Genomic DNA, 56,900 nt, shown 5'->3' on the forward strand with positions numbered 1-56,900 from the left:
TTCTTTACTCCTGAAATGATGAATAGTTACCAAAAGAAAAAGAAACGCAAAACACATTAGAAATACTAAAAGAAGCAATGGAACTTCTGGAAAATAAAACAAGCAGTTCATTTACTGAACCAGAACAGCTGTCATTATTTTAGAAGTGGATCCAAGAAGGCAAAGTGCAAAATCAGTGCGTGTTTTTGTCTGTTTTACGTTTCTTTATGGCTGGAAGGCTAAACCATAGAAGCAGAGCTGCAGGGAAAAATAGCAAGAAAACGTCTAAACTGATTTTATGTAATAAAAAGGCACCAGCGGAGGCTAATTATGAAATTAATCTATGTTTTAACTGGAAAAGAAGAAAATAAAAACTATGTAAAAAAATTTGTTGGAAATTATTGCAGTTTTGGACCTAAAGAGGATGCAAAAGCATTTACTAGTGAAGAAGCTGAACAGATGAGAAGACTGTTAGAGAATAGTGTAGGCAATGCGTTTGTTATTGATGATGACAGAGTATTATCACAAGGAGGATAAAAAATGGATGCATTAGAAGTATTACAAAAAATTCAAGAGTTAAAGGAAATATACGGTGACATTGAAGTTATGGTGAAATCGAATAGTGAAGGCAATGAATTTTTTAAGAAAATAATTGACGTTGATTTGCAAGCTGGAATGATTGACGAAGAAGGCGAATTTATTGATGAGAGAGTCATTTTAATTATTTGTGAGTAGGAGAGAAAGTGAATGATCTATATAAAAAATTTTATCCATGATTTTGATTCTTCAACAATTACCTTTGAAGTAGAACGTGAAGGGGTCACGAATCATGTAGAAACTAGAGATACTGGTTATGGAACGACTTATACAGATATTAATGATTTTACTGAAGATTGGCCAGATTCTGAATACAATCAATTAGAAGAGTTTTTAAACGGTTGTCAAGAAATAGTGCATTCATTTTATCGTTGAAAGATTATATCGTAGGTGTTGAAATTATTGATTTTGTAGAGGAGGAAGAAAAATGATTCCCAAAATAGAAGTATGGTTGCACGATAATTCTGTTGGTTATCCTAGATGGTTTGAAATAGATTCAATTGATTATCTTGATAATACGTTTGATATAGTAGATGAATTTGGAAATCCGCATGAGTTTTCTGGTAAAGGTCGTTTATTTAGAGTAAAAACTGAGGAGGAAAAACACATGAAATTTTACGAAATTAAAGAACCTTATTTTGCATTAATCGTTGCTGAGGATGAAAAACAATGTTTAAAACTTTACAAGGATATTTTTTGCGATGTAGAGGACGAAAAAGAGTTTTTGGATGATATGAAAACAATTGATAAATACGAAGCGTTCAAAATGCTTGCTAAAAGTCGTATTGAAGATGGTGGAGAATTGGGTGCAGAAGAAGCTTTAAATCAGTTAGAAAATCTTGAAACAAATGGCGAAGTATTGCTGATTGATAGCGGTTTGTTGTAGGAGGATCAGCGATGAATAAACAAGAATTGATTGAAGAGTTAGAATGTTTAGAAGTTCCTACAAACAGCCTTGATTATTTGAAAGGTGCTGACTATGCCAACGAAAGAGCAATTAGCTTAGCAAAACAACTAAAAGAATCGAAAAAAGCTGTATTACCTAAAAGTGCCGATGAATTTATCAAAGAAGGTTTATCAATGGGGTCTGATAAAGTAGACATTATCGGTTCCGCAGTTTCTTTTTCAAGTTCAATGCCCGATGATGAATTTTCTTTGTGGTTTAAGTCGAACAGAGATTTATTTGTTAATGCATTAGCTAACGGCTACGAAGTAGAGAAGGAACCATTATATCACGTTTTATTATCAGACAAAGGGGCGACCAACATAGGATATACTTTTTTAAATTTAGCGGGAACAATTGATTTTACGATATGTAAGGAAAAGGTGGATACGTTAACAGAAAATCAAATCAAAGCAATTGATGAGCGCTATTGGCCGTTTGCTGTGAAGGTGGATGGTGAATAAATGAAACGCAACTGGAAAAGAGTAATAAATAAAGTTAGTGGCATTGCAATAATGATTCTTGTAGCAAAAGCAACCGTGAGCCATTTCGTGTATAGCAATGACATAACAAGCAGTGACCTCGTTTATTTCCTTTCATGCTCGTTTATTTTGGGATTAGGGCTATATTTAGGAGGTTCCAGCGTATGAGTTATCCAGAAGTTTATATCATAGGAAGGCAAGTCGATGGCGTTTATGTTGAATACTTACATGGAGCAGAGCAAGCCGATTTATTTTTCGATTATACGATAGCTCGTGATGAAAGAAATCATATGAATAAAACCAATACAAAAGATGGCGAATGGAGAATTTTAAAATACGGGAGGCCAATTACATTGGAGTTTTAACTTATTGCAACTTTTTTACAATAACTAGCCGATTTTTTGCAAACAAAAAGCCAGCCGACCAATGGCTGACTAATGTGGTAGTTAGCACTTTTCCCAAGTAAAGTGCTAATAGTGCCAACAAATAAGGTTGACATTGTGTCTCTGGTGGAGACAGGAACTATCGATAACTGTTTTCCGCCAGTTATCATAGAAAAGGAGAAATTTATTTCAGAAATAAAATCCCCAAGAAAGTTAATATGATTATATCATGAGTAAATGTATTTGAAAATACTATCTCATAGTACGTATTGTAAAAAGTTTATTTAGTAGAAAATAAAAAAAGCCAGATTGCTCCGGCTGTGAGAAATATTTTCGACATAGTTATTATACCACAAAAGGAGCGATTTCACTTGATTAAATTGCTAAAAGAAGTAGATTTTCGACAAACAAAAGCGAATGCCAGAAATGTGTTGAAGAATTTTAGACGTTTAGAGCGAATGGCTGGTCGCTCTTTGATAGATTTAAAATCACCAATTATTACAGATATGCCTAAAAGCCAAAGCCACGGAAACAAAACAGAAGATGCACTGGTACAATTAGCTGATGCAGAAGCAGAAAGAGACGCAATTTTATCTGCGCTTATGGCATTAAGCCTAACTAGCAGACAAATTTTGCATTATAGTTTCTGTGTGCAGGACCATTACTCTAATTACAAGATAGCTAGGGAAGTTGGATATTCCGAAAGAAGTATTCAACGCATGAAATCAGAAGCTTTGATTGAATTTGCTGAAGCTTATCGAAATGGAAAAATAATTGCCTATAAATAAAATTTTGGCGGTTTTTTGGCGGAAAGTTGGCGGTTTTTATCAATATTTAGGTGTTATTATGGTAGTGTCGAAAGATAAGGAGACGAGGGTAAGGCATGCATTACCTATCTTAGCTCCGTTTCGCTTATTTTTTGAGGCTACCTATAAAAAATAAAGAATAAGGATGTGGAAAATCCAGTTCTTTCTGTCTCGTTTAGTCTAGGTAGCAAATATTGCATATTGCAATAAACTTGGCATTAAGCTTACACGTAGACGTACGCCGAAAGCACTTGTCAAGATAGCGCTATGTAGTTTGCAATGATCACTCACAAATCAGACGTTCTCAAACTAAAAGAAATGGGGTGTAATTCCTCTCTCTTTTTTCTACAGGTTTGTGAGTGTTAATGGGATATAGCTTAACTGGTAGAGCAGCGGTCTCCAAAACCGTCGGTATAGGTTCGAGTCCTATTGTTCCGGTAGGTAGCATAGCTACTTAAATAAAAGAATCGTCAATAAATGTTTCTTACTTTAACGATCGGTTCACCTCCTTTCAGAATTAGCCAGCCTGCGGAAACAGGATAAAGTGGCTAGCAACCTAGTATTGTTAAATAAGTGTTAGATTGGCTAGGCAGTCTAATACAAATCTTTAGACTACTCAATAAAAATGAGTGGTCTTTTTTTGTACATAAAAAAGCCACTAGACTATGGGATCTAGTGGCTAGGTAGCATTCGTGCACAATTTTTGTTGATTGCTATTTACAAAAAGGAGTTGCTACCCATAAATAGTATAGCAAAAAGTAATTTGTTGAATCAAGTACATAAAAACAACTAGGAGAGAAAAACATGAAAAGCTATTGGTATGTATCATTAACACATAAATATCCACAGCCGAACCGCTCAACTGATTCGATGCGTGTTGTTATGTCTGTGCAGATAAAGAAGAATGCATCTATTGTCGAAATGACGAGAGAAGCTTTACCGAAGGAAATTGATGCGTGCAAGCTTGTTTATTGTGGGCATGGCTATTTTGATGAGAAGAACATTCAAGAAAATATCAAACGAAACATGAGGGATTAGAATATGAATATTGAAAAGATGAAGTTATCAGAACTACGCCCTGCTGAATATAATCCAAGGGTTGAATTTAAGCCAGGCATGGTAGAATACGAGAAGCTTAAACAATCTATTCAAGAATTTGGCTTTGTTGATCCACCAATTTTTAATAAAAGAACAGGAAATTTAGTTGGTGGCCATCAGCGTGTATCGGTAGCAAAAGATTTAGGAATTGGCGAAATTGAAGTATCCATTGTAGATTTACCTATCGAAAAAGAAAAAGCTTTAAACATAGCTTTAAATAAGATTTCTGGCCAGTGGGATGAAGATAAATTAGTTGAGTTATTGGAAGAGCTTAACACAGATGAATTACCTCTAACAGGCTTCAATCAAGAAGAATTAGATGAGCTGTTAGCTGATATGAACAAATTTGAAACTACAGCCGATAGGGTAAAGGCAAATCCAGCAAATACCAGTTTATTTGATTCTTTCTTGTTTCCGCCATTTTCTTATCTTGATACAAAAACTAAGCGTTGGTTAGATCGTAAACGCCAATGGAAAGAGCTAGGGATCAAGAGTGAGCTTGGCCGTGAAGATAACTTGGTATTCAATCCTAGCATGCAAGCGCCAGGACTAGAAGGAACATCTATTTTTGACCCTGTTCTATGCGAATTAGGGTATCGTTGGTTTACACCTAAGACAGAAAGCAATATTTTTGATCCATTCGCTGGTGGTTCTGTGCGTGGAATAGTAGCTAAAGTTCTTGGGCATAATTACACGGGTATTGATTTGAGAGCAGAACAAATAAGTGCAAATTATGCTAATGCTCGAGAAATTGGTTTAAGTGATATTAATTGGATTTGTGATGACAGCTTGAATATAGACCATCATATTGAAGATGAAAGTCAAGATTTGTTATTTACATGTCCGCCGTATGCAGACCTTGAAGTTTATTCAGACGATGAACGAGACATTAGTAATATGTCCTATGAAGAATTTGCAGAAGTATATAGTGAAATTTTAAAACGTTCTGCTAAAAAGCTAAAAGATAATCGCTTCGCAGTGGTCACCATTTCTGATGTCAGAGATAAAAAAGGCTTTTATCAAGATTTAACTGGTTTGACTAAGAGAGCATTTAGCACAGAAGGCTTATATTTCTACAATGACATGATTTTGTTAAACGCAGTTGGTTCGGGTTCGCTAAGAGCTAGACGTTTGATGAACAATAGAAAAGTAACCAGAATGCACCAAAATGTATTAGTCTTTTATAAAGGAAATCCGAAAAATATTAATCAACATTTCGAAGTTTTAGAAACATTAGATGATGAACTAGAAAATCTCGTAAATGGACTGGACGAATAAAAAACAATCGTTTATGCTCTGCATGAGGTGAAGGGTAATGACAAATAAAGAATTAAAAAGCATAGCGGAAAACGCTAGAAGCCTATATAGAAGTAATCTAATTACTAGGGAAGAAGCAAAAGAACGTATCGAACCATTTATTGAAGCGTACAACAAAAAATCAATTGAGATCGCTAAGAAGTTTAACCAGAAACCGAAAACAATCTCTTTCGTTTCCTTTTTACGATAAAAAAAGAAGCCGAGTGCGCTAACACTCGACTACTTCAACGAGATACGAATACCCCGAAGACACAGAAGCTGGCATGCATGCTCTAAAGGAAGTTCTGTGTCTTTTAGCATTATATAATAGTGCGAGGTATTCTACAATGGAAACATTTGATTATGAAGTTCAACAAGCTTTAGAAAAGCAAAAGGTTGCGGAAGAAAATAACAAGATTATCAGGGCTGCAAAGGCTCAATGGATAAGTAATTTTAAAGAAGGTAAAGTTCGGTTGGACACTGTTAAAGATTTAAAAGATTTAATTGAAATTGAGAGTCACTTAAAAGATGTATGATTCATTAGGAAAATAATGTATGAATTTGACTGTATCCAATTATTCCTCGATAATTGAAGAAGTAATTTATCAAGGAGGTCTTTTTATGTCAATATTCTATAATAATCTAGGAGAATTTCAATGGGTATCTGTTACAGCTCTAATCAGTATACTTGGGATATTTGTAACTTTAGGATCGACAGTATATACAAACAAGAAAACTATTCGAGCTAATGTTCAATCGAAAACAAGTATTGAATGGATAAACAAGATAAGAGAATTGTCAGCAGAATTAATAAATAACTATGAATCTTTAGGTCATGCCTCACAAAAATTATATACTTGTATACTAAGTATATCAGCTTTGTCGGATTCATATAACAATGAAAAAAAACAAATTCAAGAAGTAGGGTTTGGTGGTAACATGTCAGTTATCAATCGAATGAACTCTTTGCATAAAGAAAAAAAAGAATCAAGTTTAGAATACAATAAATTCAGTTCTATTACGCTTTCCTTATATAATCAACTCTCTCTTTACTTTGTAGATGACTTAACCAACAATGAAATATTAGAACAGTTAGAAAAGCTAAAAGAATTTAATAGACGATTAGCGGATGTATTTAAAGAAGACATAGAAGTAAATCAGACTGAGTTTTCTTATCAAAAAGCTGTAGACAATTATTTAAAAATAGTTGATGAGTTATCATATGAAATTGAAAATTTTAGGAAGCTTATAGCGAAGTACATCAAAGATGAATGGAATGCCATTCAGAAAAAATAGAAAACAAAACTCAACTATCAACATGAATGCGAGGTGGTGTTAATGGATGGCTAGAAAAAGAGATCCACGTCGTGACCAGGCTAAAGAAATTTGGTTAAGGTCAAACGGTAAAAAGATTCTTAAAGATTTAGCAAATGAACTAAATGTTTCAGATTCTCAAATTAGAAAATGGAAATCGATTGATAAATGGAGTGCTGAATTGAAAGGTAATGTTACCAATGCCAAAGGTAACGTTACTAATCGAGGAGGCGCTCCATTTGGTAATCAGAACGCAGTAGGCAACAAAGGTAATAGCCGAGCCTCGCCACCACTTGGTAATAAGAACGCTATTAAAACTGGCGAATACGAAACAATATTTGCCGATATGTTATCTGATGAAGAAAAGGACATCTATTCTAATCTGAATGATGATCCTTTTTTTATTTTGAATGATGAGATTCGCTTATTAAAGGTACGGCAGTTTAGAATGATGAAACGTATCAAAGAAGCTGAAAAAGGACTAAATGATGAAGAAGTTGAACGGTTACAACAGCTAAGGAAAATTAAAACACCAGTTGAAAAAGACGGTAGAAAGCTAGAAATAAAACGTGAAGTTATGCAAGATGTTCAAGTAACTCGTAAAACATTTAGAAAGTTAGATGACATCTTAGCTATTGAAGATGCGTTGACTCGTGTTAGTAATCAATTAACTAAGTCAATTAAGCAACTGAACGAATTATCATTGAGTCAAGACAAGAAAGTCATGCTTAATCGTCAAAACGAAAAACTTGCTGCTGAAATTCGGCGACTCAAAATTCAGAATGGTGACGATATTCCAGAAGTTGAAGATGATGGGTTTATTGCAGCTATCAATAATATAGTTAATGATAATGAGGTGTGGAATGATGACAATATCGAAACGTAAAACATCTGTTGTTTTCAAATTCACATCGTTTTCTAAAAAGCAGAAGCAAGTTTTATCTTGGTGGAAACATCCCAAGTATAAAGATAAAGAAGCTATTATTTGTGATGGGTCTGTTCGTGCTGGTAAAACAGTTATTATGTCGCTATCTTACATCTTTTGGGCAATGGAAAGCTATGATGAAGATCAATTCGGAATGGCTGGTAAAACAATTGGTTCATTAAGGCGTAACGTTATACGGCCATTAAAAAAGATGCTTAGGGGTCGTGGCTATACTGTTAAAGACAATCGAACAGATAATATCCTTGAAATAACTAAAAATAATAAAACAAATTATTTCTTTTTATTTGGTGGTAAAGATGAAGCTTCGCAAGATTTGGTGCAAGGTCTAACTGCAGCTGGATTTTTCTTTGATGAAGTGGCGCTTATGCCACAATCATTTGTAAACCAAGCAACAGCACGTTTATCTGTAGATGGTGCTAAATCATGGTTTAACTGTAATCCTGCTGGACCTCATCATTGGTTCAAACTTGAATGGTTAGACAAGCTAACAGAAAAGCATGCTATTCGCATTCACTTTACTATGGAAGATAATCCTTCGCTTAGTGAAAGAGTAATTAATCGTTACAAACGAATGTATTCAGGAGTTTTTTATGACAGGTATATTCGTGGATTATGGGTATTATCTGAAGGAATTATTTTTGACAACTTTGATGCGGAAACGATGGTAAAAGAACCTCCCAAAAACGCTATAGCTAGTCAATATTACGTATCTATAGACTATGGAACTCAAAATGCTACAGTCTTTTTGTTATGGGCTAAATATGAAGAAAATTGGTATTGCATTGATGAGTATTATTACTCTGGTCGTGATGAATCAAAACAAAAAAGTGATGATAAATATTTGAAAGACCTGAATTCTTTTGTAGAAGGAAAAAAAGTTAAAATTATTGTGGATCCGTCAGCAGCTTCGTTTATTGCATTACTTAGAGAGAATGGATACAAAGTTATAAAAGCCAAAAATAATGTTATTGACGGCATTCGTGCAACTCAAACAGCAATGAATGAAGGAAAGATTTATTTTTCTAGTAACTGTAAAAATTTATTTGCAGAATTTGCATCATATATTTGGGATGAAAAAGCGGCAGATAGAGGCGAAGACAAGCCTATAAAACAACATGATCACGCGTGTGATGCGCTAAGATACTTTGTTTACACCATTTTAAATAAATCACGAGGAATTAAGCTACAGAGCGTGAAGGGGGTTATTTAATGACAGAAGAAGTAAGTAGACCAAATACTGAAAGTAAAATACGTGAATTCGTTGACCTTTTAGGAAATCGTGTCTTTTATTGTGATAAAAACGCAAAGATTGACGAACGCTTGGTGGATAAATACATTAATAAGCATCGGAAATTAATAGGGTTTTACGAAGAATTAGAAAAGCTCTACAACGGTCAACATGATATTTATTATCAAAAAAATAAAGGAATTGGAAAGCCTGACCATCGAATTGCAGTCAACTTTGCCCGTTATGTTGTAGATAGTTCTGCAGCTTTCTTTAACGGTAAACCAACAAAGATTACTCATCCAGATGGTGAGGTAAAAGAATTTGTTCAAAATTTCCGTAAACGAAATGAGGAAGAAGACAACGATGCAGAGCTTTCTAAGCTAACTGCTATTTATGGGCATGCTTATAAGCTTTTATATCAAAACGAAGAAGCAGAAACGTGCGTGACTTATTTAAAACCTACGCAAGGATTCATTGTTTACGCAGATGACTTATTAAAAGCGCCTATGTTTGCGGTTCTTTACAACAAAATGGCAAAGGACGAGCTAACAGCAACTGTTTATCCACAAAATAGCACAGAAACGTTTATTTTTACACAAGACAAGACTTCTAAACGATTGGAAACTAAGAGAGGACCAACCGTTTTTCAGAAAGCCTTGTCTTATTTATTAGGTGGAAAAGAGGCAATCGCTAATCCGTACGGTGAAGTGCCTATGATTGAGTTTATGGAAAATGACGAACGACAAGGACGTATTGAGTCTGTGTGGTCGCTGATTAATAATTACAACGAAGCTCTATCAGAAAAAGCGAACGACGTGAGTTATTTTGCGGACGCTTACCTGAAAATGATAGGAGTAGATTTAGCTGACGAAAACGTCGCTGCTTATTTACGAGATAACCGAGTGATTAATAGTGCCACTCCTTTATCTGAAGGTGAAACAGTAGACATTGATTTTTTAGATAAACCTAGTTCGGATACAACACAAGAAAATCTGTTAGACCGATTAGAACGATTAATCTATCAAATGTCTATGACTTATAATGCAAACGATGAAAGTTTTAGTAATAACGCTTCAGGTATTTCGCTAGAATTTAAAATGCAAAATCCTAGAAACCTCGCACAAGCAAAAGCTAGGAAGTTTAAAAAAGCATATGCGCAAATGTACAAAATGATTTTTTCATTGCCTACGAATGTACCTGCTAATAAAGCGAAAGAATGGTTTAATTTAGAATACACTTTTGACTTTAATATTCCGCGCAATATTAAAGACGAAGCGGAAACTGCACAAAAACTTGAAGGGATTGTTTCAAGAGAAACGCAATTAGGCGTATTATCGATTGTTTCTGACGTGACCCAAGAAATGGAACGTATAAAGGACGAAGAAACCGAAGAACGTTTAAATCCACAAGTTGATTTTGGTAAATTTACTCAAGCTACGGAAGAAGTGACCGAAGAACATGAGTAATTATTGGGCGGAACGAGAAGCAAAACACATCGAAGAAATGCTGAAACGACATGTGAATTACGAACAAGAAATTCATAGACGGTATTTACAGTTATGGAAAACGATAGAAGCAGAAATTCAACAGTTTTACGTCGCTTATGCAGGGAAAGAGAAGATTAGCATTGATGGAGCGAAACGACGTGCAAGTAAACATGACGTACAAATTTTCGCGGAAAAAGCGAAACGTTATGTACAAACAAGAGATTTTTCAAAAGAAGCTAACGAGCAATTAAGGTTATACAATTTAACAATGAAGGTTAATCGTTTAGAGCTTTTAAAATCGAAAATAGGTTTGTATTTAACAGACAACACTAATCAGCTACAGACCTATTTTACAGCAATGTTAACAGAGGAAGCTGTAGCGGAGTTTGTGCGACAGGCTGGGATATTAGGCGGGTCCATTCTTTCCAAAGAAACCTACCGAATGTTTGCTAAAGCGATTATTGATGGTTCGTTTCATAACGCGACATTTTCGCAACGTTTGTGGGTGAATCAAGATGTTTTGAAAGCAAGTATCGATCGCTTGTTAACAGTTGGTCTATCAGCAGGCAAACATCCAGATATTCTAGCTAGGGAATTACGCAAATTAGTTGTGATTGACAGCTTGCGAGGAAAGGAAACGGCTGATTATGTCGCACGTCGGCTAATGATTAGTGAATCCGCAAGAATACAAAGTGAAGTACAAAAGCAAAGTTACGAAAAATATGGGTATGAAGAATACAACCTAATCGTAGAATCAAACGCTTGTCCTATTTGTGTAGGAATAGCAAGTGCAAATCCACATAAGGTTTCTGAAATGAGCCCAGGAATCAACGCAAGTCCTATTCACAACTGGTGTCGGTGTAGTACTGCACCTGCTTATAAAGACAAAAAGTTCTAGCGAAAGTTAGGCTTTTTTTATTTGCCTTCTTACTGCTTACAGGCGTTAAAGAGAAAGCTGTTTCGATTGATAGGCGTAACCTATTAATTTCGATTAGCCACGTAATGGCTGGAGGTTTTAACATGAACGAAGAAAAACACTTATTATTACCGATGGATTTACAATTTTTTGCAGATGAGCCAAATTCTGATGAGCCAAACTCTGACAATTCAAACGAATCGGGGGATTCATCGACAAAGGATTCTCAAAATCCAAAAAATGAAAATCCAGACGGAAAAGAAACTGGAAAGACTTTTACCCGTGATGATGTTGCCAAGATGGTCGCAGCAGAAACTAAAAAAGCTGTGGCGCAAGCAAAATCCGATTGGGAAAAGCAAAAATCTTACGAGCAAATGACTGCGGAAGAACGTGTTAAGGCGAAAGAACAAGAAGCCGCTGACAAAGAAGCACTAGCGGAAAAACGAGAAAAGGAAGCACAAGCCCGCCTCGACCGTTTAACGCGTGCCGAATCTGTTCGTAACGATTTATCCGAGAATGGTCTTTCCGACTACGTAAGTGCTGCACAAGCCGATTTATTGCTTGTGAAAGATACGGACGAGGATACAAAGAAAGCTGTAGATGAATTAAAACAAATTATTTCAAAAGCTAGAGATGGTATCCAAAAAGAATTGCTGAAAGGTCAAACTGTAAACGTTGCTACAGCAACAAAAGAGACCGATTGGCGCAGCAATTTGACTAAAAATTTAGAAAAGAAATAGGAGATGAAAAATTATGCCAGTTATTTTAGATAGCAAAGATTTAAAAGCAATTGACAAAGAATTTGCTGCAGGCTCGCAAGTTTGGGATTTATTGAAAGGTGGGGCTGCTGCAGTAACAGAAGCGGATTTTGTAGGCGCAAAAGAAGTCCGCATCAACAAAATGAAAGGTTTTACTGCTAGTGATTATAAACGTAACGAAGACAATAAACGTTCTAAAATTGATGTGGCAAAAGAAACGGTCAAACTAGAGAAAGAACGTTGGTTTGGTTATGACTTAGACACATTAGATCAATCAGAAAATGCTTCCTATGAAGTTCAAGCGATTGTGGAAGAACACACTCGTTTAGTTGCGATTCCTGAAAAAGATCGCGTTGCGGTACAACGCCTATTAGAAGCGGCATTTGCGGAAGCAGCGGATGATAATAGCGAAGGAAAATACGTTGGAAAAACGGTAAAAGAAACCATTACTACAGAAAATGCTTTGGCTTCATATGATGCGGCAGAAGCGTATATGACAGATGCAGAAATTGTCGGTCCGTTTATTATGTTTGTATCCACTGACTACTATTCAGCATTAAAAAATGCAAAAGGTGTTTCAAAAACATTTACTACGAACGAGCAACAAATTTCAGGTATTAACCGTAAAGTTGCGCAGTTAGACGGTTCCGATACTATTATTCAAAAAGTAGCCAAATCTCGTTTACAGGTAGATTCTACGAAGAAAATTAATTATATTCTTGTGCCTTTGATGGTTTGTTCGCCAGTTGAAAAATACAACTCTATTGATCTAATTCCAGCTTCACAAGACCGTGATGGCTACAGAGACACCATCAAAGGATTAAACTATTATGATGCTATCGTAACTGAAAAAGCTCGTCCTGCCATTTACGTTTCTTACGATTCAAAGTAAGCGCCCCGACCGTTAAAAAGGTAACACCAACGGCAGATGGGGCAGTTATTGAAGCAGAGTAGGTGAAAAAATGACTCTTTCAGATTATCGCGTACTACTGGATATTTCAGAGGATACCTACGAAAAAGATAAGGCAAAAATTATCAAAATCTGGGACATTACTGAAAAGCAACTGCTAGTAAAGCTAAAAACAGATGAGATACCAGAAAAATTGGACTATATTGTTCCATCAATTGTAGTGAAACGTTACAACCGTTTAGGTTTTGAAGGCATGGAACAACATTCTCAATCAGAAGAAACAATTTCTTATAATTTGGACGACTTCGGGGAATTTCAAGATGAGATTAACGATTATCTTGAAGAACAAGGCTTGATTCGTAAAAGGAAGGTGTCCTTTTTATGAGAACCTGCATTAATTACTACAACAAAAAGCACGAGCTGATTTTGGAAAAACTAATAGGCAGTGTAACCGAAGTCGGAACGGAAAAACAAATGACCATTTTCCCTAACATAAAGGAGCAGATGGTCATTTTTCGTTTTAGAGACCGCCTATCAATTCGTTCAGGTTTTCTTGAATACTACGACGAAGAAGAACAAAAAAATCGAAAATTTACCGTTGTTAAAAATTTGCGTGTTAGTAAAGGAACTTCGGTTTATGGAAGTGAATATCGATGACTTACCGAGTAGATATTTCAGGATTGGATGATTTAATCGAAGCGATTGAAGAAGCGAAAAAGCTAGACGATGTAAAAGAGGTCGTCAAAAATGATACTGCTTATATGGCAAATCAAATTGCAGAAGAAACACCAGTCAGAAGTGGATACTTAAAACGAAGTGAGACACCTTCTATTAAAGATGACGGAATGACTGGCGAAGTTGAAGCGATGGCTGACTATTCAGCATATGTAGAATATGGAACGCGTTATATGTACGGACGTTTCTATATGAAAAAAGGGCATACAGCAGCAGCTAAAAGATTTCTTGATAATATGGAGGCGTTAGTAAAATGACCTTTAAAGACCCGTATTCAGAACTTTACGAAGCGTTATTTGTCACTTTGGAGCAAACAGGCTATGAAACCTATGGGCATTTGCCAGATGACGACGCTTCTTACCCGTTTGTTTTCTTAGGTGAACAATGGTCTAAGGATAGACAAACAAAAACAAGAACGTTAGGTTCAACAAATATTATGATTCATGTTTATGATCATGACGACAAACGTCGAGAATTAAATCAAGTATTAGCCGATGTGCGAAAAATCGTTCATGAATTGCATCAGACTAAGAACTTTAATTGGTTAGTGACAGAAAGTAGCACAGAAGTAATTTATGAAAATACAACCAATTTTGGTACGAGCCTTGCACACGGTGTACTTGACATCACGTTAGAATTTGAATAAGAAAGAAGGAAACTCGAAATGGAAAAAGCAATTCAAGGTAAAAAAATTAAGTTAATGTTTCGACTAACACGTGAACGTGCGACAACAGCAGCGAAGTTGTTAGCTTTAGAAATTTCACACGAATATAAGTCAGAAACAAAAACAGATACACAATCAACAAAAGACGGGAATGTTCCTACATCAGGAATGCCGTCAGCTTCCATCGAAATGGAATTTTTACGGACAGGCACAGAAACATACAACATGTTGAAATATGCGTATCGTAACGGGCTAGAAATTGATGTATGGCGCATTAATTTTGATAAAAAAGACCCAAAAACAGGAAAATACGAAGCGGAATTTGGCACAGGCTTGTTGGATTCATTCGGAGATTCTGCCGAGTCCGATTCTAATTCAAGTATTAAACCAACTCTAGTTTTAAATGGTGACCTAGTAGAAGGTTGGGCAACGGTTGACGCCGAAAATGAAGAACTTGCGCGTGCTTTCTTCTACGACACAGTGGCTGGTGCGGAACCAGAAGAGCCTGTAGAAAAATACACACCAAAAACAATTGAAGTACCTAAAGTTGAAAGTGTAACGCCGACATCAGATGGTGCCGTTGTAAAAGTGAAGGAGGAAGAATAATCATGGCAAATACTTATCGTATTTACAAAGGTAGTGAAAAAGTAGTTGAAGGAGCAAGTCCATTAACTATTACAGGACTTGATGCAGGAGCAAAAGTAGCAGCAGGAACATATCATATTGTACGTGTGCAAGATGAAAAAGAATCTGAAAAAGTAGCTATTCCAGCTTTTACCGTATTGGCGGGGCGCTCTTTGGAAAATAAACCAACAGAAGCAAATACTATTCCTGAAATCAAAGAATGGTTAACTGCTCACAGTATTGATTTTACAGGAAAAACAACGAAAACAGATTTATTAGCATTAGTACCATAATTAAAAATCAGGAAGTAGGCGGCAATGTGAAGGCATTGTCGCTTTTTTAGGAGGAATTTTACATGTCAACAAACGTAAAACCTGTCGCAACAATTAACGGAAAAAAATATCCTTTGATTTTCGGTTTTAAATTTTTAAACGAAATTAACGCATTAAAACCTGACGTTGAAGAAGTAGACGGCTTTGTCCAACTGATCGGAGGGTTACAAGATGGCGATGCTTTTGCCTTTCAAAAATTAATGCACGCAGCGTTAATTACTTATGATGACTTAACAACGAAAGAAATTGACGACTACTTAGAAACGTCGGAAGAGGCTTTAACGTTGTTTGAAAATTTTATCTCTTTCTTGGAGCAAGCACCGTTAACGGCTCTTCGGACGAAAAAAGCACTAGAAGCAATCAAAAAAATCATGGCTTACATGGAACAGATTCAAGCCAATCAACAAGAAACGACAGCCTAGATTATGACGAAATAGTTGTCACATGTTTTCAACATTTCCCCAATATCACTTTAAAAGAAATTGAGCGTATGACTCCTTATGAATTTTATTTACGGATAAAAGCTGTAAATTTACGAGCAATTAACGAAGAAAGGAAGCTATACGTTAACGCGTTAGCTACACGTATTTTTACAACGCCAGACGAAAAAGGACAACGCTATATTTTTAACGAAGTGAAAGATGTCTATGACTTTGAGAAGCTTGAACGCGATGTACGAGGTGAAATTTCGCAACGAGAAGCGGAAAAGCTAAGTGAGCTAGAAGAAAACGCTCGTCGATTAGAACAAGCAAGAAAAATTGTTGAGGAAAGGAGGAAAAAACGTGACACAAAGTAAAACGGTAACAGCCATACTTACAGCACGTGATAACAATTTTACCAGTGCGATGAACGGTGCTGTATCTTCGCTAAAAAAACTTAGCTCAAACGCTTCTGATATTCCTAGTAATTTGAATACAGTGAATGGTGCGATGAAAAGTTTCGGTGATAAAACCGCAAGTATCGGTCAAAGCATTGAAAAAGTTGGCGATTCTATGACTAAAGGTATCACACTTCCAATTGCGGGCGCCGTTGGTGCAGTAACAACCGCAGCGGTAAAATGGGAAAGCGCCTTTACTGGAGTTAAAAAGACCAACGATGAGATGATCGATTCTAACGGTAAAGTCATTTATTCTTATGATGATTTAGAAAAAGGCCTTAGAGATTTAGCAAAAGAATTGCCCGCAAGTCACACAGAAATTGCAAACGTTGCGGAAGCGGCGGGGCAATTAGGTATCCAAACTGATAAAGTTGTAGGATTTACCAAAACTATGATCGATATGGGCGAATCAACAAACATGTCAGCCGATTCAGCAGCTACTTCCCTAGCTCGTTTTGCTAACATTACAGGTATGTCACAAGATAAATTTAGCAACCTTGGTTCAGCGATTGTTGACTTAGGGAATAATTTAGCGACTACCGAATCAGAGATTACAGAGATGGGCTTACGTTTAGCTGGTGCAGGAAAACAAATTGGTATGACTGAAGGAGATATTGTAGGTTTTGCAGCGGCGCTATCATCTGTTGGTATAGAGGCCGAAGCGGGTGGTTCAGCGTTCTCTCGGTTAATGGTTCAAATGCAATTAGCAACAGAAACAGGTGTTGAAGCTTTTGCGCCGCTGAAACAAGCAGTAGCGGAGCAAGGCGTGTCTTGGGAATCTTTTGTGCATGCTGTAAACTGGGGTGGAAAAGAACTGACGGCAGTTTCTAAGCAAATGGGAATACCTACCTCAGAATTAAAAAAAATGTATAAAGAAGCCAGTAAAGCTTCAGGTAGTCTGGAAGATTTCGCGAATGTAACAGGTCGAACTGGAGAAGAGTTTGCACAATTATTCAAAAGCAATCCATCTCAAGCATTAATTGAATTTATCCAGGGCTTAAAAGACTCAGAAAAACACGGAATATCAGCTATTAAAGTGTTAGATGATATGGGAATTACAGAAGTTAGATTACGTGATAGTTTATTACGTGCGGCTAATGCAAGTGATGTCTTTGAAGGTGCTGTAAAACGAGGTAATTCAGCTTTTAAAGAAAATACAGCTCTAGCAAATGAAGCTGGTAAGCGTTACGAGACAACTGAAGCAAAACTTGGAATGTTAAAAAATGAATTCGTAAATATGGGAATAGATTTAGGTGGTCCTTTTGTAGATGCATTAAGAAGTGCACTACAGGCTTCTAAACCTTTAGTTGAAACTTTAGGAAAGATGGCAAAAGCTTTTTCAGAAGCCAATCCTAAAACTCAAGAATATATAATGAAAATGATTGCGTTAGCAGCTTCAGTTGGTCCCGTGTTAAAAGTCTTTGGAAAAATGACAAGCATTTTCGGAAAAACAATTTCAACAATGTTTGAAACCGCGGGAAATATCGATAGCAAGTGGAAGAAATTTATCAATAATCCTATTATTAGGGGTTCTAATAGCGCATTACAAGCTGTAAAAGGGTTTGTTTCTAAATATAAAGCAAATCTGGTTGGGCTTGAAAATGCGGGAGTCAATGTAAATGTACTAACAAGATTTACCACGTTAGGAGAGACTATTTCAGGTCTTTTTCCTACGTTAGATACATTTAGAGCAAATCTACGAGCAAGCCAAAGACAGCTAAATATGCTAGGGGAAGGGAATAAAGTTACTAACTTTTTCCGTTCTTTTTCTGCTTCTTTACAATTATCTAACAGTAAGTTAGCGAAATTTGCCTCTGTTGTTATTAATCCTGTAGGGTCGCTAAGAAACCTATCCTCTGCAGCTGGCAAATCGGGAACGGTTTTATCAGGGCTTGGCGTAGCTGCCTCAAAAGCAGGTGGAGGTTTTAGAACATTTGCGGTAACGGGTATACGATCTATAGCTAGTTTAACAGGAGCTATGTTGAGCAATCCCATAACAGCAATTTTAGTAGCAATAACCGCTACGATAGTTGGTGTAGTGCAAGCTTGGAAATCCAATTTTATGAACATTCAAGGCTACGTGAAAACTGCTTTTAGCGGAATAGTAAAATCGTTTAAAAGTGTACTTCCTAGCTCCTCGAGTGTTACTAAAACAATAAAAGGATTAGGAAATACCTTTAAATGGTTAGGTACTGGAGCAATTGTTGGTGTCACTTTTGCAATAGCAGGTTTTGTAGATGGATTACGTGCTATCGTTACTGTAGGAAAAACGGTAGTAAATGCAATAATGGCAATTTCAAACGGTGTAAAAGGACTTTGGAAACGATTAAAAGGCGATTCTAAAGGTGCTGATAAAGCATTTAAAGATATGAAGAAAAGCTTATCTGATATAGAAAAAGATTGGGATACAATGTTTTCTGATTCTGCCTTAAAAAAGGCTGCTAAAAGCACCGAAGAATTAGGTGAAAAGTCCAAAGACACTACGAAAGCAATTTCGTTAAATATGGAAGAAGCCTCTTCAAGTGTTGAAAATTATTCTTCAAAACTTGATGAAGCTAAACAGGCAATGACTGAACTTTTCTCACAGCAAAATGGTAGTACGGCTGGCGTAGAAACTTATTTCAAGAATACACTTGATTTAGTTACGAATTTAAAGGAACAACAGAAAAAGGCTGTTGAAACCTATAACAAGCAAATTGAAGCGGCAGAAGGAAAATCAGAAGCAGAGAAGCAAAAGATTTTTGCCAATGCTTCAAGCCAGTATATGAAAGCTGTTCAAACGAATAATAGTGATTTATTGAAGGTATATACTGATTATTCTAACCAATTGAAGAATAATAAAACAGTAGAGGGTCAAGAATTGACAGAACAGCAAAGAGCTACTTTGCAAAATCAAACGAATATTATTCGGGATCAATTATTACAACAGAACCAACAATTTGTTGAGGCTGGTATGAATAAGTTGGCTAATAAACAAGCATTAAGCGAGCAAGAAAAAGAACAAACTTTGACAAGCTTGCGAACGCTTGGAGAAATTCAAGCGCAACAAGTGCAAGAAAATAACGCCCAAATTCAGCAACTAGAAATACAAAAGAACCAAGCAAAAACGGAATCTGAAAAAGCAGCTTTCCAAAATCAAATTACACAATTACAAACGCAAAATGCTCAAATACGACAAAGTGAATTAGAGCAAGGAGCTCAACTTCTAGCGATTATTTCACAAAATGGTGCAAATAAAATTGCAGTGACAGCTGATAATTTAGCACAACTTAAAGGCGTTACAGACCAACAGCTTTTAGGCATTTATCAATCTTATGTAAATAATGGTGCTAGCATTGACCAACAAATGGCTTTATTGGCAGGAATGCTACGTCAACGAGGGATTGATGGCTCTAACGGACTAGTTCAGGGATTGCAAAGTAATGATCCAACGAAGTGGGCGAATATGTCAAGAGCTGACATTGTTAATACTTTACAAGCGTTGCCTCCTGACTTATTTAGAAATGGTCAAGACGGAAAAAACCAGTTAATTGATGGATTAAACTCTGGGAAAACACAACTTAATAATGTTGGTAAAGAATTGATGTCTTCGATGAATAGTGGTCAATCTTCGCAAAAATCTAATTCTAAGAAAGCTGCCGCTGATAATAGTAGTGCAGCTGCTTCTGGAACAAGAAGTAAAAGTAATGAACATAAAAATGCTGGTAAAAGCAATGCTCAACAGACAAATGCTGGAACGAATTCTGAAAAAGGAAATGCGAAGAATTCTGGAAGTCAGCTAGGTGCGGCAACAATTCAAGGATATTTAACTCAGTTACCCCCTGCAAATAATGCTGGAAGGTCTTTAGGAAATGCGGTAAGTCAGGGTGCAGGTTCTGTAGATATGAGCCCTGTAGGTTCAAATATGGCTAGAGGTGTTGCTTCTGGTATTCGTGCAAGTCAGGGCGAAGCAGTGGCTGCTATGCAAAATTTAGTAGCCGCCGTTAATGCAGAAGCACAGAAAAAAGCAAAAATTAAATCACCATCACGCCTATTGAAATATGATGTTGGTGTTTTCCTTGCACAAGGTGTAGCTGCAGGTATTCGAGAAGATACGTCGGTTGCCGTACAAAGTGCAAAAGATATGATTTCAAGTATTCATCAATCTATTACGGGTAGCCGTTTGATGAAACGTTCAAATGCAATTGAGGTAAAACACTCTATAGATAATACGCCAATGGGAAAAATGGTAGAAATTTTAGAAGAAATACGACATTTAACTGTTGTGATGGATACTGGCCAAGTAGTGGGAGCGCTAGGTAGCCCAATGAATCTTAATTTAGCAGAACAACAAAAGCAAGATGGGAGGTATCGTAGTTGATTGAAATTGTAGAATATATGGCCAAAGGTCGTTTTAATAGCAAAGAACACGGTTTCTACATTATTGAACACGATGCTCCTTCAGCGGAAGAAGTGGAAATTATTGAACAGATCCCTTTCATGCAAGGTCAGTATGATTTTTCCATGCTTACAGGAGAACGAATTTTTAGTAATCGCATTGTCACTGTTACTTTTTGGCGACCTAATACGCCATACGAAGAACGAAAGGCATTAGAGGCGAAAGTAAAAGAAGAATTGATGATGGATGGAATTGATTACATTGATGATTCTTGGTTACGTTCAGGGCTTCGCTGGTATGGAAAATGCAAAAGTGTGAAAGCAGAAGATGACTCGTCAAGTAATTCATTAACGTTAACCGTAGAATTTGACGTGTATCCTTTTGCTTTAAGGGAAAATATTTCTTATTCCGATGTCTTTGACGATGACTATTTCACAGACGATAGCGCCGACAATTGGACAGGCTACTATATTCACGGAAAAAGAGAAATTTTTCTTATCAATATGGGAGCAAATGCTTCTAGTCCAACAATAAAGGCAACGTCTACAATGCAATTAACTACTGATGACGGAATAACAATAAAAGTTCCGAAAGGCGAATCGCAAGATTATTTCTTTAAATTAAAAAGAGGGACTAACCACTTAACTATTTATGGCGAAGGTCATATCTCTTTCTTTATGTCTAGTGAGGTGATGGTCTAATGTATCGAGTATTATTGTTTGATAATCCGAACAGAAAGAATCCAAAGATTGTTCATGAGCCATATAGCTATGGTGAGAAAATCAAAGATAGTGAAGTATATTTATCGCTTAACGGATTAGGAATTTCTACTTTTGAATTTACCTTTAATATTAACAATAAATACTATCAAAAGATTGAGCCGATTATTCACTTTATCCAGATTGTGGATGTTACAAGAAATAAAGAAATTTTTTATGGTAGAGTTGCTAAAATCACGAATAAAATGGAAGCATCAGGAAGCTTTTCTCAAACTCTCTTAGCGGAGGATGAGAAAGCTTTTTTATATGATTCTGTTCAAACCTATATGAAACCAACACGGATGACTGTATCTGCTTATTTACAAAAAATACTCGATGCACACAATAAACAAGTTGAAGCGCATAAGCAGTTTCGGCTTGGTGAAGTGAATGTTGTAGATAATGGGGACTTGCTAAGAGGATTAGGCTATCAAAGTACAGCTGATACCATTAAAGAAAAATTGTTGGATAGGCTGGGCGGTACGTTAACACTTCGACGTGTTGGGAATATAAATTATTTAGATTATCTATCTAATTATGGTGTGAACAGTGAAACTCCTTTACAGTTAACCAAAAATCTAAAAAGTGCTACTCGAGATATTGATATTTCTGAATTGTTTACAAGGATTGTGCCCGTCGGTCAAGATATTGAAGATACGTCAAATACTGATATTGAAGTGGGAACAGATTTTTCACGACCTAAATACACCATCGAAAAAGTAAATGGCGGTAAGAATTACCTTGATGATGAAGCGTTAATCAAAAAATTTGGATTAAACACGGGCATTGTAGAATTTTCAAATGTCAAAGACCCATCAATTTTAAAACGTCGAGGGTTGCAATGGCTAAAAGACCAAAGCTTGATGTTGGTAACTTGGACAGTTGAAGCCATTGAGTTAGGGCTATTGGATAAACGGTATGAATTAATCACTTTAGGAAACAGTTATAAAGTAGATAATCAATTTATTTATGCTGTAGAACGATTACAAGTGATTGAGAAAAAATTTAGTATTTTAGAACCGCAAAAGGTTACTTTGACTATTGGTTCGAAAAAGAAAAAACTGACCGATTATCAAAACGAAATAAAAGCTATTCAATCCAATTTAGTAAACGTAAAAAAATTTGCGACGGCAGGAGTTCAAAACATATCAGAGTTGATAAAAAGACAGGAAGAATTTGACAATGATTTATCTGTTCAAAGTAGTAAAGTTAGTTCTTTGGAAGACTTAACCAGTGAATTATCAACAACCGTGACAGAATCGACGGAAGCCTTTAAACAATTAGCAAGTGATTTAACAAATACAGTCGAATCTGTAGGTACTGCTCAAACTGAGATGAAAAAGGCGTTAGACGATTTAATTAAGCGCGTAGAGAAATTAGAAAAATAAGAGAGGTGAGACGGTTGGCACAAGAATTTAAGGATACTCGACCAACAAATGAACCAAATACAACAGTTGATTATCAAGACCCGACCGATGTCGATGAGGTGCAAGATGAAATAAAAAACGGTGTGATTGATCCTATTTCTCAAACGTTCGCTTTGTGGATTCGAACAAAGATGTATCGACGACATGTTCGAGAATCTTTAGCTCGTATGATGGAGTATACCAGTGTTTTATTTAATAAAATAAAGGCTATTTCTGAAAATACAGAAAAACGCCAATCTAAAGTAGAACAACGTCAAACCAATTTAGAGGAACGTTTTAAAGATGTAATCGCAAATGCTACAACAGATAGCGAAGTTATCGATGCTCGAAGTAGTGAACGTTTGGGAAATTTTAAAACGTTAGATGAACGGCTAGAATATTTTGAAAATATCATTGCTTCTGTAATTCCAGTTGGTTTTGATGTAACTATTGTTCACAATTTAGGAGCTCAACCAGTCGTTAATGTTCGTACTTGGACACATGGTATAGGTGTACTGCCTTTAGGTACAGAACCAACAGGATTATTTGGCGGTAGTGCTTCTCAATCAATTCAATGTACGGTAAAACATGTGAATTCTTCTGAATGTATTGTGACTATTCCGCTAGATTATAAAACAGATTCTCTACCAGTAAAAATTGATGAGCATAAGTATTTACTTATTGATGGTCAGAATAGCCGATCTATTGTATTTGACTTAATTTTATAAGAAAGGACGTTGTGAATATGGATTTAACTAGAATTTATAGAGGGATGGAGAACGGGGCAGAATCGATTGAAGAAAATTTCAATAAAATTGGTGCAGCCGTTGATAGCACCTCAAGAACTTTCCAAAAAATCACCAAAAAAGAACCGTTGTGGACAGGTGCATGGTATGGCGGAGCTGCAGGAAATGGGCAAGTACCTTCTAAGTCTCTTTCACAGTGTGAGAATGGTTGGATTTTACAATGGCAAGAATATACCAAAGAAGGAGCTTTGAACGGTGCGTGTTATCACTTTTTCTTAGTGCCTAAACAGCATGCGCAGAATCCAGGTTCTGGGGGAGTTATTTTCCTTTTACATGGATACTATACTAATTTAGTACGGAAATATTTATATATTAAGGATACTAAAATTACTGGAAACGACTTAAATGCCTCTTCTAGTGATACGGCTGGTTCAGGCAGTAAAATGTTTGCGTTAAGTGCGATTTATGAATACTAGGAGGAAAGAGAACATGAAAATTTGGATTGATGATATTCAAGGTTATTTAGACGGATATTCCACAATGGAACAACCGAATAAAATTGAACTTGAAGTAGAAAAAGAACCAACAGATTTTTATAATTATCGCTGGAACGGGACAAGCTTAATATACGATCCTAACAATGTGCCAGAACCAGAGCCCGCACCACCAACCGACATTGAGGTATTACAAGCCGAAAATGCGGAATTAAAACAATTGAATTCAAAACTTATGATTAATGACATGAATTTAAAAAAAGAGCTTTCAGAAGTAACGAAGAAAGCAGATAATTTTGCGCAAATTAGTGCAAAATCAATGCTTGCGATTAATCAATTAACCAATCAGGTAAAAGAAATTAACGAAAAATTAGCAGAAGGAGTGGAATAAAATGTTTACATTTGATGACATTAAAATGATGTATGACTGGGGCTGTTTTACAGATGAACAAGTTGCAGAATTTGTACCACTTTGTATAACAGAAGATGAATTTACAAAAATGACAGGAAAACCGTTTAGCAAAGGCTAAGCGGTTTTTATTATTGGAAGGTGGAAGACATGGTGATTATTGATAATCAAGCGTTAATAGCAGAATTTAAAAATTTAATTTCAAACGGCTTTATCCAAGTGTTTGTTTGGATTGTGTTAGGAGATATTGCAACAGGTATTTGTAAGGGAATCTACAGGGAAGAAGGAAATAGTACAAAGGGATTACCTGGATTAATTAAACATTTACTTGTTGTATGTTTAGTTATAGTGACCTATCCATATTTAAAAATAATGGGATTCTCATCTATTGCTGATGGTTTTGTTTTATTTTACATTGCTGTTTATGGTCTTTCGATTACAGAAAACTTAGGGCAGCTAGGTGTTCCGTTACCTTCTTGGGTTAAAAATCATCTAAGCAAATTAAAAGATGAAAATGATAAAGGAGGTGAACCGAAAGATGGTACAGGTAATTAATCAATCTGTTTGTGGAGGAATTGCTGGTAGACGCCCCAACGCAACACCAAAAGGCGTTGTCATTCATAACGATGCAGGAAGTATTTATGCGACTGCTGCGCAATATGTTAATGCTTTAGCTGTAATGTCTCCTACGCAATTAGCGAATGGTTTTGCTCATTATTATATTGATCGAAATACAATTGCACGTGTAGAAGATACATTCAACGCAGCTTGGCATACAGCAAATTCAGATGGAAATTTGAACTATGTTGGTTATGAGGTTTGTCAATCGATGGGCGCTAGCTATGCAGACTTTTTAGCGAATGAGCAAATGACATTTAAGCAAGTAGCCGAAGATATGAAGTTTTGGGGAATGCAACCTAATAGAGATACTGTAAGATTGCACAAAGAATTTGTTCCTACAGCATGTCCTCATCGTTCGTGGGAATTGCATGGAAAAGAAACAAACGCAGTAAAAGACTATTTTATTAGCCAAATAAAAAAATATATGGGAAATCAAAACGAAAACAATAGCAACTCAAGTAATAACAATCAAAATACAATAAAAGGGAGAGAAGCAACGATGTTTTGTTTATATCAACGACCAATTAATAGTAAAACAGGAAAATTAGAAGATAACGGGGATCACTGGGCTACATTCTTCTGTAATGGAGTGAATTGCCGACGTTTATATCATGGCGATGAGGCAGAAGTAATAAAAACAGTATACAGAGAGAACAACGGAAAAGAAATACCGTTCTTTGGTAAAGAGAAATGGCCTAAAAATGCTCCATGGTACAAACGTTTAGAGACTGTTTGTCCAGTTGTAAAATAGCTTGAAATTTAAAAGCATCTGATTTAAAATATAGTTACCTTTTGATATTTCCATATTTGACCTTCTTTTATGAGAATAAAAGAAGGGTGCACCTATCTTTTTCCAAGTCCTAAGATAGGTGCATTTTTTTGTTGAAATTTAAAAAAGAAAGCGGTAAAATATGTTTACCAAACTTTTTGTTTTATTACTACTTATTGCCGCCTTTCCCAAACGAGGCGGCAACTTTTTACATAAAAATTATTGAACTCAAAAAACAGATATTGTAAAATATTGATACATATTTAAACTCTTATTTTTTCACGCAGACCGCCTTTTCTCAATAAGACGGTCGTTTTTTTGTTGAAAATTGAAAATCAGTAAAGTAAAATTATTATATATCAAGCTATAACCAGTAAGAACTATTTTATCCCCAATAAGGTGGTTCTTACTTGGACCATTAGCTCAGCTGGTTAGAGCAAACGGCTCATAACCGTTCGGTCACAGGTTCGAGTCCTGTATGGTCCATATATTTTTATTTGCAAATAAAATAATAGAGGAGTAGACTTAAAGTATCAAATGTTTAAGGAGTGTTATCTATTATGTCAAACTATGAAGAAAAAGAAGCAAAAGCATTAGTAAAAATTGCAGATGTTTTGAACAAACTGGATTCAAATTTAGAAGAATTAGATTCTCTAAATGAAGATGCAAAAAAACATAGTATGAAAAAATGGCTTGTTGAGAAAAGAGCCATGCATGAAATTAAAAAGATTGCACACGAAGCTGGTAAGTATGATAAGTACGATGAAAAAGAATTACAAAAAGAAATTGAACATGTAGAACAATATATGTAAAAATAAAAACTATTCCTTTTTTAAGGAATAGTTTTTTGTATTTTCCGCACACACATTTTCACCACAACTAGTTGCCTTTTTTGATTATACCTACCATAAACAGCAAGCTCTGTGCCATCAGGTAACATGAGTAATTCATCCGCCAATTCTTTTTTAGAAATAATGCAGTTGATAGTCTCTTTTTGAGTTTGCAAAGAAAAGCGGACTAACATTTCTGGATAAGTAGTTAATACCTTAATTTTATGAATTGTTCCTACATAATTTGGTTTCATAGAAATCAACTCCTTGCTAGTAGTTAACTATATTATATTAAGATTATTTTTATTCGTCTAGGTATGAAATGACCATACTTTGACCATACTTTTTAAGAAAATATAGGAATTATCAGAATATAGCACTTAATACAAATGCCTATTTTATAAGCGTTGAATAAAGTTAGGGATTATTAGAAAAAATAAATCTTAAAGTATCAGTTTATCCAGTAGCTAACTAATACGATTAAAAAGCTGAATCTGCGGATTCAGCTTTTTTTGTCTTGTTAAAGGGTTAGACGGAAATAGAGGAAGATCTTAAAATAAAAAAAATCTCACATTGGGTTTAACTGCTTGTCTGACAAGGTTAATTGATGATATATTTAATGTAATAACAAGCATGTTATAAAATAATTGAGTCAAAAGAAAGAAGGGTATTATGCAGAAGAATTTTAGTGTAGTAAAGAAGTACGTGAATTTGATTTTGGATATTGTATTAGGGATTTTAGGAGTTTTCTTATTAGTATTTATGGCTAGTTATTTAGTTGACCTCGCTACATATCTCATGAAGCCAATGACGCCGGATAATTTTTCAGTTATCATGCAAGAAATTATTTCATTCTTTATGTTATTTGAGTTTATTATGATGATTCTTCGCTATATTCAAGAAGGACACCATATTCCGATTCGTTATTTGATTTTAATTTGTTTAACCGCAATTTTACGTCAATTAATGGTTGCGCATGGCGATGGCTTGCAGACCTTATTGTTATCTTTATCAATTCTTTTACTAGTGGTTGTGCTATTTATTCTCGGGTTAAATGGCAGCAAATTTTATACGCTAGGAAAAGCGAAAGTAGAAGAAGATCACGAGCAAGATTTTCATCATTAATCGAACATAATCAAAGACCGTCCAACGTGAGAATTTTTCTCTAACGTGGGGCGGTCTTTTTAATGCATAGTTAAATAGTTAACTCAATCAGTTCAATCGTTGGTAAGACACCAAAGCGTGCGCTGATTTTAGTGGTTCCGATTCCTGGGTGAACAATTAGCGGCGTTTCATCTTCTAAATGATAAAGCCCATGTGTATATTTTTTAGCAAGCTGATTTTTGTAAGTGAAAAAAGGCAAGCGAATCTGTCCGCCGTGACTATGTCCTGCTAAAATGAGGTCAATGTTTTTGTTGACTGCTGAGTCTGCGACATCTGGCTCATGGGTTAGTAGCAGAGTGGGCGTTCCAGTAGGGCGGTTGACTAAAGCTGCAGCTAAGTCGGTTTGTCCATATAACGAATCTTCTAAACCAGCGACGTACAAGGAGATACGGTGTGAGACAGGCAGTAATTTGCCCGTGTTTTTTAGTACGGTAAAGTCGGCAGCTTCTAAGATTGTTTCGTAAAAATTGGTATCTAACCCGCTATATTCGTGGTTGCCATAAATAGCGAATTTGCCATAAGGGGCGTTAATTTTACGGAAAAGTTGACACACCTCATCCTGAATTTCGATACCGAAACGGGCATAATCATCAAATAAGTCTCCTGTAAAAACGACTATGTCTGGTTGTAATGTATTTGTTTTTTCAACAATCTGTTTTAAGGCCTTCACAGAATAATTCTTTTTTAAATGAATATCAGAGAGTTGAACAATCCGTAAGGTTTTCCCTGATTCTGTTACTTTAATTTGATTTTTGTGTATGACTAAGCAGTTAGGTTCAATAAAAAAACTATAGCTTAAAATGCCGATAATAATGAAAAATAGTGCCAGAAATAAATAAACGTTCATAATTTCCTCCTTGAAGTCGCTAAATTAGTTTACTACAAAAGTGTTAAGCAAAAAATAAGGAAAGGTAAAATTTTCAGTAAACTTTCTCAATGAAGCTTTTTGGTGATTCATGCTTTTCTGAAGTAAATTTGCTATAATGAAAAATGAGAAAAAAGAAAGAAGGTCGAACCAATGATGGCAAGAGTCGAAAAGTTACGGGAGTTAATGAAAGAAAATAATTTACAAGGATTTTTAGTGACAAGTCCGTATAATTTACGTTATTTAACCAATTTTACTGGGACAACAGGCTTGGCAATGATTACATTAGATAAAGCTTTTTTTGTAACGGATTTTCGTTATACGGAACAAGCTGCGGAACAAGCAACTGGTTTTACTATCGTTAAAAACACAGGACATATTTTTGACGAAGTAGCAGATTTAGCTGAACGTTTGCAATTAGATAATTTAGCTTTTGAAGAAACGCAAGTTAGTTTCGCTGATTATAGCTTATTGGAAGAAATTTTACCATGTGAATTAGTTCCTGTAATGGGTTTGATTGAAGAATTAAGAGAAGTGAAAGATGAAGAAGAAGTAGCGATTATTGAAAAAGCGTGTGCCATCGCGGATCAAGGATTTGCCTTTGTCTTAGAGATGATTAAACCTGGAATGACAGAGATTGAAGTGGCTAATCAATTAGATTTCTTCATGCGTTCAAAAGGAGCCAGTGGTGTTTCTTTTGAGACAATTGTGGCCAGCGGTCTACGTTCAGCGATGCCACATGGCGTTGCTAGCCATAAAGTCATCGAAAAAGGTGATTTAATCACTTTGGATTTCGGCTGTTATTATGAAGGCTATGTTTCTGATATGACACGGACATTCGCTATTGGTAGTATTCAGCCAAAACTAAAAGAAATTTATGATATTGTTTTAGAAGCACAATTAAAAGTGTTAGCAGAAGCTAAACCTGGGTTGACGGGCATTCAATTAGATGCGATTGCACGGGATCATATTGCTTCCTATGGCTATGGCGATGCGTTTGGTCACAGCACTGGTCATGGCATTGGGTTAGAAATTCATGAAGGACCAAATGTTTCATTCCGAGCAGACAAACAGTTTGTACCAGGGAATGTGATTACGGACGAACCTGGAATTTATTTGCCAGGAATTGGTGGCGTGCGTATTGAGGACGATTTATTAATTACTGCTGAAGGTAATCGTGTATTGACACATGCGCCAAAAGAATTAATCATTTTATAAAGGTTGGGAGAATATGGATATCCAAGAGTATCAGCGGTTTATTAGCGCGTTTTATAAAAAACGTAACTGGTATCAATATGATCCGTTCATTCGTTCCAACTTTTTAACAGAAGAAGTCGGCGAAGTGTGTCGGGCCATTCGGACAATTGAAATTGGCCGTGATCGACCGGATGAAACAGTTTTGGCGGATGAAGAGAATCTGGAAAATTTAACGGAAGAGTTAGGCGATGTGTTGGATAATTTATTTATTTTAGCCGATAAATATGACATCTCTTTAGAAATGATTATGCAAAAGCATCGGACGAAACTAATGGAACGTTATCCTGAAGAATAAAGATGTAAAAATAAGAAAGCCAAAATTACTTGGTCTTTCTTATTTTTACGTCTAAAGGCTTGAATTAGAAATTTATGACAAGAAATTATCTGTTCTTTTAGTTAGAACTTAGCTTTTCTGGTAGCGAAATAGGCTAATTAATGATAAACTAAGAACGAGTATTGATAAGCAAAATTTGGACGTTCTTTCACAACTAACTGAAGAAACCAGTGTTGTTTTAATTTTTAAGAATCATCCGTTGCTTAAAAGAGAATCCTTAAGAGACTTAGTGATTCATCAAATAAATCGTTTATTTAACGATTTTGTGCGTAATAGATAAGGAGGACAACCAAATGTCAGAAGAAAAAAATCTTGTAATCAATGCAAACGATTCTTTAGGAGAAATCGTGATCGCTCCTGAAGTCATTGAAGTAATTATCGGAATCGCTGCTTCAAAAGTAGAGGGTGTTTATGGGATGCGTGGCACGTTCGCCAATAATGTGAATGAATTATTAGGCCGTGCAGCACACGGCAAAGGTGTATATTTACGAACAGAAGAAGAAGGCTTAAAAGTCGATATCTATTGTTACTTGAACTACGGTGTTTCTGTACCAAAAGTTGCGTTAGAAATGCAAGACCGTGTGAAACAACAAGTCTTATTTATGACAGATATTGATTTAGTTGAAGTGAATATTCATGTTGTAGCGGTAGTACCTGAAAAAATCCCTCAACCAGACTTAAATGAATTATTCCCAGAAGATGAAGATGGAGAAGAGAATGAGTAAAACAGAATTAACCCGTCACGAGATTCGTGAAAAAGCGCTCCAAGCCCTTTTTCCTTTAGATTTTAATGCTGATTTAACCAAACAAGATGCCATTGATTATGCATTGGCTTATGATAATCGGGAAATCGTCAGTGAAGATGGCGAAGACCTAGTTCCTACGTATTTAGATTTACTTGTCGGTGGTGTGTGTAGCCGCAAAGCAGAATTAGATGAAGTAATTACGAACCATTTAGGTAATAACTGGTCTATGCAACGCTTAGCAAAAATAGATATTGTTATTTTACGCTTAGCTATTTTTGAAATGCTATACGTTTCAGATGTGCCAAACATTGTGGCATTAAATGAAGCCGTTGAGTTAAGTAAAAAATACAGCGACGACCGTTCACGTAAATTTGTTAATGGTGTGTTATCAAATGTAATGAAAGAAATTGATTCAGAGGCGTAAGCTCTGAATCTTTTTTTACTATCTAACTGGTGTTAAGATACTGGGTTATATGCTAAAATAAATACTATTAAAGAAGTAAAGAAACAATAGAGGGAGCGAAGGAATGAGTACAGTAATTAACGGTCGTGAATTAGCAGATCAAATGCAAGCAGAGATTCAAAAAGATGTAGAAAAGATGACACAACAAGGCATCCAACCAGGATTAGTTGTTTTATTAGTTGGGGAAAATCCTGCCAGCCAAACGTATGTGAGAAATAAAGAACGTGCAGCAGCCAAAATTGGCATTCTGTCAAAGGTCGAAAAACTGCCAGAAACTATTTCAGAAGAAGAATTATTGGCTGAGATTGACAAATATAATCAAGATTCACGCTTTCATGGCATTCTTGTACAACTACCTTTGCCAAAACATATTGATGAAGAAAAGATTTTATTAGCAATTGATCCCAAAAAAGATGTAGATGGGTTCCATCCAATGAATTTAGGCCGTTTGTTTGTAGGCAAACCTGAAATGATTCCTTGCACGCCGTATGGAATTATGAAGATGTTTGAAGCCTATGATATTGATTTAACAGGTAAACGTGCGGTGGTTATTGGTCGAAGTAATATTGTTGGCAAGCCAATGGCACAATTATTGTTAATGAAAAATGCGACCGTGACGATTGCCCATTCTAAAACTGAACATTTAGCAGAAGTTGCAAAAGAAGCGGATATTTTAGTTGTAGCAATTGGACGCGGGCATTTTGTCACCAAAGAGTTCGTGAAACCAGGTGCGGTAGTGATTGATGTGGGTATGAATCGCAATCAAGAAGGAAAACTGATTGGTGATGTAGCATTCGATGAAGTTTCTGAAATTGCAAGCTATATCACGCCGGTTCCCAAAGGTGTTGGCCCAATGACGATTACCATGTTAATGTATCAAACAGTCGAGGCAGCAAAAAAACAAAAGTAAGGTGAAAAAATGACGCAACAGTATTTAACAGTAACAGCCTTAACGAAGTATTTAAAACGTAAATTTGATGCAGACCCTTACTTAGGACGTGTCTATTTAACAGGTGAAATTTCGAACTTTCGCTTCCGAGCGAACGCGCATCAGTACTTCAGTTTAAAAGATGATCATGCGAAGATTTCTGCAATTATGTTTAAATCAGCCTTTCAAAAATTGAAGTTTCAACCAAAAGAAGGCATGAAAGTCATGGTGGTGGGGCGGATTTCGCTTTATGAAAACAGCGGCTCCTATCAAATTTATATTGAACATATGGAACCAGATGGTGTCGGTGCACTTTATCAAGCATTGGCAGAATTAAGAGAAAAACTAGGAAAAGAAGGACTTTTTGAAGGGCCTAAACAACAGTTGCCTCGTTATCCCAAACGAATCGCTGTGGTTACAAGTCCTAGTGGTGCTGTTATTCGGGATATCATTACGACAGTCAAAAGACGGTATCCGATTGCACAACTGGTCCTTTTTCCAACCTTGGTCCAAGGCGATCAGGCGGCGGATGACATTGTGCGGAACATTCAGCGAGCCGATGCGCAAGGCGATTTTGATACGATGATCATCGGCCGTGGCGGTGGTTCAATCGAGGATTTATGGCCATTTAATGAAGAAAAAGTGGCTCGGGCCATTCATGCTGCCACCACACCGATTATTTCATCGGTTGGTCACGAAACAGATGTGACGATTGCCGATATGGTAGCAGATGTTCGTGCAGCAACGCCAACGGCAGCAGCGGAACTAGCGGTACCAGTTTTAAATGAAGAACTATTAAGAATTAGTGAACGGCGTAGTCGTTTAGAACAAAGCTTTTTATATCTCTTGCAACAACGAACAGAACGTTTCCAACGACTACAAAATTCTTATGTGTTTAAGCAACCTGAGCGACTTTATGAAGGTCAAACGATTAAATTAGATCGAATGACGCAACGTCTTTTCCAAGCAATGACAACGATTCATCACCAAAAACAACGTCAAGCCCAAGGAATTATCGCTCAATTGCAACAACAGACACCAAAGGGACAATTAAGAGAAAGTCAGCAACAATTGGCATTTTTACAACGAAACTTGCAAACACAAATGACACAATTGTTCCTAAACAAACAAAAGCAATTCACGTCTGCTGTTCAACAATTAGACTTACTCAGCCCACTCAAAATTATGGGTCGAGGATATAGTTATACTACAAAAGAGGACCGTGTCGTTAAAACTGTTACCGAGTTACAGCCAGCAGATCAATTAACGATTCATTATGCTGACGGTACAGTTCAAGCAAACGTCGAAACAATAACAGCGAAAAAAGAGGAGTTTTAACATGCCAGCAAAAGAAAAAACGTTTGAAGAATCATTAAATGCCTTAGAAGAAATCGTTCAGCGCTTAGAACGAGGAGATGTTCCTTTGGAAGAAGCCTTAGCTGCCTTTCAAGAGGGCATGGCATTAAGTAAACAATGTCAAGACACATTGGAAAAAGCGGAAAAAACTTTAACGAAAATGATGACAGAAAACAATGAAGAAATTGTTTTTGAAGAGAGCGAGGAAGCGTAATGACGAATTTTAGTCAACAGCATTTACCGTTGGTTGAAAAAGTCATGGTCGATTTTATCGCAGAATATACTGAAAATGAGCGTTTGAAAGAAGCAATGCTCTACTCAATACACGCAGGTGGCAAACGATTACGCCCGCTATTAGTGTTAACAACAGTGGCCGCTTTTCAAAAAGAGATGGAAACACAAGACTATCAAGTGGCTGCCTCTTTAGAGATGATTCATACGTATTCATTAATTCATGATGATTTACCAGCAATGGATGATGATGATTTACGTCGTGGCAAACCAACCAATCATAAAGTGTTTGGTGAAGCGACTGCCATTTTAGCAGGGGACGGCTTATTAACAGGCGCATTTCAGTTACTTTCTTTGAGCCAATTAGGCTTAAGTGAAAAAGTTTTACTGATGCAACAACTGGCAAAGGCAGCGGGGAATCAAGGCATGGTTGCCGGCCAAATGGGTGATATTGAAGGAGAAAAAGTCAGCTTGACTTTAGAAGAGTTAGCGGCTGTTCATGAAAAGAAAACCGGAGCGCTAATTGAATTCGCCTTAATTGCTGGGGGCGTATTAGCCAATCAAACAGAAGAAGTCATTGGTTTACTGACACAGTTTGCGCATCACTATGGCTTGGCTTTTCAAATTCGTGATGACTTATTAGATGCCACAAGTACAGAAGCAGATTTAGGTAAAAAAGTAGGCCGAGATGAAGCGTTGAATAAAAGTACGTATCCAGCTCTTTTAGGGATTGCTGGCGCGAAAGATGCGCTAACACATCAATTAGCAGAGGGCAGCGCTGTTTTAGAAAAAATCAAAGCAAATGTTCCCAATTTTTCAGAAGAACATTTAGCAAACTTGTTAACTCAGTTACAATTGAGATAGAAAGAAGGCACTTATGAAAAAAGAACGCGTCGATGTCTTGGCGTTTAATCAAGGACTATTTGAAACACGAGAAAAAGCAAAACGCAGCGTGATGGCTGGTTTGGTTTACAATGATAAAAATGAACGTTTAGATAAACCAGGGGAAAAAATTTCTGTGGAGACACCCTTACATACTAAGGGCCAAGTAATGCCTTATGTTTCTCGTGGGGGCTTAAAACTAGAGAAGGCACTAAATGTTTTTGCAATCAACGTTCAAGGTAAAACAATGCTAGATATTGGTTCCTCCACAGGTGGTTTTACCGATGTTGCTTTACAAAATGGGGCTCGTTTGAGTTACGCTTTAGATGTTGGCTATAACCAACTAGCATGGAAAATTCGGCAAGATGAACGCGTGGTGGTAATGGAACGTACCAATTTTCGCTATAGTAAACCTGAAGATTTCACTGAAGGGGTGCCGGATATTGCAACGATTGATGTTTCCTTTATTTCATTACGCTTAATTTTGCCACCTCTTCATGATATTTTGAAAAAAGGTGGTAGTGTGGTGGCGTTAATTAAGCCACAATTCGAAGCTGGCAAAGAGTTTGTTGGGAAAAAAGGAATCGTGCGTGATCCAGAAACCCATCAAATGGTTGTGGAGGAAATTACACGCTTTGCCATGAATAACGGTTATGATGTGAAAAACTTAGATTTTTCACCAATCACTGGTGGCGAAGGAAACATTGAATTTTTGGCACATTTAGTTTCTGTTGAAGGGGAAGGATCCTATCAAGCGCCAGAATCCATTGAAGAAGTTGTCGCGCATGCGCATCAAAAATTAGCGGAATGATGAGAAAAGTTAGAAGAAAGAAGTGGACGCCTATAGGTGAAAGCTTCTTTTTTGTATAAATCTAGTAATTCATCTTTTAAAATGCATAAAAATAAGCTATGATGAGGGCAAGAGTAAACTGAAAAGGAGAGCGGCGCCATGAGAAAGCAAGATAGACACCGTTTAATTACACGTTTATTGACTGAAAAAAATATTCAAAAGCAAGAAGATTTTGTCAACTATTTACAAGAAAAGGGCGTAGCTGTTACACAAGCAACGATTTCTCGCGACATTAAAGATATGAAACTGATTAAAGTTCCTTCTGCAGAAGGGGGTTATCGATATAGCCTTCCATTAGAGACACAAGCTAATACGAGTGCTAAACTTGCAAAGCTTTTAAAAGATGCCTTTGTAGCTGCAGAACAAATGGAAAAATATGTCGTATTACGAACCATTCCTGGCAATGCAGCGGCGTGTGGTAGTTTAATCGAAAAGAATTACCAAGAGAAACTTTTTGCCGTCATCAACGATGATGATAGTGTTCTCATGATTGCACGAACTGAGGAGGCGGCAGAAAAACTTCATAAAGAGCTGTTAAGCTATCTATAAAGAATGAGGTGAACAAGATGTTACAAGAACTTTCCGTGAAAAATTTTGCGATTATCTCTTCGTTACAATTAGAGTTTCAAATGGGTATGACTGTTTTAACGGGAGAAACGGGTGCGGGGAAATCCATCATTATTGATGCAATGGGATTACTCACAGGCGGACGCGGCTCCAGTGACTATATTCGTCAAGGAGCAAATAAATGCACCTTAGAAGGACTTTTTTCAATGCCGAAAAGTCAAGAATTAAAGCAATTATTAGAAGAATTAGGTATTGAAACAGAAGAAGATTCTTTAGTGATTCAACGAGATATTTCCGCTTCTGGTAAAAATGTTTGCCGTGTCAACGGACGAATTGTCAACATTACTAATTTAAAAAGAATTGGGGAATATTTAGTAGATATTCATGGCCAAAACGAACATCAAGAATTGATGCAAAGTGAACGCCATATTGATATGTTGGATGAATTTGGTGGGAAAAAACTTTTAGCAGTCAAAGAAAAATATACACAGGCGTATCAAGAGTATCGCGCACTCGAAGCCAAAGTCAGAAAGCGACAAAAAAATGAAAAAGAATTTGCCCAAAGAATGGACATGCTTCATTTTCAAAGTGATGAAATTGCTAGTGCACAGTTAGTGGCTGGCGAAGAAGAACAATTGCTAGAAGAACGCAATAAACTGAACAATTTTCAAAAGATTGCTGATGCACTGACGATTAGTTATGCCGCACTAAATGGTGAAGACGATAGTAGTTTGGATAAAATCGGAACAAGTATGAATGAACTCGCTTCGATTGAATCCCTTGATTCAGAATATAAAACATTGTCAGATACTGTTCAAAATGCTTACTACTTACTACAAGAAGCCAGTGGAGATCTTTCTAGGTTGATTGATGGCTTAGAACTAGACGAAGGCCGCTTGAATGAAGTAGAAAATCGTTTGGAATTAATCCGTCAAATGAAACGTAAATATGGTGATTCGATCGAAACGATTTTATCTTACTATGAAGAAATTACCAAAGAGTTAGCAGAGGCTGATTTTTTGGAAGGTGGTACAGGCGACTTAGAAGCGTTGCTTGCAGAGAAACAACAAGCGGCTCATCAACAAGCGTTAGCTTTACGAAAAGAACGAAAGCGCCTAGCAAAAGAGCTCGAACAACAAATTTTAACCGAATTAAAAGAACTGTATTTGGAGCGAACGGAATTTGAAGTCCGCTTTACAGAACTTGAGCATTTACAAGAAAATGGCTTAGACGGAGTAGAATTTTATATTACTACTAACCCAGGGGAACCATTAAAACCGTTAGTTCGGGTGGCTTCTGGCGGAGAACTTTCGCGAGTGATGCTAGCTATGAAAACAATCTTTTCTCAAACGCAAGGGATCACTAGTATTGTTTTTGATGAAGTGGATACAGGAGTCAGTGGCCGTGTAGCACAGGCGATTGCCGATAAAATTTATCAAATTTCAGAAAATTCGCAGGTGTTGTGTATCACGCACTTGCCACAAGTGGCGGCCGTTGCCGATGAACATTATTTTATTGAAAAAGAAATTGTGGCGGGTCGGACAGAAACAAGCGTCCGAATTTTATCTGAAAAAGAGCGAGTAAACGAAATTGCGCGTATGCTCGCAGGAAGTGAAATTACGAAATTAACCATTGAACATGCACAAGAGCTGTTGGCGATGGCGAAAAAATAGCCGCTCTATTTGAGCAAGTAAAAAAAACAGCCCCTTCAATTGATAGAAGGGGCTGTTTTTTTACTTTTAATGTGTGAAAAAGTTCTCCAGTTTAAAGACTAAGAATCGCTGTTAAAACAGTTGAACCTACAATTGCGATCAGCATTAGCCAAACCACGACTTTCGTGATTTTTGAAAAGCGACTTTGTTCTTTGTCGTTCATAAATGACACGTCCTTTTTAATTTCTGCTAATAGTGTACAACCTTTTCCTGAAAACAGCAACCTAAAGTTATAAGAGATTCTTTTTCTTTAAAATTCGAATACTAATTACGCAGATTAAGGTAGTGATGGCAAAAATAATCCAAAAGGAATATTCATGCTCTGCAAAAGGGAGTTTCACATTCATGCCGTAGATTCCCCCGATGATGGTCGGGATGGTTAGGACAATTGTTAAGGATGTTAAAATTTTCATGACATTATTTAAGTTATTTGAGACGATTGCTGAAAAAGTATTACTAATGTTATCAACTAATTTTAGTTGTATTTTAGTCGTATTTAGTCCTTGTTCTAGTTCAATCAAAATATCCCTTAAAAATGGCAAATGTTTTTCTGGATGATTAAAAATTTCAGCGCTATATAAACGTTTTAATACTTTTAAATTATCCGTTAAAGCTGCTTCGAAATAAACTAGACTTTTTTGAATGTCCATAATCTGATACAATTGACTATTTTCTGTGGCTACTTGGAGCTCTCCTTCAAGTTTGTTGGTTTGTTGGATAAGTGCTTGTAAGTTTTTATTGAAGGAAAGGGCCATCTTCCATGAAAGGGCTAAAATTAAGGCCTTTTCAATAGAAAGATCTTGATGCGTGAACGCCTCTTTTTGAATCCCATGAACGATGTCGTTAGGCCCGTTGCTAACAGTAATTAGTTTGTTATCGACGGTTGCGATTAAAGCAATCGGCACCGTTTCTACTTGCAGATAGCCACTAGGACTGATACTAGCTTTGGGATAACGAAATAAAAGTAACGTAGGCGTTTGTAATTTTTCGTGGCGGAAACCTTCCACTCGAGCATTTTCTTCATCATCTAAAACGCCGGTAAGATAATCTGTTGGTAAGTGGTATTGATTGACGAGACGCTCGATTTCTTCTTCTGTAGGAGATTCTACCGAAATCCAACTTAGGGCTTCATCGTCTGGTGAACAAGGTTCAAAATAGTCATTTTTCAATAATAAATAATTAATCAAAAGATTCACCCCGAATCAACATTTTTTGTTCTAAATCCATTATAATAGAAGTATGACACAATACGAGAAGAAAAGCTTATAAAAAACATTCAAAAATAAGTGGCCGCGATAGGTGAGGCCTCGTTTTGAAAATGGTTTGATAAGTAATCCGTTTTTTATATGAAAAAGCAAGCAAAAAGGGCTTTTAGCACATATATTTAAACGAAATGAAACATCTGTGTAACGTTGATGAAGTATAGTTATAGCAGGTGGAATGAAAGGATTTGTTGAGAGAATGGTGTCGTTTTCGGCAATAATGTTATTTTGGTATATTTTTCCGGTAATTGTGCTCTTTGCGTGCAATTTTCTCGTGTCCACTTTTTCCCTAACGGAACGTTGGAAAATAAAAGCACCGGATTTGGCCATTCCGTTTTTATTCATAGGGATCCATGAGTTATCCAAAGATAGTTATGATGAATCGATTATGCCGTATTTTGTGATTTCTATTTTGTTATTAGGAGTCGCTGTTGCCCTGTTTCAAGCTTATTATTATGGAGAGATTTTATATAGACGATATTTCAAGATGTTTTGGCGGTTGACGTTTTTACTAACGTTTGTGTTGTATGTGTTGCTTATCTTGCTAAATATCAGTCATTATCTACTGTAATAAAGCGTGGAGACAATAGGGGAAATACGCTGTGGGAAAATGTCCCCCACAACTCCCCACTCCGTGGGGTTTTTTTGTTATTTGTGGGGTTATTTTATAAAAAACATAGTAAAAACCTTGTTATAATAACATTTTTTGTTGGGTGATGCTTGTTACATAAAACCCTGTAAATATTACAGAAATTTTAAATAACAGTTAAAAAATAGAAGTTTTTAGATTTATAGTGGTAGAAAGTGGTGGGATGTGGTAGACTTGTTCTATCAAGTGGAAAAGCGGGTGTATTGGCTATGCTTATGGGTGAATACCAACATAATATCGATGCCAAAGGCCGCCTAATCGTTCCATCAAAGTTTCGTGAGGAACTTGGTGAAAAATTTGTGGTAACGAGAGGGATGGATGGCTGTTTATTTGGTTATCCTTTAAATGAATGGTCACAACTTGAAGCAAAACTTCAAGAAATGCCCTTAGCTAAGAAAGATGCACGTACCTTTGTGCGATTCTTTTATTCCGCTGCAACAGAATGTGAGATTGATAAGCAAGGTCGTATCAATATTCCAGCGAATTTACGAACACATGCCAGTTTAGAAAAAGGCTGTGTTGTTATCGGCGTCTCTAACCGAATTGAAATTTGGAGTGACGAACGTTGGCATGCATTCTCTGATGAAGCTGAAGAAAACTTTGATGAATTAGCAGAAACAATGATTGATTTTGGATTTTAGGAATGAGGCAAATGATGACTGAAGAATTTCGCCATTACACTGTTCTTTTAAAAGAAACAGTGGATGGATTACAAGTGAAGCCGGATGGCGTATACGTAGATTGCACACTCGGTGGTGCCGGACATAGTGAATACTTACTGACACAATTGAATGAGCACGGTCATTTATATGCCTTTGATCAAGATCAAAAAGCGTTGGCACATGCTAAGACTCGTTTGCAGAAATATGTAGACAAAGGTCAAGTGACCTTCATCAAATCAAATTTTAGAAATATTAAAGAAGAATTGGCAGAACATGGGGTGTTCCACGTTGATGGGATTCTATACGATCTAGGTGTTTCTTCACCACAATTAGATGAAGCAGAACGTGGTTTTAGCTATCATCAAGACGCGCCCTTAGATATGCGCATGGATCAAGACGCACCCTTGACGGCTCGCGAAGTGGTGAATACGTATAGTTATAGTGAGTTAGTAAAAATTTTCTTTCGTTATGGGGAAGAGAAATTTTCGAAACAGATTGCTCGAGAAATTGAACGTGTTCGTGAAAAGCAGCCAATTGAAACAACAGGTGAACTCGTTGAGATTATTAAGACGGCGATTCCAGCTCCAGCAAGACGCAAAGGTGGACATCCTGCAAAACGAATTTTCCAAGCAATTCGCATTGCCGTTAATGATGAATTAGGGGCAGTTGAAGAGTCGCTAGAACAAGCAATTGATTTGCTAGCGAAAAATGGCAGAATCAGTGTGATTACGTTCCATTCGTTAGAAGATCGTATTGTTAAAACAATGTTTAAAGAATACAGTACGGTACAAGATTTGCCACCAGGCATTCCAGTGGTGCCAGAAGAATTTCAACCAGAATTAAAAGTAATTACCAGAAAACCAATTTTACCAAGTGACAGTGAGTTATCTGAGAATAATCGTTCACGAAGTGCGAAGTTACGCATTGCCGAAAAAATAAAATCTAGATAGAGAGAGGGGTAGACACATGGCTGAATTGAAGAAAGTAAATGATTTCCATTATGAAGCACCAGAAATGGATCAGCCAACTGTGGCAACAGAGCAAGACAGAAAAATGCAAGAGGAAACACTACCTGTCCCCGCTCTATTACCCAAAAAGAAACTAAAAAATGTCTCTTTACTAGAAAAATTAATCGGTGTTGTATTAGTTTGTGCAACGATTGGTATTGCAATTGCGACAATTCAAGTAAGAACGACAATTGTCCAAACCATGAACGATATTACAGAAACACAAGCAGTCATTAAAGAAAAGGAAGATAACGCTTTGAAATTGGAACAAGAAAGAAGCGAACTTTCTAAATCAGATCGAATCAAAGATGTCGCTAAAAAACAAGGACTAGAAAATAACGGCGACAATGTTAGGACTGTTAAATAATGAGTAAAAGACATAAATTTAAACAATTCATGAAAAAGAAAAACTTAAATCCGATGAACAATCGTAAAAAAGTAGGCATCATTTTATTCGCTACGAGTATTGGATTGTTCTTTTTATTTGCCTTTAGAACGACATACATTGTGGCAACAGGCAAAGTAGCCGGTGTCTCACTAAAGGAAAAAACAGCTTCTTTATATGAAGGAAGCCAAGTGGTAAAAGCTAAGCGAGGATCAATTTTAGATCGATATGGTAATCCAATCGCAGAAGATGCTACTTCCTATTCGTTATATGTCGTATTATCAAAAAAATATACGGGACAAAATAATGAAAAGCTATATGCGGAGAAAAAAGACTTCGATGATATTGCTGAAATTTTAGCGAAATATACCAAACTAGACAAAAAAACAGCATTGAAATACTTGAATAATGGGATCCATGAAGATGGGTCAACACAATATCAAGTGGAATTTGGTACAGGTGGTCAAAACATCACCTTGGAAACACGCCAAAAAATTGAAGCAGATTTGAAAAAGAAAAAAATCTCAGGTGTTTATTTCAATGAACATCCAGCCAGATTATATCCCAATGGGCAGTTTGCTTCTCACTTTATTGGCTATACAAAAGCAGCCAATCCAGATGATGATAAAGAAGGCTTAGTAGGTGCGATGGGACTAGAACAGACCTATAATGATATTTTAAGCGGAACCGATGGCCGTGTGTATTTTGAAAAAGATATTTACGGTAATGCCTTACCAGGAACTGTGGCGGAAGAGAAAAAAGCAGTGGATGGTCAAGATATTTACACAACGCTGGATAGTCGCTTGCAAAATACCTTAGAAGATTTAATGACGCAAGTTAATGAAAAATATGAACCAGTTTCTATGACTGCCATGTTAATGGAAGCAAAAACAGGCGAAATTGTTGCCATGTCTCAACGGCCAACATTTAATCCTGAAACGAAACAAGGGTTAGACGATAATGGTACGTGGCAGAACCTATTAGTTGAAAGTCCTTATGAACCAGGCTCAACAATCAAATTATTTACAACAGCTGCTTCTATGGAACAAGGACAGTTTAATCCTAATGAATTATTCAATCGTGTTGGTGGAATTCAAGTTGGGGATGTAACTGTGAATGACCATGACTACACTCGGTTGAACGGGAAAGAATATTTGAATTATCGTCAAGCCATTTCTTGGTCTAGTAATATTGGTATGGTAAAACTAGAACAAAAAATGGGTGATGAAAAATGGATGGAATATTTGAAAAAATTTGGTTTTGGTACGAGCACGCATTCAGGTTTAAGTGGTGAATCTGCTGGTAAATTGCCAGGAACAAACTTTGTAGATAGAGCAATGTCGGCATTTGGTCAAGCAATTACAGTTACTAATTTCCAAATGATGAAAGGTTTCTCAGCTATTGCAAATGACGGTTCAATGTTGCAACCTCATTACATCAGCAAAATTGTTGACAAAAATACAGGAAAAGAAACGATTACGGAACCACAAATCGTAGGAACCCCAATCAAAGCGCAAACAGCTCAACAGATCCGTACGTACATGATTGATACTGTTGAAGACCCGACTTACGGGATTGCGTATGATATTTATAAAGTACCAGGCTATCATGTTGCTGCCAAAACAGGAACTGCCCAGATTTCAGATGGTAAAGGGTACGTTGATGGAGCAAGTCAAGTCTTGTCTTCTGTAGTGGAAATGGTCCCAGCGGATAATCCTGAATATGTTTTGTATATTACACTTAGACAAGCAAAAACAGGTTCGCCTTCAGAAGCAATGGCGGCAATTGCAAACCCATTAATGAAATTAGCGTTAGACATTAAAGAGACAGATCCGGAAACAACGAAAGTAGCTTCTGATAAAGTCACAGTTGCTGATTATAAAAACATGACGCCAGCGGAAGCGTTGGCCAATGCCAAAGTGAACGGGGTGGATCCTGTGATTATCGGTGATGGTGAAAAAATCAAGAAACAATCAACGCCGTCTGGTCAAACATTAATGCCTAATCAGAAATTGATTTTGATCACAAATGGAACGAACTATATGCCTGATTTAACCGGCTGGTCCAAGAGCGATGTTACCAAGTTTGGTGATTTATTAGGTTTGACTGTCGAGTTTAAAGGTGAAGGCTATGTGACGAAACAAAGTATCGCTGCTGAAACTGAAATTACGGAGAAAAAATTAACCGTGACTTTAGAAGGCACAGAATAATAACGTAGAATAATTAGGAGAGATAACATGGAGTGGACACAGATTTTTATTCCCATAGTGGTGAGTTTTGCCATTACAGTGAGCGTAATGCCACTATTCATTGGCTATTTTCAAATGAAAAAACAAGGGCAGGTTACTCGTGAAGATGGCCCAACTTGGCATAGCGTGAAAACAGGTACCCCTACAATGGGTGGAGTCGTTTTCCTTGTAGCCAGCTTGATTACTTCGCTAGCAATGGGGTTATTTTTCCACCAATTTACGCCGTCTCTACTAATTATTCTATTTATTTTAGTATTATACGGTTTGTTAGGTTATTTAGATGATTTCATTAAAGTCTTTAAAAAACGGAACATGGGCTTGAATTCTCGTCAAAAATTAATTGGTCAAATTTTTGGTGGGTTGGTTTTCTACTTTGTTTATCGAAGTGAAGGCTTTTCAGACACCTTAGATTTGTTTGGAGTAGCAGAAGTTCCGTTAGGTATTTTTTATGGTGTGTTTATTATTTTTTGGTTAGTCGGTTTTTCTAATGCCGTGAATTTGACAGATGGGATTGATGGCTTAGTTGCTGGTTTAGGAACAATTTCATTTGGTACTTATGCAATTATTGCCTGGAAACAACAACAATTTGATGTTGTGATTATCTGCCTAAGTGTGATTGGTGGGCTGATCGGCTTTTTCCCTTATAATAGAAAACCAGCAAAAATCTTCATGGGTGATGTTGGTTCATTAGCATTAGGTGGATTGTTAGCAGCAATTTCAATTATTTTGCATCAAGAATGGACGCTACTTTTAATTGGACTTGTCTACGTTTGTGAAACAGCAAGTGTTATTTTACAAGTTGCTTCATTTAAATTATTTGGTCGACGGATTTTTAAAATGTCACCAATTCATCACCATTTTGAAATGTGTGGTTGGTCTGAATGGAAAATTGATTTTGTCTTTTGGTCTGTCGGTTTAATCTGTTCAGGAATCACATTATGGATTCTTTTCTAATCTATCAAAGGGGAAATTGACAATGAAAAAAATAACAACCTATCAAAACAAAAAAGTGTTGGTTTTAGGACTAGCTAAAAGTGGTGTCAGCGCAGCGAAACTCTTACATGAGTTAGGTGCGCTCGTTACCGTTAATGACGCAAAACAATTTGATCAAAACCCTGACGCCCAAGATTTATTAACCTTGGGTATTCGTGTTGTTACAGGGGGGCATCCAATTGAATTGTTGGATGAAGAATTTGAACTAATCGTTAAAAATCCTGGTATTCCTTATACAAATCCACTTGTGGCAGAAGCACTAACTCGGAAAATTCCTATCATAACTGAGGTGGAATTAGCAGGTCAAATTGCCGAATGTCCAATTGTCGGCATTACGGGCACCAATGGTAAAACAACCACGACCACGATGATTGGTTTACTGCTAAATGCTGACAGAACGGCTGGTGAGGCACGTTTGGCGGGAAATATTGGTTTTCCAGCGAGTACGGTGGCTCAAGAAGCAACAGCCAAGGATGATCTTGTGATGGAACTTTCTAGTTTTCAGTTAATGGGAATTGAGACGTTTCACCCACAAATTGCAGTAATTACAAATATTTTTGAAGCACACTTGGATTATCATGGTTCGCGGAAAGAATATGTTGCTGCAAAATGGGCCATTCAAAAAAACATGACCGCAGATGACACCTTGATTTTAAATTGGAATCAAGTAGAGCTTCAAACGTTAGCCGAAACCACAGCTGCCAACGTATTGCCTTTTTCAACGAAAGAAGCAGTAGAAGGGGCTTATCTTTTAGATGGGAAATTATATTTCAATGAAGAATATATTATGCCCGCCGATGAGCTAGGGATTCCTGGCAGTCACAATATTGAAAATGCACTCGCAGCGATTTGTGTAGCTAAATTAAAAAATGTATCGAATGCTCAGATTAGACAAACTTTGACAAACTTTTCAGGCGTTCCCCATCGAACGCAATTTGTTGGCGAAGTTCGGCAAAGACGTTTTTATAACGATTCAAAAGCAACCAATATTTTAGCTACAGAGATGGCGTTAAGTGGGTTTGACAACCAAAAGCTACTTTTACTTGCGGGTGGCTTGGATCGCGGTAACTCATTTGATGAATTAGTTCCTGCCCTGTTGGGACTCAAAGCAATTGTTTTGTTTGGAGAAACCAAAGAAAAATTGGCGGAAGCTGCTAAAAAAGCGAACATTGAAACAATTTTATTTGCTGAAAATGTTCAAACGGCGGTTACCATTGCCTTTGATTATTCGGAAAAAGATGATACTATTTTACTATCACCTGCTTGCGCAAGTTGGGATCAATACCCGAATTTTGAAGTACGCGGGGAAGCCTTTATGCAAGCTGTTCAACAATTAAAAGAAAGTGAAATGTGAGAAAATGAAGATACTAGTAACTGGTGGTGGCACAGGTGGGCATATCTATCCTGCGTTATCCTTCGTCGAACACGTCAAAAAAGAAGCACCTGCAACAGAATTCTTGTATGTGGGAACAGAAAATGGTCTAGAAAGTCAAATTGTGCCAAAGGCGAAAATTCCATTTAAAACGATTAAAATTCAAGGATTCAAGCGTTCGCTAAGTCCTCAAAATTTTAAAACAATTTATTTATTTTTAACAAGCATTAATAAAGCAAAAAAAATTATTCGTGAATTTCAACCAGATGTGGTCATTGGTACAGGCGGTTATGTTTCTGGTGCAGTGGTTTATGCGGCCCACCAATTAAAAATACCGACAATTATTCATGAACAAAATAGTATCCCCGGAATGACAAATAAATTTTTAAGTCGTTATGTGGATAAAATTGCGATTTGTTTTCCAGATGTCGCTAGTTTTTTCCCGAAAGAAAAAACAATTTTAACAGGGAACCCGCGGGGACAAGAAGTCGTAACGGTGGAAAAGTCAGCTATTTTATCAGAGTTTGGCTTGGATCCAGCAAAGAAAACGGTGGTTTTATTTGGCGGAAGTCGTGGCGCCTTGAAAATTAATCAAGCGTTTGAACAGGCCTTTCCTTTGTTTGAAGAGAGAGAGTATCAAGTTTTATACGCTTCAGGAGAAAGATATTATCAGGAACTTCAAGAAAGTCTAAAGCTTTCTGAAAAGAAATTGACAAACATAAGTGTGCAACCGTATATTGATAAAATGGTTGAAGTGATGGCTAATACCGATTTAATGGTGGGACGTGCAGGAGCAACCTCAATTGCGGAGTTCACCGCATTAGGATTACCAGCAATTTTAATTCCGAGTCCTTACGTCACGAATGATCATCAAACGAAAAACGCGCAAAGCTTAGTAAAAGTTGGTGCTGTTGAAATGATTCCAGATGCAGAATTGACCGGCGCTCGTTTAGTTGCGGCAATTGATGATATTTTATTAAACAATGAAAAAAGACAACAGATGGCAACGGCGTCCAAAGGGGAAGGCATCCCAGATGCAAGTGATCGTTTGTATCAAGTTGTGAAAACGTTAGTCTGAGATAGGAGGTGTGGAAGATTAGTAACGAGAACGATATATTCAAAAAAAGAAAACCATTACCTCCAAAAAAATCGGAAGAGTCTCAACCTGAACTGACACCTTGGCAAAAACAAAACCAAGAATATTTGAAGAAGCAAGCGGAAGAAGCTGCTTCAAAAGGTGAAAACGAACAAGCAGAAGTCACCATCACTTTACAAGAACAAAGTCAAGAAGAGCCTCAACAACATCTTCCACAAGAAACAGTGGAAGAAGAGGAGCATTTTGCAGATCGTTTACCGAACGTTAAGAAAACACGGAACAAGCGCTTATATAGGCGTTTAGCCTTTATTTTAACTTGTTTAGGGACAGCCATTTTAGTGGCATTGTATTTTGTTTCGCCTCTTAGTCGATTGAGTGAAGTAACAGTTTCAGGCAACAAAAGTGTGGAGAGCCAAGCGATTATTCAGCAGTCAAAACTTGAAACGGGCAGTGGCTTATGGGAGCAGTATTCAAATAGAAATTATTTTTCTGCAAATATTCAGAAAAAGTTTCCAATTATAAAAAAGGCGAACATTAAGTTAAATGGTATTAATTCATTTAAAATTGATATTCAAGAGTATCAAATTGTCGCTCTTGCTGCGACTAAAGGCGGCTATCATCCGATTTTAGAGAATGGTAAAACTTTGGCGGAAACCACCAAGGCTGCTGAAAGTGGCAAACCAATTTTTGAGAATTTCAAAGAGGATAAATTAATCCCTGAATTAATGGCCTCTTACAACAAATTACCTCAAGAAATTAAACAAGGAATTTCAGAAATTAAATATGCACCATCAAAAACCAATAAAGACTTGATTAATGTCTATATGAATGATGGAAATCGAGTGATTGTTAATATTTCTGATTTAAGTGAAAAAATGGCTTATTATTCACAAGTAGCCGAGCAAATGGACAAACCTGGAATCGTTGATATGGAAGTCGGCATTTTTTCTTATCCGTATGAAAAAGAAAGTGAAGAAACGGGCAGTGAAGTTTCCGAAGATTCAGCGGCTGAAAATCAAGAAGTTGTGGACCCAAATGCAGGCGTAGCAACGGATGAAGCGAATAACGGTACGCCGACAAATGGAGAAAATCAAGAAGTGCAACAAGCAGAATAAGTTTTTTACAAAAATGTTTCAAAAATTAACGAACAAATTCGTATAATCTGCTTTCTAAAACCCCCATTTTTATGGTAAAATTGGAAGAAGTGAATAATACTAAAAAAGAGATAGTTAAACGGACGCCTTTGTCCGCTTAGATATTGGAATTAATAGGAGGAGGAATTCCGTTCATGGCAAAAACAGGAATGTATGTAGGCCTCGATATTGGTACAACTTCTGTCAAAGTAGTTGTCGCTGAATATATTGAAGGTCAAATGAACATCATCGGCGTTGGAAATGCAAAATCAGACGGTTTGAATCGAGGGATTGTCGTCGATATTGATCAAACAGTTCAAGCAATCCAACGGGCCGTTCGACAAGCCGAAGAAAAAGCCGGCATTCAAATTAAAAGCGTAAATGTTGGATTACCAGCGAATTTATTAGAAGTAGAAAGCTGTCAAGGAATGATAGCTGTTAGCAGTGAATCAAAAGAAATTACAGATGAGGATGTGCGCAACGTCGCATCTGCAGCTTTGGTTCGTTCAACTCCTCCTGAACGTCAAATTGTTGCAATCTTACCGCAAGACTTTACCGTCGACGGCTTTGAAGGCATCAAAGACCCACGTGGAATGCTTGGCGTTCGCATGGAGATGTTTGGCGTTGTCTATACTGGACCAAAAACAATCATCCATAACATCCGTAAATGTGTTGAAAAAGCTGGCTTAGGAATTAACGAATTAGTGATTACACCGCTTGCTTTAACGGAAACAATTTTAACAGATGGCGAAAAAGACTTTGGAACAATTGTCATTGATATGGGTGGCGGTCAAACAACGACATCTGTTATCCACGACAAACAATTGAAATTTACTCATGTTAACCAAGAAGGCGGCGAGTTCATCACGAAAGATATCTCAATCGTATTGAATACTTCTTTTAACAACGCCGAAGCCTTAAAAATTAATTATGGGGATGCTTATCCAGAAAGAACTTCAGCAAACGAAGAGTTTCCTGTTGATGTTATCGGTAAGTCAGAGCCTGTAAGAGTGGACGAACGTTACCTTTCAGAAATTATTGAAGCGCGTGTGGAACAAATTTTGAGAAAATCAAAAGAAGTTCTGGATGAAATTGATGCGTTTGAATTACCTGGAGGCGTTGTATTAACTGGTGGCGCCGCTAGTATGCCAGGTATTGTCGATTTGGCGCAAGAAATTTTTGAAGCCAACGTAAAACTATACGTACCAAATCACATGGGCTTACGTAACCCAGTCTTCGCTAATGTCATTAGCATTGTGGAATATTCAGCGCAACTAAACGATATTTATCACATTGCCAAATATGCAATCCCTGGTGAAAAATCGAAACCAGCACAATCAGTCGCTGTCCAACAAGAAGTTCGCTATGACACATATGCTGAACAGCCTCAAGAAGAATACGAAGAATTCAACGAACGTGAGTCTGGTGAAAAAGTGACAGGCAAAATCAAAGACTTCTTCTCGAACATTTTCGACTAATCACACAAACAGGAGGATACGATATCATGGAATTTTCATTAGACAATAACATTAACAACGGTGCAGTCATTAAAGTTATCGGTGTAGGTGGCGGCGGCGGAAACGCTGTAAACCGTATGATCGAAGAAAACGTTAAAGGCGTGGAATTTATCACAGCCAATACAGACGTTCAAGCATTAAAACATTCAAAAGCAGAAACAGTGATTCAATTAGGCCCTAAATACACTCGTGGTTTAGGTGCTGGTTCACAACCTGAAGTTGGCCAAAAAGCTGCAGAAGAAAGTGAACAAGTGATTTCAGAATCATTACAAGGCGCGGATATGATTTTCATTACTGCTGGTATGGGTGGCGGAACTGGTACAGGTGCTGCCCCAGTAGTTGCAAAAATCGCTAAAGAATTAGGCGCTTTAACAGTTGGTGTAGTAACTCGTCCATTTAGTTTTGAAGGTCCAAAACGTGGTCGTTTTGCCGCTGAAGGAATTGCCTTATTAAAAGAAAACGTTGATACACTATTAATTATCTCAAACAACCGCTTATTAGAAGTCGTTGACAAGAAAACGCCAATGCTTGAAGCATTTAGAGAAGCTGATAATGTATTACGTCAAGGTGTTCAAGGGATTTCAGATTTAATCACTGCACCAGGTTACGTAAACTTGGACTTTGCTGACGTGAAAACAGTGATGGAAAACCAAGGAACAGCTTTAATGGGGATTGGTGTAGCGAGCGGCGAAGAACGCGTAATTGAAGCAACGAAAAAAGCTATTTCTTCACCATTGTTAGAAACATCAATCGATGGTGCGGAACAAGTCTTATTAAACATTACTGGTGGCTTAGACATGACCTTGTTTGAAGCACAAGATGCTTCAGATATCGTTACAAATGCTGCTTCAGGTGATGTGAACATCATCCTAGGTACATCAATCAACGAAGATTTAGGCGACGAAATTCGTGTAACAGTAATCGCTACAGGTATTGATGAATCAAAAAAGGATAGAAAACCGCACCGTCAAACAAGACAAGCGGTTCAACCAATGCAACAAACAACTCAATCTGTGGAAATGGATCAACCAAAATCACAAGAAGAAGCAAGTGCTTTTGGCGATTGGGATATTCGCAGAGAACAAAATACACGTCCAAAAGTTGATGAATCTTCATTAGAACAAGTAGACAAAAAAGAATTTGACACATTCCACCGTGAAGAACCAAATCACAATGATGACGAATTAAGTACGCCACCATTTTTCCGCAGAAAACGATAAGGAGCATCGATTAGAAATGATAGCTGAAAACTTAACAAATATTAATAATCAACTTCAGCTAGCATGCAAAAGCTCACAGCGCTCTGTTGCTGATGTGACAATGATTGGCGTCACTAAATCAGTAGGAATTGAGGAAGCAGCAGAGCTTGTTCAGCTTGGTGTCCAGAATTTAGCTGAAAACCGAGTAGATAAGTTACTAGAAAAGAAAGCTGGATTGGAAAAATTTAATGATATTCAGTGGCATTTAATTGGTAATTTACAACGTAGGAAGGTAAAATTAATTATTAATGAGATAGATTATTTTCATGCATTAGATAGTCTGAGTCTAGCCAAAGAAATTCAAAAAAGAGCAACGAAAGTTATTCGTTGTTTTGTTGAAGTGAATATAACTGGGGAAGAAAGCAAGCACGGCTTTCGTAAAGAAGACGTCTTACCTTTCATTCAAGAACTTGCTGATTTGGACAAAATTCAAATCGTCGGTCTAATGACTATGGCACCTTTTGGGGCAAGTGAAGAAGTATTACATGCAACATTTAGAGAATTAAAAGAGCTGCAAATGACCGTAAATGAGAAACATTTATCTTTTGCTCCTTGTACAGAACTTAGCATGGGAATGAGTAACGATTTCCCAATCGCAGTTGAAGAAGGTGCAACTTTTATACGAATCGGAACAGCGTTATTCAGAGATGCGTAAAGGAGAGGAATTTATGTCAATTTTTAACAAGGATGCGTTATCGAGCTTTTTTGGCTTATCTGGCGAAGAAGATGATTATTATGATAACTACGAAGAATATGAAGAGCGCAAAGCAGTTAATGAACCACCGCGTCGTGCAGCTCGGCCTAAACCACAACGCCCTGTTCAACAACAGGAAAGTTACAGTCAGCCAGCTTATACACAACAAAGTGAGCCTGTAGTTGAAAAACCTTCTGCACGCTATCGTTCTGCTGAAGCGCATCAAGAAAGAGACACACAACAAGCTGCTTACACAGAGAAAAAAGTGGTTTCTATGCGTAGTTCTAATCAATCAGCGACTACGAACACAAGACGAGCACAAGAAAGCACCGCCAATGCAAAAACACATAAAATTACTATTATTGAACCACGTGTGTATTCAGAAGCAATGAGCATTGCGAAACATTTATTTGCTGAAGAAGCTGTGCTAGTTAATTTTACATTAGTAGAAGAAGACCAAGCACGACGCATCGTTGATTTCTTAACTGGTACTGTGTATGCTTTAGACGGAGATATTCAGCGCGTTGGCAATGAAATCTTCTTATGCACACCAGCGAATATGGAAATTGATAGTGCGACAGCACAATCTTTAGCCAACAAACAATTCTTTGATTTCTAAGCCTTAGGGAGGTGTTATTATCGCAACACTGATTACTCTATTATACAAAGGCGTTCAAATCTATTCAGGATTACTAGTGATTTACGCGCTACTTTCATGGTTTCCAGGAGCATATGATTCTGCTTTCGGGCGTTTGCTCTCTAGAATTTGTGAACCATACTTAAGTTTGTTTGACCGTTTGAATTTAAGGATTGGAATGGTTGGATTTAACGTAATGGTAGGGATTATTGTCCTTAACCTAGCAGCGGGTGGCTTAGCAGTCATTTTACGAGCTATTGTTTATTAATAACTTTTAGAAAGGATGATTTATCTATGAACGCAAATGTGTATCAACATTTCCGCAAAGATGAACATCCTTTTATTGACACTGTCGGGGATTGGCTAGAGCAAGTGGAGATGCAATACGCGCCTTATTTGACAGACTTTCTTGATCCTAGACAGGCGTATATTTTGGAAACGTTGATTCGACAAAACAGTGATTTATCGTTTACTTTTTATGGTGGTTATGAGCAAGCAGAACGAAAACGCTGCTTGATTTATCCAGCGTATTACATACCAGAAGAGACAGATTTTGGTGTTGTATTATTTGAAATTATTTATCCATCTAAATTTGCGACATTATCTCATGGGAAAATTTTAGGCACCTTGATGAATGTTGGGGTTCGTAGGGAAGCCTTTGGAGATATTATTTCCGATGGTGATAAGTGGCAGGTTTTTATAGCACAAGAAGTAGCTGGCTTCGTTGTTAACCAAGTCGACAAAATTGGTAAAATTACTGTTCGCTTAGAAGAGCGGGATTATACACAAATTTTGATACCGAAGGATGGTTGGCAAGAAGAGCGAACGACTATGAGCTCTTTGCGGCTGGATAGTGTGATTTCCGCCGTATTTAATATTTCAAGGCAGCGATCAAAACAATTGATCGAATCTGGTAAAGTAAAAGTCAATTGGACAGAAACGACACGACCAGATTTTGCTTTAGATTTATTAGATATTGTTTCGATACGGGGATTTGGGCGCCTTCAGATTCAAGAATTAGAAGGAAAAACAAAGAAAGAAAAATTTCGTGTCCTCTTAGGGGTATTGAGAAAATAATCTCGAACTTTTGTTTAAGAAAACCATTTTGGCTGTTCATTCAGACGAAGTTGTGTATAATAAAAAAAGTAAGATATTTGCTATTTCAGGATTAGTATGAGAATGTGTTCATAAGGGGTTTTACAAAAATAATCCAAAGAGGTGAAGGAATATGGCATTAACTCCATTAGATATTCAAAACAAAGACTTCTCAACAAAAATGAGAGGCTATAACCAAGACGATGTAGATGACTTTTTAGATCAAGTCACACGTGATTATGAAGATGCATTACAAAAAAATCGTGAACTTGAGAAATCATTAAAACACGCAGAAGAAAAATTACAATACTTCAATGAATTGAAAGATGCATTGAACCAATCAATTATTGTTGCACAAGATACCGCTGATAAAGTGAAATCAAGTGCCAATAAAGAATCAGAAATGATTATCACTTCGGCAGATAACCAAGCCAAAGAAACCTTGGTAGAAGCTGAACGTAAATCAAATGCAATGATTGCAGATGCTGAAGCGAAATCAACACAAATCTTAGCAGAAGCAATTGAACGTGCCCGTCAATTAGCTGGGGAAACAGAAGACTTGAAGAAGAAAACACGTGTCTTCCATCAACGCTTAAGCTTAATGCTTGAAACTCAATTAGAGCAAGTAAAGAGTGAAGAGTGGGAAGAGATTTTAAAGCCTTTTTCTAGTTATGTCGGAGACAAACATACAGCAGTTAAGGAAATTCTTGATGAACAAGACCTTGACAACGAAAATGAAACTGTTGTAAACTCTGAAGAGAACACAGATGCTGTAGTAGAAAAAAAGCCTGTAATTGAAGTCACTGAAGAAACAATTGAAGAAGAATCAAAATAGATAGAACAGAACGTTTAATGTTTATTCTTAGCAGCGAGTCAATGATAGTGAAAGTTTGACAGACACTGGCATTAAACAGATCCTCTATCCTAGATGCAGTTCTGAACACTTGAGTAGGAACTGCCGGATAATTACCGTTATCAATTTCAGAGAAAGTAGGGGCAACTCTACTTTGAATTTGGGTGGTAACACGAGTACTTCGTCCCTTGGGATGGAGTACTCTTTTTTTATCTACTTTTATCAGCTATCGTTCATCTTTAGTATGAACTAACACAATTAAATCGATAAAATGAAAGCGAGGCAAATGCATATGAAAATGAAAGAAACATTGCAATTAGGAAAAACAGCTTTTCCAATGCGTGGGAACTTGCCAAACCGTGAAGCAGAATGGCAAAAAGACTGGGAAGAAAAAGGCTTATATGAACAACGTCAAAAATTAAACGAAGGAAAACCAACCTTTGTTTTACATGATGGCCCTCCGTATGCAAACGGAAATATTCATTTAGGACATTCTTTGAATAAAATCAGTAAAGATATTATTATTCGTTCAAAATCAATGTCTGGTTTCCGTTCTCCTTATGTGCCTGGTTGGGATACCCATGGTTTACCAATTGAGCAAGTGTTAACCAATAAAGGGGTTAAACGTAAAGAAATGACTGTCGCTGAGTATCGCGAAAAATGTAAAGAGTATGCCTTATCACAAGTCGATAAACAACGTAACGATTTTAAACGTTTAGGTGTGTCAGGCGATTGGGAACATCCATACATTACGTTAGATCCAGAGTATGAAGCAGCAGAAATTCGTGTTTTTGGTAAGATGGCAGAAAAAGGCTATATTTATAAAGGCTTAAAACCAATTTATTGGTCTCCTTCAAGTGAATCTTCTTTAGCAGAAGCAGAAATTGAATACAAAGATGTAAAATCACCTTCTATTTACGTAGCTTTTAATGTGGTCGATGGTAAAGGTCTTTTAGATAACGAGACAGCCTTCGTCATCTGGACGACAACCCCTTGGACATTACCAGCCAACTTAGGTATTTCAGTTAATCCTGATTTTACGTATGTTGAAGTGAAGGCAGACGGTCGTAAATTTGTAATTGCTAAAGATTTATTAGCAACAGTTAAAGAAGCGATTGGTTGGGAAGAAGTAGAAGTCTTGCGAGAATTTTCTGGTGAAAAATTAGATCGTATGACAGCTCAACATCCATTCTATGATCGAACATCACTTGTTATGCTAGGCGACCACGTGACGCTAGATGCCGGGACTGGCTTAGTTCATACCGCACCAGGACATGGTGAAGATGACTATATCGTTAGCCGTAAATATGATTTACCTGTTATTTCTCCTGTTGACAGCCGTGGGGTCTTTACAGATGAAGCACCTGGTTTTGAAGGAATTTTCTATGACAAAGCGAATCCAATGATTACTGAGTTATTAGAAGAAAAAGGCGCATTATTAAAATTAGATTTCTTTACGCATAGTTATCCACATGACTGGCGTACCAAAAAACCAGTTATCTACCGTGCAACGCCACAATGGTTTGCTTCAATCTCTAAATTCCGTCAAGATATTTTAGATGAAGTTGAGAAAGTTGACTGGCTAATTCCTTGGGGAAAAACACGTTTGTATAATATGATTCGTGACCGTGGTGATTGGGTAATCTCTCGCCAAAGAGCGTGGGGTGTACCATTACCGATCTTCTATGCTGAAAATGGAGAAGCCATCATTACGCCAGAAACAATTGAACATGTAGCGAATTTATTTGCAGAACATGGATCAAATATCTGGTTTATGCGTGAAGCAAAAGAGTTACTACCAGCAGGCTTTACACATCCAGGTTCACCAAATGGCGAGTTTACCAAAGAAACAGATATCATGGACGTTTGGTTTGACTCAGGTTCTTCACATGAAGG

At 36.9% G+C, this 56,900-nt stretch carries 69 protein-coding genes and 2 tRNA genes (1 of these 71 only partly in view); 67 read left to right on the top strand and 4 right to left on the bottom strand.

The features are described from left to right. Positions 1-309: 309 nt before the first annotated feature. The 38 genes from IGK03_RS03960 to IGK03_RS04145 all read left to right on the top strand — a co-directional run bounded on the left by IGK03_RS03960 (position 310) and on the right by IGK03_RS04145 (position 26,768). A complete protein-coding gene (locus IGK03_RS03960) occupies positions 310-516 on the top strand; it encodes a hypothetical protein (protein ID WP_002366345.1) in 207 nt (68 codons plus the stop codon). Positions 517-519: 3 nt separating this feature from the next. Beyond that, a complete protein-coding gene (locus tag IGK03_RS03965; protein WP_002366346.1) occupies positions 520-714 on the top strand; it encodes a hypothetical protein in 195 nt (64 codons plus the stop codon). Positions 715-726: 12 nt separating this feature from the next. After that, positions 727-951 carry a hypothetical protein gene (locus IGK03_RS03970; protein WP_002366347.1) on the top strand — a complete coding sequence of 75 codons (225 nt, stop codon included), beginning with the start codon at positions 727-729 and terminating at the stop codon, positions 949-951. Between the two features lie 52 nt (positions 952-1,003). After that, positions 1,004-1,462: a hypothetical protein gene (locus IGK03_RS03975; protein WP_002366348.1), complete on the top strand. Its 459-nt coding sequence runs from the start codon at positions 1,004-1,006 to the stop codon at positions 1,460-1,462. An 11-nt stretch (positions 1,463-1,473) separates the two neighbouring features. Continuing rightward, positions 1,474-1,983: a DUF1642 domain-containing protein gene (locus IGK03_RS03980; protein WP_085443378.1), complete on the top strand. Its 510-nt coding sequence runs from the start codon at positions 1,474-1,476 to the stop codon at positions 1,981-1,983. Between the two features lie 182 nt (positions 1,984-2,165). After that, positions 2,166-2,366: a hypothetical protein gene (locus tag IGK03_RS03985; RefSeq protein WP_010710727.1), complete on the top strand. Its 201-nt coding sequence runs from the start codon at positions 2,166-2,168 to the stop codon at positions 2,364-2,366. Positions 2,367-2,755: 389 nt separating this feature from the next. Further along, complete coding sequence (locus IGK03_RS03990; RefSeq protein ID WP_002366352.1) at positions 2,756-3,172, top strand: ArpU family phage packaging/lysis transcriptional regulator; 417 nt, start codon at positions 2,756-2,758, stop codon at positions 3,170-3,172. 384 nt (positions 3,173-3,556) lie between these two features. Beyond that, positions 3,557-3,628 (top strand) — tRNA-Trp (locus tag IGK03_RS03995). 366 nt (positions 3,629-3,994) lie between these two features. Continuing rightward, positions 3,995-4,228 carry a hypothetical protein gene (locus tag IGK03_RS04000; protein WP_025188308.1) on the top strand — a complete coding sequence of 78 codons (234 nt, stop codon included), beginning with the start codon at positions 3,995-3,997 and terminating at the stop codon, positions 4,226-4,228. A 3-nt stretch (positions 4,229-4,231) separates the two neighbouring features. Continuing rightward, the gene (locus tag IGK03_RS04005) at positions 4,232-5,566 is read left to right on the top strand and encodes a DNA methyltransferase (RefSeq protein ID WP_085443381.1); all 1,335 of its coding nucleotides are present in this window, start codon (positions 4,232-4,234) and stop codon (positions 5,564-5,566) included. A gap of 37 nt (positions 5,567-5,603) precedes the next feature. Next, positions 5,604-5,795, top strand: a complete 192-nt coding sequence (locus IGK03_RS04010) for a hypothetical protein (RefSeq protein WP_002363360.1) — start codon at positions 5,604-5,606, stop codon at positions 5,793-5,795. A gap of 136 nt (positions 5,796-5,931) precedes the next feature. Continuing rightward, on the top strand, positions 5,932-6,120 hold the full coding sequence (locus IGK03_RS04015; protein ID WP_010783305.1) for a hypothetical protein: 189 nt from the start codon (positions 5,932-5,934) through the stop codon (positions 6,118-6,120). Positions 6,121-6,205: 85 nt separating this feature from the next. Further along, on the top strand, positions 6,206-6,880 hold the full coding sequence (locus IGK03_RS04020; protein ID WP_014524789.1) for a hypothetical protein: 675 nt from the start codon (positions 6,206-6,208) through the stop codon (positions 6,878-6,880). Between the two features lie 46 nt (positions 6,881-6,926). Next, a complete protein-coding gene (gene terS / locus IGK03_RS04025; protein WP_002366360.1) occupies positions 6,927-7,784 on the top strand; it encodes a phage terminase small subunit in 858 nt (285 codons plus the stop codon). Continuing rightward, positions 7,762-9,054, top strand: a complete 1,293-nt coding sequence (locus IGK03_RS04030; protein ID WP_002390185.1) for a PBSX family phage terminase large subunit — start codon at positions 7,762-7,764, stop codon at positions 9,052-9,054. Before terS ends, IGK03_RS04030 begins: the two co-directional genes overlap by 23 nt. Then, positions 9,054-10,538 carry a phage portal protein gene (locus IGK03_RS04035; protein ID WP_002366362.1) on the top strand — a complete coding sequence of 495 codons (1,485 nt, stop codon included), beginning with the start codon at positions 9,054-9,056 and terminating at the stop codon, positions 10,536-10,538. The genes IGK03_RS04030 and IGK03_RS04035 overlap by 1 nt, the downstream gene beginning before the upstream one ends. Then, on the top strand, positions 10,531-11,457 hold the full coding sequence (locus IGK03_RS04040) for a minor capsid protein (protein ID WP_002366363.1): 927 nt from the start codon (positions 10,531-10,533) through the stop codon (positions 11,455-11,457). The genes IGK03_RS04035 and IGK03_RS04040 overlap by 8 nt, the downstream gene beginning before the upstream one ends. A gap of 122 nt (positions 11,458-11,579) precedes the next feature. Further along, on the top strand, positions 11,580-12,215 hold the full coding sequence (locus IGK03_RS04045) for a DUF4355 domain-containing protein (protein WP_010783308.1): 636 nt from the start codon (positions 11,580-11,582) through the stop codon (positions 12,213-12,215). Between the two features lie 13 nt (positions 12,216-12,228). Next, positions 12,229-13,125, top strand: coding sequence for a capsid protein (locus IGK03_RS04050; protein ID WP_104801993.1), 897 nt, complete (start codon positions 12,229-12,231; stop codon positions 13,123-13,125). Positions 13,126-13,195: 70 nt separating this feature from the next. Continuing rightward, positions 13,196-13,528 (top strand): phage head-tail connector protein, encoded by a 333-nt coding sequence (locus tag IGK03_RS04055; RefSeq protein ID WP_002366366.1) that lies wholly within the window; start codon positions 13,196-13,198, stop codon positions 13,526-13,528. A gap of 41 nt (positions 13,529-13,569) precedes the next feature. Further along, positions 13,570-13,800, top strand: a complete 231-nt coding sequence (locus IGK03_RS04060; RefSeq protein ID WP_227266026.1) for a hypothetical protein — start codon at positions 13,570-13,572, stop codon at positions 13,798-13,800. After that, a complete protein-coding gene (locus IGK03_RS04065; RefSeq protein WP_002363372.1) occupies positions 13,797-14,135 on the top strand; it encodes an HK97-gp10 family putative phage morphogenesis protein in 339 nt (112 codons plus the stop codon). Before IGK03_RS04060 ends, IGK03_RS04065 begins: the two co-directional genes overlap by 4 nt. Beyond that, the gene (gene gp17, locus IGK03_RS04070; RefSeq protein ID WP_002363373.1) at positions 14,132-14,524 is read left to right on the top strand and encodes a tail completion protein gp17; all 393 of its coding nucleotides are present in this window, start codon (positions 14,132-14,134) and stop codon (positions 14,522-14,524) included. The genes IGK03_RS04065 and gp17 overlap by 4 nt, the downstream gene beginning before the upstream one ends. A gap of 18 nt (positions 14,525-14,542) precedes the next feature. Next, positions 14,543-15,148, top strand: coding sequence for a phage major tail protein, TP901-1 family (locus IGK03_RS04075; RefSeq protein ID WP_002364302.1), 606 nt, complete (start codon positions 14,543-14,545; stop codon positions 15,146-15,148). A gap of 2 nt (positions 15,149-15,150) precedes the next feature. Beyond that, entirely contained in the window at positions 15,151-15,459 is a 309-nt protein-coding gene (locus IGK03_RS04080) for a hypothetical protein (RefSeq protein ID WP_002366369.1), read from the top strand. Between the two features lie 62 nt (positions 15,460-15,521). Continuing rightward, positions 15,522-15,920, top strand: coding sequence for a tail assembly chaperone (locus IGK03_RS04085; protein WP_002366370.1), 399 nt, complete (start codon positions 15,522-15,524; stop codon positions 15,918-15,920). Positions 15,921-15,988: 68 nt separating this feature from the next. After that, positions 15,989-16,294, top strand: a complete 306-nt coding sequence (locus IGK03_RS04090; protein WP_002366371.1) for a hypothetical protein — start codon at positions 15,989-15,991, stop codon at positions 16,292-16,294. Then, positions 16,281-20,735 (top strand): phage tail tape measure protein, encoded by a 4,455-nt coding sequence (locus IGK03_RS04095; RefSeq protein ID WP_002368227.1) that lies wholly within the window; start codon positions 16,281-16,283, stop codon positions 20,733-20,735. Before IGK03_RS04090 ends, IGK03_RS04095 begins: the two co-directional genes overlap by 14 nt. Next, entirely contained in the window at positions 20,732-21,454 is a 723-nt protein-coding gene (locus tag IGK03_RS04100) for a hypothetical protein (RefSeq protein ID WP_002366374.1), read from the top strand. Before IGK03_RS04095 ends, IGK03_RS04100 begins: the two co-directional genes overlap by 4 nt. Continuing rightward, positions 21,454-22,899: a phage tail spike protein gene (locus IGK03_RS04105; protein ID WP_002366375.1), complete on the top strand. Its 1,446-nt coding sequence runs from the start codon at positions 21,454-21,456 to the stop codon at positions 22,897-22,899. The genes IGK03_RS04100 and IGK03_RS04105 overlap by 1 nt, the downstream gene beginning before the upstream one ends. 5 nt (positions 22,900-22,904) lie before the next feature. Then, positions 22,905-23,645: a hypothetical protein gene (locus IGK03_RS04110; RefSeq protein ID WP_002366376.1), complete on the top strand. Its 741-nt coding sequence runs from the start codon at positions 22,905-22,907 to the stop codon at positions 23,643-23,645. Positions 23,646-23,662: 17 nt separating this feature from the next. After that, positions 23,663-24,139, top strand: a complete 477-nt coding sequence (locus IGK03_RS04115) for a hypothetical protein (RefSeq protein ID WP_085443394.1) — start codon at positions 23,663-23,665, stop codon at positions 24,137-24,139. Beyond that, positions 24,129-24,548: a hypothetical protein gene (locus IGK03_RS04120; protein ID WP_002390182.1), complete on the top strand. Its 420-nt coding sequence runs from the start codon at positions 24,129-24,131 to the stop codon at positions 24,546-24,548. Before IGK03_RS04115 ends, IGK03_RS04120 begins: the two co-directional genes overlap by 11 nt. Position 24,549: 1 nt before the next feature. Then, a complete protein-coding gene (locus IGK03_RS04125) occupies positions 24,550-24,687 on the top strand; it encodes an XkdX family protein (protein ID WP_002363386.1) in 138 nt (45 codons plus the stop codon). Between the two features lie 29 nt (positions 24,688-24,716). Continuing rightward, a complete protein-coding gene (locus IGK03_RS04130; RefSeq protein WP_010710709.1) occupies positions 24,717-25,121 on the top strand; it encodes a phage holin family protein in 405 nt (134 codons plus the stop codon). Continuing rightward, on the top strand, positions 25,105-25,938 hold the full coding sequence (locus IGK03_RS04135; protein WP_010710708.1) for a peptidoglycan recognition protein family protein: 834 nt from the start codon (positions 25,105-25,107) through the stop codon (positions 25,936-25,938). The genes IGK03_RS04130 and IGK03_RS04135 overlap by 17 nt, the downstream gene beginning before the upstream one ends. 430 nt (positions 25,939-26,368) lie before the next feature. Next, positions 26,369-26,442: transfer RNA gene (locus tag IGK03_RS04140), tRNA-Ile, on the top strand. Between the two features lie 74 nt (positions 26,443-26,516). Then, entirely contained in the window at positions 26,517-26,768 is a 252-nt protein-coding gene (locus tag IGK03_RS04145; RefSeq protein ID WP_002403783.1) for a hypothetical protein, read from the top strand. Positions 26,769-26,788: 20 nt separating this feature from the next. Here the strand turns inward: IGK03_RS04145 and IGK03_RS04150 are convergent, their stop codons facing one another. Further along, on the bottom strand, positions 26,789-27,040 hold the full coding sequence (locus tag IGK03_RS04150) for a hypothetical protein (RefSeq protein ID WP_002363390.1): 252 nt from the start codon (positions 27,038-27,040) through the stop codon (positions 26,789-26,791). A 418-nt stretch (positions 27,041-27,458) separates the two neighbouring features. Here IGK03_RS04150 and psiE point away from each other — a divergent pair, with 418 nt between their 5' ends. Then, on the top strand, positions 27,459-27,911 hold the full coding sequence (psiE, locus tag IGK03_RS04155) for a phosphate-starvation-inducible protein PsiE (RefSeq protein ID WP_002355869.1): 453 nt from the start codon (positions 27,459-27,461) through the stop codon (positions 27,909-27,911). 70 nt (positions 27,912-27,981) lie between these two features. On the opposite strand, the gene IGK03_RS04160 is transcribed toward psiE, so the two are convergent. After that, on the bottom strand, positions 27,982-28,797 hold the full coding sequence (locus tag IGK03_RS04160) for a metallophosphoesterase (protein ID WP_010775677.1): 816 nt from the start codon (positions 28,795-28,797) through the stop codon (positions 27,982-27,984). Between the two features lie 171 nt (positions 28,798-28,968). On the opposite strand from IGK03_RS04160, the gene IGK03_RS04165 reads away from it, so the two are divergent. From IGK03_RS04165 to recN, 11 genes are all read left to right on the top strand, one after another. Further along, a complete protein-coding gene (locus IGK03_RS04165) occupies positions 28,969-30,033 on the top strand; it encodes a M24 family metallopeptidase (protein WP_002390179.1) in 1,065 nt (354 codons plus the stop codon). A gap of 13 nt (positions 30,034-30,046) precedes the next feature. Further along, positions 30,047-30,367, top strand: coding sequence for a MazG nucleotide pyrophosphohydrolase domain-containing protein (locus IGK03_RS04170; protein WP_002355872.1), 321 nt, complete (start codon positions 30,047-30,049; stop codon positions 30,365-30,367). A 332-nt stretch (positions 30,368-30,699) separates the two neighbouring features. After that, a complete protein-coding gene (locus IGK03_RS04175; protein ID WP_002355874.1) occupies positions 30,700-31,131 on the top strand; it encodes an Asp23/Gls24 family envelope stress response protein in 432 nt (143 codons plus the stop codon). Further along, a complete protein-coding gene (nusB, locus tag IGK03_RS04180) occupies positions 31,124-31,576 on the top strand; it encodes a transcription antitermination factor NusB (protein ID WP_002355875.1) in 453 nt (150 codons plus the stop codon). Before IGK03_RS04175 ends, nusB begins: the two co-directional genes overlap by 8 nt. A gap of 103 nt (positions 31,577-31,679) precedes the next feature. Further along, positions 31,680-32,525, top strand: a complete 846-nt coding sequence (locus tag IGK03_RS04185) for a bifunctional methylenetetrahydrofolate dehydrogenase/methenyltetrahydrofolate cyclohydrolase (protein WP_002355876.1) — start codon at positions 31,680-31,682, stop codon at positions 32,523-32,525. A gap of 9 nt (positions 32,526-32,534) precedes the next feature. Then, positions 32,535-33,881: an exodeoxyribonuclease VII large subunit gene (gene xseA / locus IGK03_RS04190; RefSeq protein WP_002395762.1), complete on the top strand. Its 1,347-nt coding sequence runs from the start codon at positions 32,535-32,537 to the stop codon at positions 33,879-33,881. 1 nt (position 33,882) lies between these two features. After that, positions 33,883-34,113: an exodeoxyribonuclease VII small subunit gene (locus tag IGK03_RS04195; protein WP_002355878.1), complete on the top strand. Its 231-nt coding sequence runs from the start codon at positions 33,883-33,885 to the stop codon at positions 34,111-34,113. Next, positions 34,113-34,994, top strand: a complete 882-nt coding sequence (locus tag IGK03_RS04200; RefSeq protein ID WP_002355879.1) for a polyprenyl synthetase family protein — start codon at positions 34,113-34,115, stop codon at positions 34,992-34,994. The genes IGK03_RS04195 and IGK03_RS04200 overlap by 1 nt, the downstream gene beginning before the upstream one ends. A gap of 13 nt (positions 34,995-35,007) precedes the next feature. After that, positions 35,008-35,823: a TlyA family rRNA (cytidine-2'-O)-methyltransferase gene (locus IGK03_RS04205; RefSeq protein ID WP_002364633.1), complete on the top strand. Its 816-nt coding sequence runs from the start codon at positions 35,008-35,010 to the stop codon at positions 35,821-35,823. A 138-nt stretch (positions 35,824-35,961) separates the two neighbouring features. Continuing rightward, positions 35,962-36,411, top strand: a complete 450-nt coding sequence (locus tag IGK03_RS04210) for an arginine repressor (protein ID WP_002358881.1) — start codon at positions 35,962-35,964, stop codon at positions 36,409-36,411. A gap of 17 nt (positions 36,412-36,428) precedes the next feature. Next, positions 36,429-38,102: a DNA repair protein RecN gene (gene recN, locus IGK03_RS04215; protein WP_002397924.1), complete on the top strand. Its 1,674-nt coding sequence runs from the start codon at positions 36,429-36,431 to the stop codon at positions 38,100-38,102. A 91-nt stretch (positions 38,103-38,193) separates the two neighbouring features. Here the strand turns inward: recN and IGK03_RS04220 are convergent, their stop codons facing one another. Both IGK03_RS04220 and IGK03_RS04225 read right to left on the bottom strand, forming a co-directional pair. Beyond that, positions 38,194-38,304: a DUF4044 domain-containing protein gene (locus IGK03_RS04220; RefSeq protein WP_002383399.1), complete on the bottom strand. Its 111-nt coding sequence runs from the start codon at positions 38,302-38,304 to the stop codon at positions 38,194-38,196. A gap of 67 nt (positions 38,305-38,371) precedes the next feature. Then, complete coding sequence (locus IGK03_RS04225) at positions 38,372-39,337, bottom strand: magnesium transporter CorA family protein (protein WP_002383400.1); 966 nt, start codon at positions 39,335-39,337, stop codon at positions 38,372-38,374. A 244-nt stretch (positions 39,338-39,581) separates the two neighbouring features. Here IGK03_RS04225 and IGK03_RS04230 point away from each other — a divergent pair, with 244 nt between their 5' ends. From IGK03_RS04230 to ileS, 17 genes are all read left to right on the top strand, one after another. After that, on the top strand, positions 39,582-39,974 hold the full coding sequence (locus tag IGK03_RS04230) for a DUF3397 domain-containing protein (protein ID WP_002383401.1): 393 nt from the start codon (positions 39,582-39,584) through the stop codon (positions 39,972-39,974). 233 nt (positions 39,975-40,207) lie between these two features. Further along, positions 40,208-40,693 (top strand): division/cell wall cluster transcriptional repressor MraZ, encoded by a 486-nt coding sequence (mraZ, locus tag IGK03_RS04235; protein WP_002383402.1) that lies wholly within the window; start codon positions 40,208-40,210, stop codon positions 40,691-40,693. A gap of 14 nt (positions 40,694-40,707) precedes the next feature. Further along, a complete protein-coding gene (gene rsmH, locus IGK03_RS04240; protein WP_002355891.1) occupies positions 40,708-41,664 on the top strand; it encodes a 16S rRNA (cytosine(1402)-N(4))-methyltransferase RsmH in 957 nt (318 codons plus the stop codon). 16 nt (positions 41,665-41,680) lie between these two features. Beyond that, entirely contained in the window at positions 41,681-42,088 is a 408-nt protein-coding gene (gene ftsL, locus IGK03_RS04245) for a cell division protein FtsL (RefSeq protein WP_002385090.1), read from the top strand. Beyond that, the gene (locus tag IGK03_RS04250) at positions 42,088-44,316 is read left to right on the top strand and encodes a penicillin-binding protein (protein WP_010713809.1); all 2,229 of its coding nucleotides are present in this window, start codon (positions 42,088-42,090) and stop codon (positions 44,314-44,316) included. Before ftsL ends, IGK03_RS04250 begins: the two co-directional genes overlap by 1 nt. Before the next feature lie 27 nt (positions 44,317-44,343). Beyond that, complete coding sequence (gene mraY / locus IGK03_RS04255) at positions 44,344-45,309, top strand: phospho-N-acetylmuramoyl-pentapeptide-transferase (protein ID WP_002355894.1); 966 nt, start codon at positions 44,344-44,346, stop codon at positions 45,307-45,309. A 22-nt stretch (positions 45,310-45,331) separates the two neighbouring features. Further along, positions 45,332-46,702 carry a UDP-N-acetylmuramoyl-L-alanine--D-glutamate ligase gene (gene murD / locus IGK03_RS04260; protein WP_010713808.1) on the top strand — a complete coding sequence of 457 codons (1,371 nt, stop codon included), beginning with the start codon at positions 45,332-45,334 and terminating at the stop codon, positions 46,700-46,702. Positions 46,703-46,706: 4 nt separating this feature from the next. Then, complete coding sequence (gene murG, locus IGK03_RS04265; protein WP_002355896.1) at positions 46,707-47,798, top strand: undecaprenyldiphospho-muramoylpentapeptide beta-N-acetylglucosaminyltransferase; 1,092 nt, start codon at positions 46,707-46,709, stop codon at positions 47,796-47,798. A gap of 8 nt (positions 47,799-47,806) precedes the next feature. Next, complete coding sequence (locus tag IGK03_RS04270) at positions 47,807-48,931, top strand: cell division protein FtsQ/DivIB (RefSeq protein ID WP_002363408.1); 1,125 nt, start codon at positions 47,807-47,809, stop codon at positions 48,929-48,931. Positions 48,932-49,104: 173 nt separating this feature from the next. Continuing rightward, positions 49,105-50,427: a cell division protein FtsA gene (gene ftsA / locus IGK03_RS04275; RefSeq protein ID WP_002355898.1), complete on the top strand. Its 1,323-nt coding sequence runs from the start codon at positions 49,105-49,107 to the stop codon at positions 50,425-50,427. A 26-nt stretch (positions 50,428-50,453) separates the two neighbouring features. Beyond that, positions 50,454-51,686: a cell division protein FtsZ gene (gene ftsZ / locus IGK03_RS04280; protein WP_002355899.1), complete on the top strand. Its 1,233-nt coding sequence runs from the start codon at positions 50,454-50,456 to the stop codon at positions 51,684-51,686. A gap of 16 nt (positions 51,687-51,702) precedes the next feature. Then, positions 51,703-52,380 carry a YggS family pyridoxal phosphate-dependent enzyme gene (locus tag IGK03_RS04285; protein ID WP_002358890.1) on the top strand — a complete coding sequence of 226 codons (678 nt, stop codon included), beginning with the start codon at positions 51,703-51,705 and terminating at the stop codon, positions 52,378-52,380. A 13-nt stretch (positions 52,381-52,393) separates the two neighbouring features. After that, positions 52,394-53,038 (top strand): cell division protein SepF, encoded by a 645-nt coding sequence (locus IGK03_RS04290; protein ID WP_002355901.1) that lies wholly within the window; start codon positions 52,394-52,396, stop codon positions 53,036-53,038. Between the two features lie 28 nt (positions 53,039-53,066). Next, positions 53,067-53,324, top strand: coding sequence for a YggT family protein (locus IGK03_RS04295; RefSeq protein ID WP_002355902.1), 258 nt, complete (start codon positions 53,067-53,069; stop codon positions 53,322-53,324). Between the two features lie 26 nt (positions 53,325-53,350). Next, positions 53,351-54,133: an RNA-binding protein gene (locus IGK03_RS04300; protein ID WP_002355903.1), complete on the top strand. Its 783-nt coding sequence runs from the start codon at positions 53,351-53,353 to the stop codon at positions 54,131-54,133. A gap of 151 nt (positions 54,134-54,284) precedes the next feature. After that, entirely contained in the window at positions 54,285-54,986 is a 702-nt protein-coding gene (gene divIVA, locus IGK03_RS04305) for a cell division protein DivIVA (RefSeq protein WP_002355904.1), read from the top strand. 310 nt (positions 54,987-55,296) lie between these two features. After that, positions 55,297-56,900 carry the 5' portion of an isoleucine--tRNA ligase gene (gene ileS / locus IGK03_RS04310; RefSeq protein WP_010713806.1) on the top strand. It continues 1,177 nt past the right edge of the window, so 1,604 of the gene's 2,781 nt are visible here — the first part of the coding sequence; its start codon is at positions 55,297-55,299; its stop codon lies off the right edge, out of view.

Origin of the sequence: Enterococcus sp. DIV2453a, assembly GCF_050533535.1 — a bacterium.
In the GTDB taxonomy this organism is placed as follows: Bacteria; Bacillota; Bacilli; order Lactobacillales; family Enterococcaceae; genus Enterococcus; species Enterococcus faecalis.

Bases quoted from the DNA above. Each gene is read 5' to 3' on its own strand.
- IGK03_RS04185 (WP_002355876.1), top strand. From the start codon at position 31,680: ATGAGTACAGTAATTAACGGTCGTGAATTAGCAGATCAAATGCAAGCA.
- IGK03_RS04290 (WP_002355901.1), top strand. From the start codon at position 52,394: ATGTCAATTTTTAACAAGGATGCGTTATCGAGCTTTTTTGGCTTATCT.
- IGK03_RS04000 (WP_025188308.1), top strand. From the start codon at position 3,995: ATGAAAAGCTATTGGTATGTATCATTAACACATAAATATCCACAGCCG.
- IGK03_RS04150 (WP_002363390.1), bottom strand. From the start codon at position 27,040: ATGAAACCAAATTATGTAGGAACAATTCATAAAATTAAGGTATTAACT.
- IGK03_RS04035 (WP_002366362.1), top strand. From the start codon at position 9,054: ATGACAGAAGAAGTAAGTAGACCAAATACTGAAAGTAAAATACGTGAA.
- IGK03_RS04195 (WP_002355878.1), top strand. From the start codon at position 33,883: ATGCCAGCAAAAGAAAAAACGTTTGAAGAATCATTAAATGCCTTAGAA.
- divIVA (WP_002355904.1), top strand. From the start codon at position 54,285: ATGGCATTAACTCCATTAGATATTCAAAACAAAGACTTCTCAACAAAA.
- IGK03_RS04115 (WP_085443394.1), top strand. From the start codon at position 23,663: ATGGATTTAACTAGAATTTATAGAGGGATGGAGAACGGGGCAGAATCG.
- IGK03_RS04135 (WP_010710708.1), top strand. From the start codon at position 25,105: ATGGTACAGGTAATTAATCAATCTGTTTGTGGAGGAATTGCTGGTAGA.
- IGK03_RS04145 (WP_002403783.1), top strand. From the start codon at position 26,517: ATGTCAAACTATGAAGAAAAAGAAGCAAAAGCATTAGTAAAAATTGCA.
- ftsZ (WP_002355899.1), top strand. From the start codon at position 50,454: ATGGAATTTTCATTAGACAATAACATTAACAACGGTGCAGTCATTAAA.
- IGK03_RS03965 (WP_002366346.1), top strand. From the start codon at position 520: ATGGATGCATTAGAAGTATTACAAAAAATTCAAGAGTTAAAGGAAATA.
- IGK03_RS04045 (WP_010783308.1), top strand. From the start codon at position 11,580: ATGAACGAAGAAAAACACTTATTATTACCGATGGATTTACAATTTTTT.
- IGK03_RS04250 (WP_010713809.1), top strand. From the start codon at position 42,088: ATGAGTAAAAGACATAAATTTAAACAATTCATGAAAAAGAAAAACTTA.
- nusB (WP_002355875.1), top strand. From the start codon at position 31,124: ATGAGTAAAACAGAATTAACCCGTCACGAGATTCGTGAAAAAGCGCTC.
- IGK03_RS04090 (WP_002366371.1), top strand. From the start codon at position 15,989: ATGACTCCTTATGAATTTTATTTACGGATAAAAGCTGTAAATTTACGA.
- IGK03_RS04055 (WP_002366366.1), top strand. From the start codon at position 13,196: ATGACTCTTTCAGATTATCGCGTACTACTGGATATTTCAGAGGATACC.
- IGK03_RS03970 (WP_002366347.1), top strand. From the start codon at position 727: ATGATCTATATAAAAAATTTTATCCATGATTTTGATTCTTCAACAATT.
- IGK03_RS04030 (WP_002390185.1), top strand. From the start codon at position 7,762: ATGATGACAATATCGAAACGTAAAACATCTGTTGTTTTCAAATTCACA.
- IGK03_RS04220 (WP_002383399.1), bottom strand. From the start codon at position 38,304: ATGAACGACAAAGAACAAAGTCGCTTTTCAAAAATCACGAAAGTCGTG.
- IGK03_RS04040 (WP_002366363.1), top strand. From the start codon at position 10,531: ATGAGTAATTATTGGGCGGAACGAGAAGCAAAACACATCGAAGAAATG.
- IGK03_RS04075 (WP_002364302.1), top strand. From the start codon at position 14,543: ATGGAAAAAGCAATTCAAGGTAAAAAAATTAAGTTAATGTTTCGACTA.
- IGK03_RS03985 (WP_010710727.1), top strand. From the start codon at position 2,166: ATGAGTTATCCAGAAGTTTATATCATAGGAAGGCAAGTCGATGGCGTT.
- IGK03_RS04300 (WP_002355903.1), top strand. From the start codon at position 53,351: ATGAACGCAAATGTGTATCAACATTTCCGCAAAGATGAACATCCTTTT.
- IGK03_RS03960 (WP_002366345.1), top strand. From the start codon at position 310: ATGAAATTAATCTATGTTTTAACTGGAAAAGAAGAAAATAAAAACTAT.
- IGK03_RS04125 (WP_002363386.1), top strand. From the start codon at position 24,550: ATGTTTACATTTGATGACATTAAAATGATGTATGACTGGGGCTGTTTT.
- IGK03_RS04205 (WP_002364633.1), top strand. From the start codon at position 35,008: ATGAAAAAAGAACGCGTCGATGTCTTGGCGTTTAATCAAGGACTATTT.
- IGK03_RS04010 (WP_002363360.1), top strand. From the start codon at position 5,604: ATGACAAATAAAGAATTAAAAAGCATAGCGGAAAACGCTAGAAGCCTA.
- IGK03_RS03980 (WP_085443378.1), top strand. From the start codon at position 1,474: ATGAATAAACAAGAATTGATTGAAGAGTTAGAATGTTTAGAAGTTCCT.
- IGK03_RS04065 (WP_002363372.1), top strand. From the start codon at position 13,797: ATGACTTACCGAGTAGATATTTCAGGATTGGATGATTTAATCGAAGCG.
- IGK03_RS04080 (WP_002366369.1), top strand. From the start codon at position 15,151: ATGGCAAATACTTATCGTATTTACAAAGGTAGTGAAAAAGTAGTTGAA.
- xseA (WP_002395762.1), top strand. From the start codon at position 32,535: ATGACGCAACAGTATTTAACAGTAACAGCCTTAACGAAGTATTTAAAA.
- IGK03_RS04050 (WP_104801993.1), top strand. From the start codon at position 12,229: ATGCCAGTTATTTTAGATAGCAAAGATTTAAAAGCAATTGACAAAGAA.
- recN (WP_002397924.1), top strand. From the start codon at position 36,429: ATGTTACAAGAACTTTCCGTGAAAAATTTTGCGATTATCTCTTCGTTA.
- ftsL (WP_002385090.1), top strand. From the start codon at position 41,681: ATGGCTGAATTGAAGAAAGTAAATGATTTCCATTATGAAGCACCAGAA.
- IGK03_RS04015 (WP_010783305.1), top strand. From the start codon at position 5,932: ATGGAAACATTTGATTATGAAGTTCAACAAGCTTTAGAAAAGCAAAAG.
- murD (WP_010713808.1), top strand. From the start codon at position 45,332: ATGAAAAAAATAACAACCTATCAAAACAAAAAAGTGTTGGTTTTAGGA.
- IGK03_RS04160 (WP_010775677.1), bottom strand. From the start codon at position 28,797: ATGAACGTTTATTTATTTCTGGCACTATTTTTCATTATTATCGGCATT.
- IGK03_RS04085 (WP_002366370.1), top strand. From the start codon at position 15,522: ATGTCAACAAACGTAAAACCTGTCGCAACAATTAACGGAAAAAAATAT.
- IGK03_RS04210 (WP_002358881.1), top strand. From the start codon at position 35,962: ATGAGAAAGCAAGATAGACACCGTTTAATTACACGTTTATTGACTGAA.
- terS (WP_002366360.1), top strand. From the start codon at position 6,927: ATGGCTAGAAAAAGAGATCCACGTCGTGACCAGGCTAAAGAAATTTGG.
- mraY (WP_002355894.1), top strand. From the start codon at position 44,344: ATGGAGTGGACACAGATTTTTATTCCCATAGTGGTGAGTTTTGCCATT.
- IGK03_RS04165 (WP_002390179.1), top strand. From the start codon at position 28,969: ATGATGGCAAGAGTCGAAAAGTTACGGGAGTTAATGAAAGAAAATAAT.
- IGK03_RS03975 (WP_002366348.1), top strand. From the start codon at position 1,004: ATGATTCCCAAAATAGAAGTATGGTTGCACGATAATTCTGTTGGTTAT.
- IGK03_RS04005 (WP_085443381.1), top strand. From the start codon at position 4,232: ATGAATATTGAAAAGATGAAGTTATCAGAACTACGCCCTGCTGAATAT.
- IGK03_RS04120 (WP_002390182.1), top strand. From the start codon at position 24,129: ATGAATACTAGGAGGAAAGAGAACATGAAAATTTGGATTGATGATATT.
- IGK03_RS04285 (WP_002358890.1), top strand. From the start codon at position 51,703: ATGATAGCTGAAAACTTAACAAATATTAATAATCAACTTCAGCTAGCA.
- IGK03_RS04170 (WP_002355872.1), top strand. From the start codon at position 30,047: ATGGATATCCAAGAGTATCAGCGGTTTATTAGCGCGTTTTATAAAAAA.
- ftsA (WP_002355898.1), top strand. From the start codon at position 49,105: ATGGCAAAAACAGGAATGTATGTAGGCCTCGATATTGGTACAACTTCT.
- IGK03_RS04175 (WP_002355874.1), top strand. From the start codon at position 30,700: ATGTCAGAAGAAAAAAATCTTGTAATCAATGCAAACGATTCTTTAGGA.
- IGK03_RS04020 (WP_014524789.1), top strand. From the start codon at position 6,206: ATGTCAATATTCTATAATAATCTAGGAGAATTTCAATGGGTATCTGTT.
- gp17 (WP_002363373.1), top strand. From the start codon at position 14,132: ATGACCTTTAAAGACCCGTATTCAGAACTTTACGAAGCGTTATTTGTC.
- rsmH (WP_002355891.1), top strand. From the start codon at position 40,708: ATGACTGAAGAATTTCGCCATTACACTGTTCTTTTAAAAGAAACAGTG.
- IGK03_RS04130 (WP_010710709.1), top strand. From the start codon at position 24,717: ATGGTGATTATTGATAATCAAGCGTTAATAGCAGAATTTAAAAATTTA.
- IGK03_RS04105 (WP_002366375.1), top strand. From the start codon at position 21,454: ATGTATCGAGTATTATTGTTTGATAATCCGAACAGAAAGAATCCAAAG.
- murG (WP_002355896.1), top strand. From the start codon at position 46,707: ATGAAGATACTAGTAACTGGTGGTGGCACAGGTGGGCATATCTATCCT.
- IGK03_RS04230 (WP_002383401.1), top strand. From the start codon at position 39,582: ATGAAAGGATTTGTTGAGAGAATGGTGTCGTTTTCGGCAATAATGTTA.
- IGK03_RS04200 (WP_002355879.1), top strand. From the start codon at position 34,113: ATGACGAATTTTAGTCAACAGCATTTACCGTTGGTTGAAAAAGTCATG.
- psiE (WP_002355869.1), top strand. From the start codon at position 27,459: ATGCAGAAGAATTTTAGTGTAGTAAAGAAGTACGTGAATTTGATTTTG.